We start from the raw sequence: 57,066 nt of genomic DNA, 5'->3' as shown, positions 1-57,066 counted from the left end.
CGAACGGGCGGAACTCGGCGGCCAGCTCCTCGTGCACCCGCGCCTTGAGGACCGTGCCCTCGGCGGTGTGCTCCTCGGAGAGGACCTCGCCCTCGGCGTGCGCCCGCGAGACCAGGGCGCCCTGGGTGTAGGGCACCAGCACCTCGATCTCGACCCGCGGCCGGGGCAGCTCGTCGTCGAGCATGGTCAGCAGCTCCGCGATGCCCTGGCCCGTACGGGCAGAGACCGCGATCGCGTGCTTCTCCCGGCGCAGCAGCCGCTGGAGGACCAGCGGGTCGGCCGCATCGGCCTTGTTGACCACCACGATCTCGGGCACGTCCGTGGCACCGACGTCCCGGATCACCTCGCGGACGGCGGCCAGCTGCTCCTCCGGCACCGGGTGCGAGCCGTCGACCACGTGCAGGATCAGGTCGGAGTCACCGACCTCCTCCATCGTGGAGCGGAACGCCTCGACGAGGTGGTGCGGAAGGTGCCGGACGAAGCCGACGGTGTCGGCGAGGGTGTAGAGCCGTCCGCTGGGCGTCTCGGCCCGCCGGACGGTCGGGTCCAGGGTGGCGAACAGGGCGTTCTCCACCAGCACGCCGGCCCCGGTGAGGCGGTTGAGCAGCGAGGACTTGCCGGCGTTGGTGTAGCCGGCGATGGCGACCGAGGGGACCTTGTGGCGCCGGCGTTCCTGGCGCTTGACGTCCCGGCCGGTCTTCATCTCCGCGATCTCCCGGCGCAGCTTCGCCATCCGCTCGCGGATCCGCCGCCGGTCCGTCTCGATCTTGGTCTCACCGGGGCCACGGGTGGCCATACCGCCGCCCGCGGAACCGGAGCCACCGCCACCCATCTGCCGGGACAGCGACTGGCCCCAGCCGCGCAGCCTGGGGAGCATGTACTGCATCTGCGCCAGCGAGACCTGTGCCTTGCCCTCCCGGGACTTGGCGTGCTGGGCGAAGATGTCGAGGATCAGGGCGGTCCGGTCGACCACCTTGACCTTGACGACGTCCTCCAGGTGGATCAGCTGGCCCGGGGAGAGCTCACCGTCACACACCACGGTGTCGGCCCCGGATTCGAGCACGATGTCGCGCAGCTCCATCGCCTTGCCCGAACCGATGTACGTGGCCGGGTCGGGCTTGTCGCGGCGCTGGATGACGCCGTCGAGCACCATCGCGCCGGCGGTCTCGGCCAGCGCGGCGAGCTCGGCGAGGGAGTTCTCCGCGTCCTGCACCGTCCCGGAGGTCCAGACACCGACGAGCACCACGCGCTCCAGGCGGAGCTGGCGGTACTCGACCTCGGTGATGTCCTCAAGCTCGGTGGAAAGGCCCGCCACACGGCGCAGTGCCGCACGGTCCGAGCGGTCGTACTGGTCGCCGTCACGCTCCCCGTCGATCTCGTGGCTCCAGGCGACGTCCTCTTCCATCAGGGCGTCGGCCCGAAGGCTCTCGGGGAGGCGCTGCCGGTCCTGCGGAAGGGAAGAAGAGGAGGTCATTTGATCCTTTGCGTCGTTGGGAAGCCCTCATGGGGACCCGGGGGTCCCACCGGGGACTGTCGTAGGTGTCAACGTACGACACGCCCCGGAGATTCCCGGGCTGCCGGCGCCGACCCGATGATGGTCGCACGGCCCGGGAGGGCCGTCACGCGGGTTTTCCGGGCGGCGTGGGTTTCGCGGCGAGCTTTACCGGCCGTCCGGTTCTGCCGGGCTGTCCGCCCTTCGGGGGCTGCCCCGGCTTCGCCGGCTTGCCGAAATCGCCGGCCCCGCCGGGCCGCCAGTTCGGGTGGCCGGGCATGGGCGGGGTGTGGGCACCGTAGAGCCACTGCTGGAAGAAGCCGGTGAGGTTCTCCCCGGAGATCTTGGAGGCCAGCGCGGTGAAGTCGGCGGTGTCGGCCACGTCGTCCTTGTGGTGGGCCACCCATTCGCGTTCGAGCCGGTCGAAGGCGGCCGGGCCGATCTTCTGGCGCAGGGCGTAGAGGACCAGGGCGCTGCCGTCGTAGACGACGGGGCGGAAGATGCTGATCTTCTGTCCGGGGCTGGGGACCTTGGGCGCGGCGGGCGGCCCGCCCTCGGCCCGCCACCCGTCGGACTGCTGGTACGCCCGGTGCATCCGGGTCTCCAGGTCTGCCCGGAAGTCGCCCTTCTCCTCGGCGTAGAGCGCCTCGTACCAGGTGGCGTGGGCCTCGTTGAGCCAGACGTCGGACCAGCGGCGCGGGCTGACGCTGTCGCCGAACCACTGGTGTGCCAGTTCGTGCACCATCACGGACTCCACGTACCAGGCAGGCAGGTGCTCGGCCGTGAACAGGTCCTTCTCGAAGAGTGAGAGGGTCTGGGTCTCCAGCTCGAAGCCGGTGTGGGCGTTGGCGATCAGCACCCCGTACGCCTCGAAGGGGTAGGGGCCGACCTTGCGCTCCATCCAGGCGACCTGCTCCGGCGTCTTGGCCAGCCATTTGCCGAGCGCCGCGCGGTGCGCGGTCGGGACGACGTCGCGGATCGGCAGGCCGTGCGGTCCGTGTTTGAACAGCACGCTGGACTTCCCGATGGAGACCTGTGCGAGTTCGGTGGCCATGGGGTGGGCGGTCCGGTAGGTCCAGGTACGGCGTGCCGCTCGGGTGCCGCCCGGCCCCAGGGGCAGGCCGTTGGCGACCGCGGTCAGCTGCTGGGGGGCGGTGATGCGGAAGGTGAAGAACGCCTTGTCGGAGGGATGGTCGTTGCAGGGGAAGACGCGGTGGGCGGCGTCCGCCTGGTTGGCCATCGCCAGTCCGTCGGTGGTGCGGAGCCAGCCGCCGTCGGTCTTGCCGCGGGGGTCGCTGGTGTGCTGGACGGAGATCTTGACCTGCTGTCCCCGGGCGATGTGGGACGGCGGGATGACCACCAGGTCCTCGCCGTGCTGCTCGTACCGGGCGGGCAGCCCTCCGACCTTCACGGAGCGCACCGTGCCGCGGGCGAAGTCGAGGTTGAGCCGGTCGAGCTCGGTGGTGGCCTGCGCGGTGATCTCCGTGGTGGCGTTCATCGGCCGGTCGTTGTGGCCGGAGTAGTCCAGGGAGACGTCGTAGGACGTGACGTCGTAGCCGGTGTTGCCGAGCATGGGGAAGAGCCGGTCGCCCAGGCCCTGCGCCCCGAGTGGCTTCGGCTCGGCCACCCCGAGGGTGGCGACGGCTGCCAGCCCGAGCGCGGCGGCCCGGCGGCCGGAGCTCCGGAGCCGGCCGGTTCGGGCACGGAGCGGCGCGAGGGCGGTGCGGTCGGGGTCGCGGGACGGTCGGCGTGAGGGAAGGGACATGAACTACGGCTACCAACGCGGCCGCCTCCGCCGCGGGCGAGCCGTCAAACGGCACCCGAACGGGCGGCGCCCCGCGCACCTGTCCCGGAGCACGTCCTCCGGACGGCCCGCAGCCGTCCGACGGTCCGTCACCGCCATGGCCGGTACGGCTCAGGGACGCATCGCCGCGGTCTGCCGGACCCGCCCGGCGCGCAACACGTCGAAGACACCGGGCACTTGCCGCATCGCGCGCATCAGGGACGGCAGCCCGGCGGCGTTCGGCAGGTGCAGCGTGTACGTATGGCGCACGCGTTGTTCGTGCGGGGGTTCGACGGCGGCGGACACCACGGCGGCGCCCTGGGAGGCGATCACCTCGGTGAGGTCGGCGAGGAGGTGCGGCCGGCTGAAGGCCTCGGCCAGGAGGGTGACCCGGCAACCGTGGGTGCCTTGTCCCGCGCCCCGCCAGCGCACTGCGACCGGCTGTCGCCCGGTGGCCGCCATACGGGCCACGACGGGGCACAGGGCGCGGTGCACGGTGACCGCGCCGCCCCGTACGGCGAAGCCGGTGACGGTGTCCGGCGGTACCGGTGTGCAGCAGCCGGCCAGCCGGACCGCGGCGCCGGGCAGGTCCGCGACCGCGAGGACCGAACCGGGCGTGGCGCGGGCCATGGCGGGGCGCTCGCCGTCCGGGGCGGGCCGGCCGGCGGGCGGCGGCCCGGAGGGGGTCTCGGCGGGGCCCTGCGGGCCCACGGCGGGCTCCTGCGGGCCGGACAACCAGCGGGCGATGGCGAGCCGCGCGGCGGGTGTACGGGCGTGGTCGAGCCATTCGGGCGAGGGGCCGGCGGCGGGGTCCGGGGCCATCAGGAGCTGCAGGCTGTCGCCGTCGTGCAGGACGGTGGCGAGGGTGGCGAGCCGGCCGTTGACGCGCGCGCCGATACAGCAGTGCGCCCGCTCGCCGTGCCGCTCGTACGCCGCGTCCACACAACTCGCTCCGGCGGGCAGGCCGATGGCCGCGCCGGCCGCCCCGTCCGTGGCGTCCGACCCGTCCGAGGGCGCGTCCGCGCAGAAGACGGTGATCTCCCGGTCCTGGGCGAGATCGTCGCGCAGCGAGGTCCAGAAGGTGTCCGGGTCGGGGGTGGTGCGCTGCCACTCCAGCAGGCGGGAGAGCCACCCGGGGCGGGTCGGGTCGGCCCGCTCGCCCTCGGGGGCGTCGGACCCGTCCGTGGGGGCGTACGGGTTGCCGAGGGCGATCACCCCGGCCTCGGCGACCCGGTGCATCTGGTGGGTGCGGATCAGCGTCTCGGCGATCTCACCGGAGGGGCCGGTGACGGCGGTGTGCAGCGACTGGTAGAGGTTGAACTTCGGCGTCGCGATGAAGTCCTTGAACTCCGAGACCACCGGCGTGAAGCAGGTGTGCAGCTCCCCGAGGACGGCGTAGCAGTCGGCGTCCTCGGCCACCAGCACCAGCAGCCGCCCCAGGTCGGCGCCGGTCAGCTCGCGGCGGACCAGCCGCACGCGGTGCACGGAGACCAAGTGCCGTGGCCGGACGAGGACTTCGGCGTCGATGCCGGCCTCGGCCAGGACCGTGCGCACCCGCTCCGCGATGTCGGCGAGCGGGTCGGGCCGGCCGGCGTACTCCAGGACGAGGGCCTGTGTGGTGGCGTACTCCTCGGGGTGCAGGATCGCGAAGACCAGGTCCTCCAGCTCGGCCTTCAGTGCCTGGACGCCGAGGCGTTCGGCCAGCGGGATCAGCACGTCGCGGGTCACCTTGGCGATCCGGGCCTGTTTCTCGGGCCGCATCACGCCGAGGGTGCGCATGTTGTGCAGCCGGTCGGCGAGCTTGATGGACATCACCCGGACGTCGTTGCCGGTCGCCACCAGCATCTTGCGGAAGGTCTCCGGCTCGGCCGCGGCGCCGTAGTCGACCTTCTCCAGCTTGGTGACGCCGTCGACGAGGTAGCAGACCTCGGCGCCGAACCGCTCCTTGACCTGATCCAGCGTCAGATCGGTGTCCTCGACGGTGTCGTGGAGCAGCGACGCGGTCAACGTGGTGGTCTCCGCGCCCAGTTCGGCGAGGATCAGGGTCACGGCCAACGGGTGGGTGATGTACGGCTCGCCGCTTTTGCGCAGCTGGCCGCGGTGCGAGGACTCGGCGAGCAGATAGGCCCGGGTGAGGGTGTCCAGGTCGGCGTCGGGGTGGTGGCGGCGGTGCACCTTGGCGACGTGCTCCAGGGCGTGCGGGAGGCCGTCACGGGGGGCCGGGCCGAGCAGTGCGGCGCGGCCGATACGGCGCAGCCCTCTGAGCTCCAGTCGGCGGCGGCCACGCCTGCGGCCCGCTGCTCCAGGGTTACCAGGGTTCGTGGCCTCTGCGCTCATGGGCACCTCCGGCAGCGTCGACCGGCGGTGGGACGCGTCAGTTCCGGCGCCCCGGGCCGGTGCTTGATGCTATCGAGCCCATCACGCAGCGCTGTCCACCTCTCGCTCAGAGTGATACGGATCACCCGTTCGAGCGAATCTTTTGGCTGGAATCGCTTCCGCGGGGCGGGCCGGAGCGCCCCCGCCCGCCCCGCCCCGCCACGGGCCGGTCAGGCGAGCGCGGCGGCCAGCCAGGAGGGGTCGAAGGTGCCTTCGGCGACGATCTCGGCCGGTCCGGTCATCTCGACCGTGCCGTCGGGCAGCTCGGTGATCTTCAGGCTGCCGCCGAGCACATCAACCCTGTACGTGACGGGAGTTCCGGTCGTCGCCGGGTCCAGACCGTCCCTCCGGGCGGTGGCGACGGCCACCGCGCAGGCGCCCGTACCGCAGGACCGGGTCTCGCCGGAGCCGCGCTCGTGGACCCGCATCGCCACATGCCGGGGTCCGCGGTCGACCACGAATTCGATGTTGACGCCGTCGGGATAAACCGCCGCAGGGCTGAACGGCGGTACGGCCAGCAGTTCGCCGGCGTGGGCCAGGTCCTCTACGAACGCGACCGCGTGCGGATTGCCCATGTTGACGTTGCGGGCCGGCCAGCTGCGGCCGTCGAGCGTGACCACGACGCCTTCCTCGGGCAGCTCGGCGCGGCCCATGGAGACCGTGACGTCACCGGTCTTGGCGAGATGCACCCGGCGCACGCCGGCGCGGGTGGCGATGGTGAGGTCACCGGCCTCGGCCAGGCCGGCGTGGAGCAGATAGCGCGCGAAGACCCGGACGCCGTTGCCGCACATCTCGGCGATCGAGCCGTCGCCGTTGCGGTAGTCCATGAACCACTCGGCCTCGTCGGCCTGATCGCGCGCCTCGGGGTGCGCGGCGGCGCGTACGGCGCGCAGCACGCCGTCGCCGCCGAGGCCGGCCCGCCGGTCACAGATGCGGGCGACCGCGGCCGCCGGCAGATCGAGCAGACCGTCCGGGTCGGGGATGATCACGAAGTCGTTCTCGGTGCCGTGGCCCTTGAGGAAAGGCACCCGCTGCGTACTGGTCACCCTTGCATCGTACGGGGCGGGACTGACAGGGACGGGGGCGGTGGGGGCGGGGAGTGATCGTCGGAGGACGCTGGGGGGAGGCCGTGGGGGCGGGGTGCGCTCCTGACCCGCCCACCCCCCGAAGGGGGGTGGGCGGCGGGGAAAAAGAGGAGCGCGCCATTCCGCGCAGCCGGAGAAGCCGGACAGGGAGCGCGCCAGCGCGGCGCGGGCGGGAGCGCGCGCCGCGCGGCCCGGACGGGAGCGCGTCAGCGCAGCCGGGCCACGCGCCAGATGGCCAGTGCCGCGGGGACGGCCACCACCAGGGCGTAGAGGAGGACCACCCGCCAGCCGGCGCGGCGGCCGGAGCCGCGGGCGGGCAGGCCGGGCCAGGTGTAGCCGACGCGGCGGGCGGCCATCATGCCCCAGCCGGCCGCGCAGCAGCACAGCAGCAGCCCGAGCATCGCGATCACCGCACCGCCGTCGCCCCCGAATTCGAAGGCCAGCGGGAAGGCGAACATCAGCGAGCCGAGGGCCGCCAGCCCGACGATCGGTGCCAGCTGCCACAGTCGTAGCCGGCGCGGCGGACGCAGCTCGCGGAAGGACTCGCCGCCCTCACCGGCCCCGTCGGCGGCATCCGGTCCGTCGGAGCCGTCCAGCGCCCCGGCGGCGGCCAGGACGTCGGAGGGGCCAAGGGTGGCGGGGTGGCCCAGAGGGTCGGAAGCCCCCAGGGGAGCGGACGAGGCGAGGGGGCCGCTGCCGAGGGCGTCGCCGGACGGGCCGTCGTCGGCGGGGCCGTCGTGGGACAGGCCGCCGTGAGACAGACCGCTGTGAGCGGCGTGCTCGGGGGACGGGTCGTCCCGGAGCAGGTGGCTCCGGGACGGGTCGTAGCGGAGCGGACGGCTCACGGGCTGGTCGTTCCGGACGGCGTCCGGGCCGTCGGCGGTCAGCGGTGCCGTTTCCGCGTCAGCGCCGTTGTCCGGCTGCTGGGCTCGGTTGCGAGGGCCGGCCTCCATTGCCACGCGCCCTCCCCACTGCCGCATGCATGCCTCGATCGAAGGTCGATGATGACACGCCCTCAGGGGCCCTGATGACGGCCGGAGCGTCCCGATGCCATGACGTGATCAGGCTGTGACCGGTCGTTCGACCAGGGCCAGCGCCTGCTCAGGAAGTTCCGCCCGGTGCTCGGCGGCACCGCTGAACCAGTGGACGCGCGGGTCCCGGCGGAACCACGAGTCCTGACGGCGCGCGAAGCGTTTGGTGGCGCGCACCGTCTCCTCGCGCGCCTGCTCTTCCGTGCACTCCCCCGCCAGCTGCGCGAGCACCTGCTGGTAGCCGAGTGCCCGGGAGGCGGTGAGGCCCTCCCGGAGCCCTTCGGCCTCCAGGCGGCGCACCTCGTCGACGAGGCCCGCCTCCCACATGCGGTCGACCCGCCGGGCGATCCGCTCGTCGAGTTCGGGGCGCGCGACGTCGACCCCGATCTGCACGGTGTCGTAGACCGCCTCGTGGCCGGGGAGGTTGGCGGTGAAGGGGCGGCCGGTGATCTCGATGACCTCCAGGGCACGCACGATGCGGCGGCCGTTGCCGGGCAGGATGGCGCGGGCGGCCTCCGGGTCGGCGGTGGCCAGCCGGGCGTGCAGGGCGCCGCTGCCCTCTTCGGCCAGTTCGGCCTCCAGACGGGCGCGCACCTCCGGGTCGGTGCCGGGGAACTCCAGGGCGTCGATGGCACCGCGTACGTACAGGCCGGAGCCGCCGACGAGGACCGGGGTGCGGCCCTCCGCGAGCAGCCGGTCGATCTCGGCGCGGGCCAGCCGCTGGTACTCGGCGACGCTGGCGGTGCGGGTGACGTCCCAGACGTCCAGGAGGCGGTGCGGTACGCCCTGCTGCTCCTCGGGCGTGAGCTTGGCGGTCCCGATGTCCATGCCGCGGTAGAGCTGCATGGAGTCGGCGTTGATGACCTCGCCACCCAGGTGTCGGGCGAGCGCAACGCCCAGATCGGACTTTCCGGCCGCGGTGGGGCCGACGACGGCGATGACCCGCGGAGCGGGGACGGCGGTGTTCACCCCGTCAGTCTCCCAAACATCGCGGGCCCCTCTCGAACGAGCGACGTGACGGGCCACGGATGAGGTCGTTGCCTGTTGCGAGGTCCCGAGAGAGCCGGTGCAGCACCGGCGCCCGTGGGCGGCGCTACGGTCCGCTCCGGGCGGCAGGGGACTTCGCCCACATGAAGAGCGTAGGAGCAGTTATGGACGTGTTTTCGCGGTTTCGCCGCCGTAAGTCCGAAGCGTTGACGGAGGAGAGCGCCGCAACGTCGGTGACGGCAGAGGCGGAGGAGCCGGCGAAGTCGGCCGCTTCGGCGGAGGCCGAGGGCGCCGGGGAAGCCCGGGGGGCCCAGGAGGCCGAGGAGTCCGCGGGCGCCGAGGGGGCCGCGGCCGGCGACGGGTCCGCGGCGGACGCGGTGGCCGAAGGCGTGACGGACGACGCGGCGGAAGCGGCGGCCTCGGAGGTGTCCGGTGACGAGACGCGTGACGGACAGCGTGCCGAGACCGCCGAGGCGGCCGCCGAACGGGCCGCGGAGACGGCCCCCGGACCGGCCGCCGAGCAGGCCGCCGATGGGGAGCCGCACGGCACGGCGGAGCAGACCGCCGAAAGTGCCGGGATTCCCCGGCAGCAGTCGGTCCGGGCCGCGGCGGACAGCGAGTCCGGCGAGGGCGCACGGAAGTGATGCACGCGTAGTTCACGCGCATCGCAAAGACGGGCAGCACACGACGGCCGCCGGGTGGCACACCACCTCGCGGCCGTCGTTCCGTGTCTGCTCCGGAGCGTGCGCCCCGGCCGCGCCGCCTACGGTCCCGGTACGGCGGCGGCTACGACCAGGCGGCGACGAAGTAGCCCACCCCGTAGGGGGCCTCCTCGCGCAGCAGCCGGCCGCCCAGCCCCGCGCCCTCGGCGGCGCCCGCCAGGAGCTGCCAGCCGGCCCGTCCGGACGCCTGGAGGGCGGCGGCGAGCTGGGCGTCCAGCGCGCTCAGTGCGGCGACGTCGGCGGCGCCCAGGGCGCGGGCCACGGCGGCGTCGAAGGGCTCGGCCCGGTCGTCGAGGTAGCCGGGCGCCTTGACCGTCCGGCAGGCGCTGCCGTCGCCCATCACCAGCAGGGCCACCCGGGGCGCACGGGTGGCGATCTCCCGGCCGGCCGCCAGGGCCCGCTCGGCGGGCAGCGCCGGGTCCAGGCCCAGTCCCTCCACGGGGGCGTCGGCCCAGTCCGCCCGCGACAGCAGCCAGGCGCCGACGGAGAGGGACGGCGGGAGCGGCCGCCCGGTGGCGGCCTCGGCGGCGCCCAGTGTCACGTCGAGGGCGACCCCGAAGCCGCGGAACGAGCCGGCGGCGCCCTCCGGGTGCGGGCCGCGGGTGGCCTGGTCGGCGGGTCCGACGACGACCAGCCGGTCCGGGCGGGCCGCGGCGAGCAGGCCGATCGCGTCGAGGCAGGCGGCGCGCAGCGGGTCCAGCTCGGGCGCGGCGCCGGCGGCGACCTCCGGGACGAGCAACGGGGGGCAGGGGCAGAGGGCGGCGGCTACGAGCATGCACGCAGCGTAACGCCCCCTGCCCGCCGTCCCTGCGGTCAGTCGCCCGTGCGGTTCAGTCGCAGCCGCAGCCCGCGGAGGGTGCCGGGCTCGGCGCCGGGGCACCGATCGTGGGCAGGCCCAGCAGGACGCCCTTGGGCTTCTCGGCCGGCGCGGCGGTGCGCTTCTCCCAGGCGTCGCCGGCGCGGGTGCGGCGGACCGCCTTGGCCGGGCCCTCCGCGAGGAGGTGGTGCGGAGCGGCGTAGGTCACCTCGACGGTCACCACGTCGCCGGGCCGGACCGGCTCCTCGGGCCGGGTGAAGTGCACCAGGCGGTTGTCCGGCGCCCGGCCGGACAGCCGGTGGGTCGCGTCGTCCTTGCGGCCCTCGCCCTCGGCGACCATGACGTCGAGGGTGCGGCCCACCTGCTTCTTGTTCTCCTCCCAGGAGATCTCCTCCTGGAGGGCGACCAGCCGCTCGTAGCGCTCCTGGACGACGGCCTTGGGGATCTGGCCCTCCATCTCGGCCGCGGGGGTGCCGGGACGCTTGGAGTACTGGAACGTGAACGCCTGGGCGAAGCGGGACTCGCGGACCGTGTGCAGGGTCTGCTCGAAGTCCTCCTCGGTCTCGCCCGGGAAGCCGACGATGATGTCCGTCGAGATCGCGGCGTCCGGCATGGCGGCGCGCACCTTCTCGATGATGCCGAGGAACCGCTCCTGGCGGTACGAGCGGCGCATGGCCTTGAGGACGCGGTCGGAGCCGGACTGCAGCGGCATGTGCAGCTGCGGCATCACGTTCGGGGTCTCGGCCATGGCGGCGATCACGTCGTCGGTGAAGTCGCGCGGGTGCGGGGAGGTGAAGCGCACCCGCTCCAGGCCCTCGATCGAGCCGCAGGCCCGCAGCAGCTTGCTGAACGCCTCGCGGTCGCCGATGTCGGAGCCGTAGGCGTTGACGTTCTGCCCGAGCAGGGTGATCTCGCTGACGCCCTCGGCGACCAGCGCCTCGACCTCGGCGAGGATGTCGCCGGGCCGGCGGTCCTTCTCCTTGCCGCGCAGCGCCGGGACGATACAGAAGGTGCAGGTGTTGTTGCAGCCGACGGAGATCGACACCCAGGCCGCATACGCGCTCTCGCGCCGGGTCGGCAGCGTGGAGGGGAACGCCTCCAGGGACTCCGCGATCTCGACCTGCGCCTCTTCCTGGATGCGGGCGCGCTCCAGCAGGACGGGCAGCTTGCCGATGTTGTGCGTCCCGAAGACCACGTCGACCCAGGGGGCCTTCTTGACGATGGTGTCGCGGTCCTTCTGCGCGAGGCAGCCGCCCACGGCGATCTGCATGCCGGGGTGCGCCGCCTTCTTGGGGGCGAGCTGTCCGAGGTTGCCGTAGAGGCGGTTGTCGGCGTTCTCCCGCACCGCGCAGGTGTTGAAGACGACGACGTCGGCCTCTTCGCCCCCCTTGGGCGCGCGGACGTATCCGGCCTCCTCCAGCAGCCCGGACAGCCGCTCGGAGTCGTGGACGTTCATCTGGCACCCGTAGGTGCGGATCTCATAGGTCTTCGGCACGCCCACGACGTGGCTGCGGTCGGTGCTGCTGGTCATTCCTCAAGGGTAAGGGCCCGCCGGAGAAGCCTTTCCCCGCGGCCCGGGGGCTCACGACGGACCGGCCCCGTCACTCTCGTCGAAGAGGCCGATCAGGCGCGGCACCTCCGCTCACAAGTCGTCCCGCACGCGCCCCGGGCGGTCCTGCGCCCGTCGGTGGCGCCACGGGCCGGCCGGAGCGTCATCGAGGAACCCGGGCCGCCTGCGCACCCGGGACCGCCCCCACCCCCCTCCCGCTGGGCCCCCGCACCTGGCAGGATCCCGCCCATGGTCACCGCACTCCCCCGCCCGGGCCGCCGGGTGTCCCAGGCAGGCGTCGCGGCGCTGGTCGTGCTCGGGCTGGCGCTGTGGTGGCTGCTGTCCATGGGGCGCGCGCCCGCACCGGGTGGGCAGGTGACCATGGCGACGGGCGTGCCGACGGGGGTGTACGCGCGCTACGGGGAGCTGCTGCAACAGGACGTGGCGCACGACATGCCGGACGTACGGCTGCGGCTGACCCGTAGTGAGGGGTCGATCGACAATCTGCGCCAACTGGTGTCCGGGCGCGCGGAGTTCAGCATCGCCACCGCCGACGCGGTCGCCACGTACCAGTTCCGGGGCGAGCCGGGCGCGGACCGCCTGCGGGCCTGTGCGCGGCTGTACGACGACTACATGCAGCTGGTGGTTCCCCGGCGGTCGGCGGTGCGCTCGGCCAAGGACCTGCGGCGGCTACGGGTGGGCGTCGGAGCCGACGGCTCGGGCGTGCAGCTGATCACCCGGCGGCTGCTGGAGGCGGCCGGACTGGACTTCGACCGGGACATCGAGCCGGTGCGGGTGGGCATCGACCGGATGCCGAAGCTGCTGGAGCAGGGCAAGCTGGACGCCTTCTTCTGGTCGGGCGGGCTGCCGACGACGGCGGTCCAGCGGCTCGCGGAGCGGTTCCCCGTACGGCTGGTGCAGCTCGGGGACCTCACCGCGGGACTGCGCCGGCAGGGCGAGCGCACCCGCTACTACCGGGCGGCGGTGATGCCCGCCGACGCCTATCCGCGCGCCCAGGACGGGCAGGCGGTGAAGACGATCGCGGTGGCGAACCTGCTGGTCACGACGGACCGGGAGGACGCGGCGCTGACCCAGGGCATCACCCGGACGGTGATCGACAGCCGGGACTGGATCGGGCGTCAGGTGCACGCCGCGCAGAAGGTGGACCTGCGGACGGCGGTGTTCACCGATCCGCTGCAGCTGCACGAGGGCGCCCGGCGCTATTACGTGTCCGTGAAGCCCTGATGAGGGCGCCGGACAGGAGCCCTGAGTGCCCCCGGCCTGGCCGAAAAAGCGCCCTGGCCCGCGACGGACGGTGCCGACGCAGGCCAGGGCGGACGCGCGGGGCGTCAGGCGGGGATGATGTTCTCCGCCTGCGGGCCCTTCGGTCCCTGGGTCACGTCGAACGAGACCTTCTGGCCCTCCAGGAGCTCACGGAAGCCCTGAGCCTGGATGTTCGAGTAGTGGGCGAAGACGTCGGGGCCGCCGCCGTCCTGCTCGATGAAGCCGAAGCCCTTTTCCGAGTTGAACCACTTGACGGTGCCGGAAGCCATGTTTTTCTCCTTCATGGGGCAAACCGGGAACCGCACCTTGCGGTCCCCTTCGCCGCGATCATCGCCCCACACCGGAACCGGTCCGGAAAACAAGGACGCCCGGGGCTACCAGCCTCCGGGCGCACACAACGTTCATGGGTACCACAACTGCAACGTCCTTCGACGGTAGCACACGGCGCCGGCCGGCCGGTTCAGGGTGGGGTGCGCGGCAGGGTCACGGTGACCTCCAGGCCGTGCGGCGGGTGCGGGGCGTAGGCGATGGCGGCGCCGCCCGCGGCGAGCAGGGTGCGGGTGATCGACAGGCCGAGGCCGGAGCCGGAGACGTTCTGGTGGCGGCTGCTGCGCCAGAAGCGGTCACCGACCCGCGCCAGTTCGTCCTCGGTCAGCCCGGGGCCACGGTCGGCCACGGTGATCCGCACCTGCTCGCCGTCCGGTGCCACGCGCACGGTCACCGGCTCGCCGGCCGGGGTGAACTTCAGGGCGTTGTCGACGACCGCGTCCAGGGCGCTGGAGAGGGCGACCGGATCGGCCCAGCCGGTGACCGCGGGCTGGGCCTCGTAGGTCAGCCGGACGCCCTTGTCGTCGGCCATCGGGCGCCAGGAGTCGACGCGCTCGGCGGTCAGCGCGGCCACGTCGGTGAGCTGGAGGTCGGCGGCGGTGTGCTCGGCGAGCGCGAGGTCGAGCAGATCGTCCAGGACCCGGGCCAGCCGCTTGCCCTCGGTGCGCACCGAGGCGATCTCCTCGTTGTCTTCGGGGAGTTCGAGGGCCAGCAGCTCGATCCGCAGCAGCAGCGCGGCCAGCGGGTTGCGCAGCTGGTGGGAGGCGTCGGCGACGAAGGCGCGCTGCTGTTCCAGCACCTCCTCGACGTGATCGGCCATCTCGTTGAACGAACGGGCCAGCCGGCGCAGTTCGGGCGGGCCGGCGTTGCCGGCGACCCGGGACTTCAGCCGGCCGGTGGCGATGTCGTGACTGGCCACGTCCAGGACCCGTACGGGCCGCAGCACCCAGCCGGTGAGCCGGAAGGCCGCGGCGACCGCGACGAGCATGGCCGCGCACTCGCCGGCCGCGATCAGCAGCCAGCCGTGCAGGATCCGGGCACGCATCTGTCCGGTGGGGGAATCGGTCATGACCACCGCGACCACGTCGCCGTCGCGGATCACCGGTGAGGCGACCGGGATCCGGCCGTCGTCGTCCCACGGCCAGATCTGGTGCGGGTCGTGGCTGCGACGGCCGGCCAGCGCCTCGCTGAAGGCCCGGGCGCCCTCCCCGTCGCGGGGCACCGGCATCGCCGGCGGGGCGGCGGCCATCGGGGTGTGGTCGCGGTAGAAGACGCCGGCCCGGATCCCGTACAGGCCGTAGTAGCGCGCCAGCTCCGAGCGGAGGGTGGCCTGCCGTTCGTCCTCCTCGGGTGTCTTGTGCCCGGCCTCGGCGTCGGGGCGGGCGGTGACGAACTGGGCGAGCGAGGCGAACCGGGCGGCGTCGTCGATCCGGTCGACGACCACCTTCTGCTGCTCCACACCGGCGGTGATGACGCCGAGCGGGAGGCCGAGCGCGAGCAGCACACCGGCCATCAGGACGATGAGGAGCGGAAGGAGTCGGGTGCGCACGTGCCCGCGGCGGCCTTCAGGGAGCCGGCGAGGCCGGCACGACCAGGCGGTAGCCGACGCCGCGCACGGTCTCGATCAGGGCGGGCATGCGCAGTTTGGCCCGGAGTGAGGCGATATGCACCTCCAGGGTCCGGCCGGTGCCCTCCCAACTCGTCCGCCACACCTCGCTGATGATCTGCTCCCGGCGGAAGACCACCCCCGGCCGCTGGGCGAGCAGCGCCAGCAGGTCGAACTCCTTGCGGGTCAGCGGCACCGCGGTACCGTCCACGGACACCTGGCGGGTGGGGAGTTCGACGGTGACCGCACCGAGCCGCAGCGGCGCCTCGGGCGCGCCCTCCTCGACCGGCTGCTCCGCACCGCCCGCCGGCGGCACCGCGTTCCGCCGGCTCACCGCGTGGATACGGGCCAGCAGCTCACCGGTGTCGTACGGCTTGACCACGTAGTCGTCCGCGCCCAGGTTGAGGCCGTGGATCCGCGAGCGCACGTCGGAGCGCGCGGTGACCATGATGACCGGGGTGGTGCTGATCTTGCGGATCCGGCCGCACACCTCGAAACCGTCCTGGTCCGGCAGCCCGAGGTCGAGCAGCACCACCGCGAACGGCTCGGCGGCATCGGGCAGCAGGGCCTTGAGCGCCTCCTCACCGCTGCGCGCGTGGACGACGGACAGGCCGTGCTTGGCGAGCACGGCAGCCAGCGCCGCGGCGACATGATCGTCGTCCTCGACCAGCAGCAGTCTCATCGGGCCTCCTTCCCGGGTGCGTGCGGACAGGCCACAGGGCATCTACGGCGATGGCGGGTGCGCGCGTCAAGAGCAGGCCACCTCCCGGCCGCCATCCGTTACCCAGCCGGTACGCCGGTGCCCCCTCGCACCCCGGCTCCCGCCCCCTCACCCAGAGTGGCGCGCCGCGAGCCCGCTGCGACCGGATCGTTATGCTCAAGTTCCCCTCAGATGTAATGACGCTGGTCGCGGGGCGTCACTAGGGTCCTCCCCAACCGAGGAGGACGGAGCTGTACGCCGATGAGTGAAGTATCGGTGACCAAGAACGCCGAGGGTTCCACGCCGGCGGGTGACCAGCTGGTCGTGCTGGACAACGTGAACAAGCACTTCGGCGCGCTGCACGTGCTCCAGGACATCGACCTGACGATCAACCGGGGCGAGGTCGTCGTCGTGATCGGGCCTTCGGGCTCCGGCAAGTCGACGCTCTGCCGCACGATCAACCGCCTGGAGACCATCGACTCCGGCAGCATCACCATCGACGGGAAGCCGCTGCCGCAGGAGGGGCGCGAACTCGCCCGGCTCCGCGCGGACGTGGGCATGGTCTTCCAGTCGTTCAACCTCTTCGCACACAAGACGGTGCTGGAGAACGTGATGCTGGGCCAGACCAAGGTCCGCAAAACGGACAAGGCGACGGCCGAGCAGAAGGCCCGCACCCTGCTGGACCGGGTCGGTGTCGGCACCCAGGCGGACAAGTACCCCGCACAGCTCTCCGGCGGGCAGCAGCAGCGGGTGGCGATCGCCCGCGCGCTGGCCATGGACCCGAAGGTGATGCTGTTCGACGAGCCGACCTCCGCACTCGACCCGGAGATGATCAACGAGGTGCTGGACGTGATGCAGCAGCTCGCCCGGGACGGCATGACGATGGTCGTGGTCACCCATGAGATGGGCTTCGCGCGCTCCGCCGCGAACCGTGTGGTCTTCATGGCGGACGGCCGCGTCATCGAAGAGGCCGAGCCGAACCAGTTCTTCAACAACCCGCGCAGCGACCGCGCCAAGGACTTCCTGTCGAAGATCCTCCACCACTGAGGCCGTTGGGCCACCATGATTGCCAACACTTGCTGAACCAAAGGATGTTCACCATGAGGATGCTCAAGACGGCCGCGGCCGGTGCGGTGGTGCTCGCGCTGGCGGCCACGGCGACCGCCTGCGGCGGCGAGTCGGGTACGGCCGGCGACAAGCCGGCCGGCGGCGAGGTCTACAGCGGCACGTACAAGGTCGCCAAGGACGTCAAGGTCAATTCGACGGTGCTGAAGAAGGCCCAGCAGGCCAAGAAGCTCGTCATCGGCGTCAAGGCGGACCAGCCGTTCCTCGGCTTCAAGGACCCCTCGACCGGCAAGTACTCCGGTTTCGACATCGAGATCGCCAAGATGATCGCCGCCGACCTCGGCTTCTCGGACAAGCAGATCGAGTTCAAGACCGTCGACTCCAACGTCCGTGAGACCGAGATCTCCAAGGGCGACGTCGACTACTACGTCGGCACCTACACGATCAACGACGAGCGCAAGAAGCAGGTCGGCTTCGCGGGGCCGTACTACACCGCCGGCGCCGACCTCCTGGTGCGCAAGGACGACAAGGCCATCACCGGGCCGGACAGCCTCAAGGGCAAGAAGGTCTGCTCGATCGTCGGGTCCACCCCGCTGCAGGAGATCAAGAAGCAGAAGTACGGCGCCCACACCACCGAGCTGTCCAAGTACTCGGAGTGCGTCAAGCTGCTGCTGGACGGCGGTGCCGACGCGGTCACCACCGACGACGCGATCCTCAAGGGCTACGCCGCCCAGCGCCCCCAGAAGCTCCGCGTGGTGAACAAGCCGTTCACCAAGGAGCCCTACGGCGTTGGTCTGGACAAGAACGACAAGGCCCTGCGCGACGCGATCACGACCGCGCTGGAGAACCACATCAAGAACGGTGACTACAAGAAGGCGTACCAGGGCACCCTCGGCAAGTCCGGGTCGGCCTACGTCGCCCCGCAGACGCCGCTGCCGCGCTACTGAGGCGCCGGACCGCACCTTCTGACCGCGCCGCCCCGTACGCCCGCCGTGGCCGGGTGTGCGGGGCGCGCTGCCTTCGCCCCGTCTCTTCCCTCCCCGCCGTCGACCCGATGACCGCTACCGCGGAGACCCCATGAACGTACTCCTCGATTACCTGCCCGAGTTCCGGGAAGGGTTCCTCGGAACTTTGGCGATCACCGCGTCGAGCGGGCTGCTCGCCCTCGTACTCGGCGTGCTGATAGCCGGCTTCCGGGTCTCCCCGATCCCGCCGTTGCGCGCCTTCGGGACGGCCTGGGTCACGGTGCTGCGCAACACGCCGCTGACGCTGCTGTTCCTCGTCGCCTTCTTCGTCGTGCCGCAGATCCTCATCCAGGGCGCCAGCCCCTATGTGCTCGGCACCGCGGCGCTGGGCCTCTACACCTCGTCCTTCGTCTGCGAGGCGGTGCGCTCCGGCATCAACACCGTCCCGATCGGACAGGCCGAGGCCGCCCGCAGCCTCGGGATGACGTTCGGCCAGACCCTGCGGATGATCGTCCTCCCGCAGGCGACGCGCACCGTGCTCCCCCCGCTGAGCAGCATCTTCATCGCGCTGACGAAGAACTCGGCGATCGCCGGCGCGTTCAGCTTCCCTGAGCTGTTCAGCGTGTCCAAGCTGCTCAACGACAAGGGCTACGCGATCGCCTGGATCTTCCTCTGGGTCGCGCTCGCCTACCTCATCATCACCTTCACCATCAGCGGTCTGTTCCGACTGCTGGAGCGCCGGCTGGGGGTGGCCCGGTGAACGAGCGTGAGACACAGGACAGCACGACCCGGGTGCCACGCACAGGCGCGGCGGAACGAAGCGAGGTAACGGCAGCATGAGTGGCGCCAGCGTTCTCTATGACGTACCGGGTCCGAAGGCGAAGGCGCGCAACCGCGTCTTCACCGTTCTCGGCACCCTCGGAGTGCTCGGCCTGATCGCGTTCGCCGTGCTGCGGCTGAGCGCCAAGGGGCAGCTCGAACCCGAGGTGTGGAACATCTTCAACAACGCCGGTGTGCGGACCAGCATCCGCGACGGCGTGCTGACGACGCTTCAGGTCTTCGCGGTCGCCGCCGTCCTGTCGCTGGTGCTGGGCGTGCTGCTCGCGGTCGCGCGGCTGTCGGACCACAAGCCGATCCGTTGGTTCGCCACCGGCTTCATCGAGCTCTTCCGGGCCGTCCCGCTGCTGATCACCATCTATGCGGTGTGGGTGATCTTCCTCAGCAACCGCGAGGCCCTCGGCCTGACCGGCAGCCAGCCGCAGTTCTGGGCGCTGGTCCTCGGTCTGACCGTCTACAACGGTTCGGTCCAGGCAGAGGTGCTGCGGGCCGGCATCGACTCGGTGCCCAAGGGGCAGCGCGAGGCCGCCTACGCCCTGGGCATGCGCAAGACCCAGGTCATGATGACGGTGCTGATCCCGCAGGCCGTCCGGGCGATGCTGCCGACGGTCATCAGCCAGCTCGTGGTGACGCTGAAGGACACCTCCCTCGGCTACATCATCACGTTCGAGGAACTCCTCTACACCGCCCGGCTGATGAGCTCGAACATCATCGTCAACGGCAACGACACCTACGTCCCCGTCATCATCGTCACCGGCTCCCTCTACGTCGCGATGTGCCTGGCGCTGTCCGCCCTCGCCAACTGGATCGAGCGGCGCGGCCGGCGGGCGAAGACCGGGATCCACGTGGCGGCGGCCGGCGAGCCGGTGGCGGCCACCGACGCCCTGGAAACCGCGGCCCCGGTCGACGCCCCGGCGGACGCGAAGGACTGACGGTACGACGGCCCGCGCGGCCGGTACGGAACCGTCCGGAGGCGGTGGCAACGGCGCCACCGCCTCCGTCACTTGACGCGAGCGGCCGCAGTGGGTTGCATACGCTGTGTGATCACGCACCGGGCTCCAACTGCCAGTTCCCGCATGTCCCGTACGTACCAGCGGCCCCGGGGAGCAGCGCCGTGGACCCGGTGATCGTCGCCGGGGGCGGCCCGGTCGGCCTCTCCCTCGCGCTCGCCCTCGCCCGGCTCGGCGTCCCCTCCCTCGTCCTCGACGAGACCACCGGCCAGGAGGACACCCGGCCCGCCCGCACCGCCGTCCTCCGCGAGGACACCGCGGCGTTCGTCGGCCGGCTCGGCTGCGCCGCCACCCTGGAGTCCGCCGGCACCCGCTGGACGGCCTGGCGGATCATGCGCCGCCGGCGCCTGGTGGAACGCGTCGCGTTCGCCCCGCACACCACGGACACCGCGGCCGGGCCCGCCGCCACCTCCCCGGTGCACATCCCCCAGCACGCCCTCACCCGCGCGCTGCGCGCCGCTCTGGAGCGGGAGAAGCTCGCCGAGGTCGTCACCGGCAGCCGGCTGACCGACCTCGAACAGGACGAGCACGGCATCAGCGCCCGCACCCGCGGCCCCAACGGCACGTGGTGGCGCGGGAGTTACCTCATCGGCTGCGACGGCCCCCGGTCGACCGTGCGCAAGCTGCTGGACATCCGCTTCCCCGGCCGTACGGCCGTCGAACGGCATGCGGTGGCCGCGCTGCGCTGCGAACTCCCCTGGCCCGGCGAGGCGCTGCTGCACCGGTCACCGCCCCGACAGGGCGGCACACCGGGCAGCGAGGTCTCCGCCCGCCCGCTGGCCGACGGCCTCTGGCGACTGGACTGGCTGCTGCCCCCGGGCCGCGAACTGGTCACCCCGGACGCCCTGGTCGCCCGGATCCGGGACTCGCTGGCCGGCTGGACCACCGAGTACCCGGTCGAGGCCGGCGACGGGAGCGGCGCGGCCGGGGACGGCGCCCGGGGTTCCGGCCCCGGCCGGCTGGTCCCCCCGTACGAACTCCTCGACACCGGCGTGCACACCGTCCACCACCGGCTGGCCCGCTGCTGGCGGCAGGGCCGCGCCTTCCTCGCCGGGGACGCCGCGCACCTCCTCGGCGCGCTCGGCACCCAGGGCCTGGACGAAGGGCTGCGGGACGCCGAGAACCTCGCCTGGAAGCTGGGGCTGGCCTGGCACCACGGCTCCACCGAGACCCTGCTCGACAGCTACCAGGCCGAGCGGCGGGGCGCGGTCGCGGCCCGGCTGCGCACCGCCGACCAGGCGCTCCCGCTGCTGCGGGACGGCCGTTCGGCCCGCTGGCGCACCGTCCTGCCCGGCGCCGCACGCGGCCGCAGCACGCTGCTGACCGACGGCCACCTGGGCCGCGGCCCCCTGGGCGCCCCACCGGTGTACGCCCGCACACCGCTGGCACCGCCGGCCGCGCACACCGGCGGACCGCTCGTCGAGACGCCGCCGGGGGCGCCGGTGACGGACGTGCCGGTGACCGCACCGGACGGTTCGGTGGTCCGGCTGCGCACCCGCCTCGGGCGCGGGCTGCTGGTGGTCCTGGTGGCACCCGGCACCACCGTCTGGGACCGCCGCCACTGGCAGTCGGCGGGTCTCATGCCCCGGCTGAGCAGCGCCGCGGCGGCGCTCCCGATGCCTACCGAGGTCCTGGTCACCGAGTCCTACCCGGGCGCCGCCGCCCACACCGTCCTCCTCGTACGCCCCGACGGCCACCTGGTCACCGCCCTCGCCCCCGGCGTCCGCCCGACAGAACTCCACGCCTGCGCGGAGGCGGTCCGGGGCGGCACACCGGACGACGCATCGGTGATGCCTGCGGCTTACGGGCGCGCGGGGGCGCGTGCGGGGGGCTTGGGGAGCGGGGAGGGCGCGGGGCTTGAGGGGCGTCCGGGACGTGGTGTGGGGGTGGTTGGGGATGACGGTGCCGGGGACGGTGCCGGGGACGGTGCTGGGGGTGATCCCGGGGCTGGGGCCGGGGAGGGGGCTGGGGCTGGGGATCGGGCGGAGCCGCCAGGGGAGCCGCGGACTGAGTGCAGGAATGGACGCGAGGGGGCGGCGGACTGAGCACCGGAGCGGGCGCTGAAGCAAGGGCTGGTGGATGCTCCGGGGGAACCGCGGTCTGCGCACTGGGGGGAGGCCGGAGGAGGGCTGCGGACTGAGCACCGGAGCGGACACCGAAGCGGACACCGAAGCGGACACCGAAGCGAGGGCCGGTGGAGGCGCCCGGGAAATCCGCGGTCCGAGCGTCGGGGGTCGGACGCCGGAGGGGGCGGGGCCGCGGTCTGAGCACCCGGTCTGAGCACTGGGGAGGAACGCCGGAGGTGGGCGGGGCCGCGGTCTGAGCACCAGGGAGCGGAGGGGGGCGGGGGCGGGGGCTGCGCACGGCGCCGACTCCCGCTCCTGATCTCCCGGTTGCCCCGTCCCGAACCAGCGTGTTTCACTCCGAGAGTGACTGACCACAGCTCGCGATTCTGGCGGAGGGTCCATCTGGACCTGGTCCGCTATGCGGGCTGCATGTGTCGTCCGTCCTGTTGATCCGCATTCCCCTTCCCCGCGCGGCCGCCTGCCCTGTCCGGCAGCCGCGCCTCTTCGCGATCACTCAGGACGGTTTCCGTGCCCGACGTACGTACCCCCGCGCGCCCGCCACGCCCCGCCCCCGGCAATGACACCGCCGGCAAGGACATCGCCGGCAAAGACGGCGGGCCCAGCGCCTCCGCACTCCTCGATTTCGTCCGCCGTACCGCTGCGGACCCGGCACTCATCACTTCGCTGCCACTCGACCCGGAAGGCCGGACGTGGATCCGGCTGGACGGGCCGGGCGGCAGCGAGGCCTGGCTGATCGGCTGGCCGCCCGGCACCGGCACCGGCTGGCACGATCACGGCGGCTCACACGGTGCGTTCGCCACGGCGACCGGCGAGCTGACGGAGCAGTCGCTCGCCGCCCAACTACCCACCGAGGGCTGGAAAACCCTGGAACTCGCCGACGGCGTCGACCGGGAACGCACGCTCGGCGACGGCCGCGGCCGGGCCTTCGGCCCGCACCACGTCCACCAGGTCCTCAACACCTCGCCGGACACCCACGCGGTCTCCGTGCATGCCTACTACCCCCCGCTGCCGCTGATGCGCCGCTACAGCCGTACCGGCCCGGTACTCCGCCTGGAAGAGGTCGAGCGCCCGGAGCAGTGGACGTGAGCGCCATCGACGCCCTGCTCGCCGACGCCCGCCGGCAACTGGACCGACGGCTCGACCCGGAGGAGGCCGCCGCCGTCCAACAGGCGGGCGGCCTGCTCGTCGACATCCGCTATGCCCGGCTGCGTGACCGCGACGGCACCGTCCCCGGCGCCCTGATCGTGGAACGCAACGAACTGGAGTGGCGCCTGGACCCCACCAGCGCACACCGCGCCCCGGAAGCGGCCCGCCATGATCTGCCCGTCGTGGTGATCTGCAACGAGGGCTACGCTTCCAGCCTCGCCGCCCTCTCCCTCCGCCGCCTGGGCCTCCACCAAGCCACCGACCTCACCGGCGGCTTCCAGGCCTGGCGTGCCGCGGGCCTACCGGTAGATACCGACGGTAGGGACGACGGCCACCGGTGATGCTCGAAAGCCAGCCATCCAGTGATACCGGGAAAGTGACGGCGGCCCCGCCGGTGGGACGGCGGGTGTGGCGGACCCACGGGAGTAGGTGAGGCGCGGGAGGTACGAGCGGGACTGCGGAGGGGGCCCGGGCGGGCGCGCGACAGGTACGAGCAGGACTGCGGTAGGGGGCCCGGGCGGGCGCGCGACAGGTACGAGCAGGACTGCGGTAGGGGGCCCGGGCGGGCGCGCGACAGTTACGAGCAGGGCTGCGGGCGGCGGTGCGGGCGGGCTCGTGGGCCTGGGGGATGCGGTGCCTTCGTGGGTTGCGGGGCTTCCCTCCCCCGGGGGCCCCACCCCCGCCCCCACCTACCCCACTCCCCCACCGCCGCTTCCGTTTCCGCTTCCGCGCAGCCCCCACCGTCCCGTCCTGCTGAGTCCCGTCCTGTTGACAGCCTCCACAGCCCCGGCCGCCCCGTCCCCCGACCGTCCCCCGACACCCACCTCGCCTCAAAGCCCAAGACAGCCCGGCCCAGGTCAGCCCAGCTCAGGTCAGCCCAGCTCAGGTCAGCAAGTCAGCAGCAGCTCTCGTTCCAGGCCGGATCAGTACTCCGGCAAGTGATGTTCCAGGAGGTCGGGGTCTTCGCCCTCTTCCTCCAGGGCCCGTCTGACCACGCGGAGGGCCAGGCCCTCCGGGTAGCCCTTGCGGGCCAGCATTCCCGCCAGGCGGCGCAGGCGTTTGTCGCTGTCCAGACCCCTGGTCGTGCGCAGCTTGCGCTCGACCAGTTCTCGGGCGGTGGACTCCTCCTGCTCGGAATCCAGGCGGCCGACCGCCTCATCGATCAGTGCGGAGTCCACGCCCTTCGTCCGCAACTCCCGGGCCAAGGCACGCCGGGCCAGGCCGCGCCCGTGGTGGCGGGACTCCACCCAGGCGTCGGCGAAGGCCGCGTCGTCGATCAGTCCGACGTCCTCGAAGCGGGACAGCACCTCCTGCGCGGCCTCATCGGGGATGCCGCGCCGGCGCAAGGCATCCTCCAGCTGTTTCCGGGTACGCGGACTCCCGGTGAGCAGGCGCAGGCAGATGGCCCGCGCCTGCTCCTCGGGTGTACGCGGTGGTCCCGCCTCGGCCCTCGACGAGTCGGGTTCGCCCTCGCCGAAGGCGAGAGCGGAACCACCGCCGTTCTCACGGCCGCGGCCGCCCCTGCGGCCGCTACGGGTCTCGGCGTCGCCGGCCGCGCTGCTCATCTCGTCAGCGCTGTCCGGCCATTCCGTTCGCCGTGTCATGGCGGGCTAGCTCTTGGCCGCTGCGGCCTTGGAACCCTTGGCGCTCTTCGTCGCCGCAGCCGGAGCCGCCGGGGCCGCGTCGGCCGCCGCGCCCGCGGCATCCGCGCCGGGCTCCGCCGGGTCCTGCGGCTTGACGCCGATGCCCAGCTTCTCCTTGATCTTCTTCTCGATCTCGTTGGCGAGATCCGGGTTGTCCTTGAGGAAGTTGCGGGCGTTCTCCTTGCCCTGCCCGAGCTGGTCGCCCTCGTACGTGTACCAGGCTCCGGACTTGCGGATGAAGCCATGCTCCACGCCCATGTCGATCAGGCCGCCCTCGCGGCTGATGCCCTGGCCGTAGAGGATGTCGAACTCGGCCTGCTTGAAGGGCGGCGAGACCTTGTTCTTGACGACCTTGACGCGGGTGCGGTTACCCACGGCTTCGGTGCCGTCCTTGAGGGTTTCGATGCGGCGGATGTCCAGGCGCACCGAGGCGTAGAACTTCAGGGCCCGGCCACCGGTCGTGGTCTCCGGCGAGCCGAACATCACGCCGATCTTCTCGCGGAGCTGGTTGATGAAGATCGCCGTGGTCTTGGACTGGTTGAGCGCGCTGGTGATCTTGCGCAGGGCCTGGCTCATCAGCCGGGCCTGGAGGCCGACGTGGGAGTCGCCCATCTCACCCTCGATCTCGGCCCGCGGCACCAGGGCGGCGACGGAGTCGATCACGATGAGGTCGAGCGCACCGGAGCGGACCAGCATGTCCGTGATCTCCAGAGCCTGCTCGCCATTGTCCGGCTGGGAGAGGATCAGGGCGTCGGTGTCCACACCGAGCTTCTTGGCGTACTCGGGGTCGAGGGCGTGCTCGGCGTCGATGAACGCGACGGAGCCGCCGGCCCGCTGGGCATTCGCGACCGCGTGCAGGGTCAGGGTCGTCTTACCGGAGGATTCCGGGCCGTAGACCTCGATGACGCGGCCTCGGGGGAGGCCGCCGACACCCAGGGCGACGTCGAGGGCGGTGGATCCGGTGGGGATGACCTCGATGGGCTCCTTCGACCGCTCCCCCATGCGCATCACTGCGCCCTTGCCGAATTGCCGTTCAATCTGTGCGAGCGCGGCGTCGAGCGCCTTCTCGCGGTCAGTGCCTGCCATGGGTTCCACCCGATTTGCTTGAGTCGATCGCTTCACGTCCATGACGCTAACGCCTGCCACTGACAACGCGCCCGGACCCGGCTCCGGCCTGTGGATAACTTCGCGGAAACCCCGAAATCACGGGCCGGAACTCTCATGAGAATAGCTGTTCGATTTTTGTGTCAAGCGCTGCACCGCGCCGTGTGCCCGCGAGTCCGCCGCGTCAGCCCGCGTCAGGCATGGCCTGCGGTGCGTCGGCGTCCCGGCCGGCCGGCTCCTTGCCTTGGCTGGCCGGCTCCTTCCCGCCGGGCCGGGCCTCCTCGCGCTCGGCGGCGTGCCGGACGCGGGCCAGGAGGTCGGCGGCGCGACGGCGGCGGGCCTTGCCGTGGACCCGGAGGTCGTCGGGAACGGCGTAGCGCTTGACGTACGCGCCGAGGAAGGCCTGCAGGGTGGCGGTGGCCGGGATGGCGATCAGTGCGCCCACCGCGCCCATGAGGGCCGTGCCGGCGACGACCGATCCGAAGGCGACGGCGGGGTGGATGTCCACCGTTTTGGCGGTGATCCGCGGCTGGAGGAGGTAGTTCTCGAACTGCTGGTAGATCACGACGAAGCCGAAGACCCACAGCGCGTGCCAGGGGTCGACGGTGAAGGCGATCAGGATCGGCAGCGCCCCCGCGAGGTAGGTGCCGATGGTCGGTATGAACTGGGAGACCAGGCCCACCCACATGCCCAGCGCCGGGGCGTACGGCACGCCCATCAGCTCCAGCAGGACGTAGTGCGCCAGGCCGGAGATCAGCGCCATCAGGCCGCGCGAGTAGAGGTATCCGCCGGTCTTGGCGACGGCGATCTCCCAGGCGCGCAGCACCTCCTCCTGGCGGCGCGGCGGGAGGACGGAGCACAGCGCGCGGCGCAGCCGGGGGCCGTCGGCGGCGAAGTAGAACGAGAAGAGGGCGACGGTCAGCAGGTTGAACAGGCTGCCCAGCACCGTCGCGGAGACGGCGAGCACGTTGTTGGCGCTGTCTTGGACGTACTTCTGCAGCCAGTCGGACCGGAGCAGGTTGTTCTGCACCTCGACCCGGGAGAGGTGGGTGTGCAGGGTGCTGTTGATCCAGCTGATGACGGAGTCGAGGTACTGCGGGAACTCCTGGACCATGGTGGCTATCTGGCCGGCGAGCATGGAGCCCAGGAGCGCGAAGAAGCCGGCCGCGGCGACGAGGATGCTGAGGAACACCAGGCCGGTGGCCAGTCCGCGCCGCATGCCGCGGGCCGCCATCCAGGAGACGGCCGGTTCGACGGCGAGCGCCAGGAAGAACGCGATCAGCACGTTCAGCAGCAGCGAGATGAGCTGGTGGAATCCCCAGGTGGCGAGCTGGAAGCAGGCCACGAGGGCGAGCGCGAGCACCATGGCGCGCGGCAGCCAGCGCGGCATCCGGACGTCGGACCGGGCGTCCGGCCGGTCCTCGGGGCGGGGGACGTCGTTGCTGGTGATCTCTTCAGACACAGGCACGAAGCCAAGTGTCGCGCACCGCGCCGACAACTCCGTCCGCGCTCGGCGCCGGCTGCTTCAGCGCTTCTCGGGCGGCACGTCCATGACGGTGCAGACCACCCGCCACACCTCTTTGGCGCTCCACCCGGCGTCCAGTGCCTCGTGGACGGTCCGGCCGCCGAGGCCGGACATCACGTGATCGCGCGCGAAGGAGTCGGCGTACGCCGCGCCGAAGTGATCCGCCATCCGCTGCCAGAAGACCGTCAACCGCATGCCTCCAGTATCCCGCCCTGGGCTGGCAGGGGGGCGCGAGCCGGTGCCGCCGGAGGATTTCGGCCCTACGGTCAGGCCATGGCCGACAACGCAAGACCTCCTTCGACGCTTCTGGCACACGCGGAGCGATTCATCTGGCTGACCGCCCGGGTGCTCGAACAGCGGCTCTTCGAGTACGACTTCCTCGGCGGCGGGGCGGATCCGGTGGAGACCGCGCTCGCCGCGTACCGCAACGACGACGACGGCTTCGGCCACGCCCTGGAGCCCGATCTGCGCGGCCCCGTGAGCCAGCCGCTGCACACCGCGCACGCCTTGAAGGTCCTGGACCTGATCGGGCGGTGTGACGGTCGTCAGGTGGAGCGGATCTGCCGCTATCTGACGAAGATCTCGACCCCCGAGGGGGCGCTGCCCGCGCTGCACCCCTCCCAGCGCGGCTATCCCGCCGCCCCGTGGATCCCGGTGGTCGACGATCCGCCGAGCGCCCTTCTGGCGACCGGCCCGGTGGTGGGCACGCTGCACCGCAACGAGGTGTGGCACGCCTGGCTCTTCCGGGCCACGGACTACTGCTGGGCGGCGGTGGAGTCGCTGAAGGGGACCCATCCGTACGAGGTGGAGGCGGCGCTGGCGTTCCTGGACGGTGCGCCGGACCGGCCGCGCGCCGCGGCGGCGGCCGAGCGGCTGGGGCGGCTGGTCAGGGAGGAGCGCCTGGTGCTGCTGGACCCGGGGCGGGCGGCTGATGTCCCAGTGGCACCGGGGTACGCCCCCGGGGAGCACCATTTCGCGTACGACTACGCGCCGTCTCCCGGTTCCCTGGCCCGCGGCTGGTTCTCCGACCAGGAGATGGACCGGGCGCTGGACCACCTGACGGCGCTCCAGGAGGAGGACGGCGGCTGGCCGGTGAACTGGCGGATCTGGGCGCCGGGGACGGCGCTGGAGAGCCGCCCGATGGTGACGCTGAAGGCGCTTCGGACGTTGCGGGCGTACGGACGGCTGGACTGAGCGGTCGGCCCGGACCGGTCGGCCCGGCCGGGTCGTGGTCCCTTGGGTGAGCATGCGGGCGGCCCCTCCTCCGGGGCCGCCCGCTGCTGCGCATGCCCGCCGGCCTGGAAGGCGTCAGCCGCCCAGTGCCCGTACGCCTGCCGTGACGGCCACGGCGACGCCGACGACCAGCAGGAACGGCGCGCGCAGGACGAGCGCCACGGCAGCGGCGGCGACGCCGGCGGCCTTGGCGTCGAGCATCAGGTGGTGGCCGTCGCTGAAGGTCTGCTGTGCGGTGAGCGCGGCCAGCAGGGCGACCGGGAGCAGGGCGGCCAGCCGTTTGACGAGCGGGTGCTCCAGGACGCCGGCGGGCGCCGACAGGCCGAGGTACTTGACCAGGTAGCAGCCGACGGCGGTGGCGGCGATCGCGATCCAGACGTTCATGCCCGCTCCTCCTCGGTGACGGGGCGGCCGGGCGAGCCGTCCGCCGGGTGGGTCGTGCCGTTCCCGGTCCGCCCCGCCCGCGCCCTGCGCCCCTGGACGACGAGGACGGCGGGGGCGGCGAGCGCCGAGAGCAGGACCGGGACCCCGGCGGGCAGCAGCGGCAGCGTGGTCATGACCAGGAGGACGGCGAGGCCGGCGGCCACCCGCTCGACGGTGCTCCGCAGCATCGGGGCGAGCAGCGCCAGGAAGACGGCGGGGCTGGCCGCGTCAAGGCCCCAGGCGTCGGTGTCGCCGAGCGCCTCGGCCCCGAGGGCGCCGATGAGGGTGGTGAGGTTCCACAGGGCGTAGAGGCTCAGGCCGGTGGCGGTGAAGCCGAGCCGGGCGCTGCGGCGGTCCGGCTGGGCCAGGGTGACGGCGGTGGTTTCGTCGATGACCCAGTGGGCGGCGAAGGGCCGGACCGTCGCCCGGTAGCCGAGGACGGCGGAGAGCCGCAGTCCGTAGAAGGCGTTGCGGACGCCGAGGAAGAAGGCGCCGGCCGCGGCGGTGAGCGGGTTGCCGCCCGCGGCGAGCGCGCCGACCAGGGCGAACTGCGAGGCGCCGGTGAACACGAGCAGGCTCAGCGCGCAGGTCTGGAGCACGCTGAGGCCGGCGCCGGCCGAGGTGACGCCGAAGGCGAATCCGGAGAGGCCGACGGCGATGCCGACGCCGAGGGCGTCCCGGATGACGGCGGAGTCGGGTTTGGCGGGCCGCGCCGGTTCCGGTGGCGCGGCCTCCTCGGGAGTGCGTATGTCTGTCTGTTCTGCCACGCCCGGGACACTAGGCGGGGACGTGCCCAGGGGTCTTGTACGTTCTTGCGCCTCCTGCCTGGCGCGGCCGCTCAGCCGGCGCGTTCCCTGCGGTACGCGCCGGGCGGTACCCCGACGATCCGGGTGAAGTGGCGGTTCAGGTGCGGCTGGTCGGTGAAGCCGACCGCGACGGCGGTGTCGGCGGGCGCGCGGCCGGCCTCCAGGAGGGTGCGGGCACGGCGGACCCGGGCGTCGGTGAGCCAGGTGTGCGGGGGCATGCCGTAGGTGGCCTTGAAGGCCCGCAGCAGGGCGAACGGGCTGGTGCCGAGGTCGTGTGCCAGCTGTTCCAGGGAGGGCGGGTCGGCCATCCGTTCCTCCAGTACGGCACGGGCGCGGGCCGCGTTGCGGGCGCCCGCGCTGCGTGGGGTGCGCGCCGGGAGGGGGCCTCCGTAGCGGCGCAGCAGCCGGGCGACGGCGAGGCGGAGCAGGCTGTCGGCGGCGAGCGCGTTGCCCGCCTCGGCGGCCCGGTGGACGTCGGTGATCATGCGGGCGTGCCGGGGGTCCTCGGCGACGGATTCGGTGAAGCCGGCGGTGCCGCGCAGGGCCGTGGTCTCGTCGGCTATTGCGGCGACGAGACCGGACGACGGGTAGAGGGTGGCGTAGGTCCAGCCTTCGGGGGCGCCGGCCCGCGCGGTGTGGGCGACCTCGGGGTTGATCATGATGATGCCGCCGTGGCCGGCCCGGATGCTGCCCTTCTGGAGGCCGACCTCCTCGATGCCGGAGGTGACCGCGCAGACGACGTAGCCGTCGTGGGCGTGGCGGGGGAAGGAGTGCCGGACGTAGCGGGCCCGCAGCAGATCGAGACCGGGCAGGCCGGGGTAGCGCCAGTGCCGGGCCCACTCCTCGCGGGCCCGCGGCGTGGTGTCCGTGCCGGGCGCGCCGTCCGCGGCCGCGCCGTCGCCGCTGACCGTGATCATGTCTCCATTCTGCGGCCGGGCCGTACGCCCGTGACCTGGGCGTCCGGGGTGTGGACGGTGGGCGGGGCGGCCCGCCGGCGGCCGGGCCGGGCCGCGTTGTCAGTGGTCCGGTGCACGATGGGGAACATGGCCAAGTCAGCGCTCGACTCGTTCTCGCCGGCGACCCGCGGATGGTTCGCCGGGGCGTTCCGCGCGCCCACCGCCGCGCAGGAGGGCGCCTGGCAGGCGATCGGCGCGGGCTCGGACGTCCTGGTGGTGGCGCCGACGGGCTCCGGCAAGACGCTCGCCGCGTTCCTGGCGTCGCTGGACGCGCTGGCGAGCAGTCCGCCGCCCGCGGAGCCGCGGAAGCGCTGCCGGGTGCTGTACGTGTCGCCGCTGAAGGCGCTGGCGGTCGATGTGGAGCGCAATCTGCGCAGCCCGCTGACGGGTATCCGGCAGGAGTCGGTCCGCCTGGGCCTGCCGGAGCCGGACATCAAGGTCGGGATCCGTTCCGGGGACACGCCCCCGGCGGAGCGCCGTGCGATCGCCAACCGCCCGCCGGACATCCTCATCACGACCCCGGAGTCGCTGTTCCTGATGCTGACGTCCTCGGCGCGGGAGGCGCTGGCGGGCGTCGAGACGGTGATCGTGGACGAGGTGCACGCGGTCGCCGGCACGAAGCGCGGAGCGCATCTGGCGCTGTCCCTGGAGCGGCTGGACGAGCTGCTGCACCGTCCGGCGCGCCGGATCGGGCTGTCGGCGACGGTGCGCCCGGTGGAGGAGGTGGCCCGCTATCTGTCGCCGCGGCGCCGGGTGGAGATCGTCCAACCGCCGTCCGGGAAGCGCTTCGACCTGTCGGTGGTCGTCCCGGTGGAGGACATGGGCGAGCTGGGCAGCGCCCCGGTCCGGGAGGGGGAGACCGGCGAGAAGCCGTCGATCTGGCCGCAGGTCGAGGAACGCATCGCCGATCTGGTGCAGGCGCACCGCTCCACGATCGTCTTCGCCAACTCCCGCCGCCTGGCGGAGCGGCTGTGCAACCGTCTCAACGAGATCGCGTACGAGCGGACGACGGGGACGGCGCTGCCCGAGCACCATTCCCCCGCTGAGCTGATGGCCGAGGCCGGTGCCGCGAAGGGCGCGCCGCCGCTGCTGGCGCGGGCGCACCACGGATCGGTGTCCAAGGAGCAGCGCGCCCAGGTGGAGGAGGACCTGAAGGCCGGCCGGCTGCCGGCCGTGGTCGCCACGTCCAGTCTGGAGCTGGGCATCGACATGGGCGCGGTCGACCTGGTGGTGCAGGTGGAGTCGCCGCCGTCGGTCGCGTCGGGTCTGCAGCGGGTCGGCCGGGCCGGACATCAGGTCGGGGCGGTCTCGACGGGCATCGTCTTCCCGAAGTACCGCGGCGATCTGGTGCAGGCGGCCGTGGTGACGGAGCGGATGCGGTCGGGCGCCATCGAGGCGCTGCGGGTGCCGGCCAATCCGCTGGACGTGCTCGCCCAGCAGGTCGTGGCGATGGCGGCGATGGACACCTGGGACGTGGAGGAGCTGCTGGCCGTCGTCCGGCGGGCGGCGCCGTTCGCCGCGCTCCCGGAGTCGGCGTTCCGGTCCGTGCTGGACATGCTCGCGGGCCGTTATCCGTCGGACGCGTTCGCCGAGCTGCGGCCGCGCCTGGTGTGGGACCGGGTCGCCCAGACGGTCACGGGCCGGCCGGGGGCCCAGCGGCTGGCCGTGACGTCCGGCGGCACGATCCCGGACCGCGGCCTGTTCGGGGTGTTCCTGGCCGGCGGCGACTCCGGCAAGGGGGGCGGCGGGCGCCGGGTGGGCGAGCTCGACGAGGAGATGGTCTACGAATCCCGCGTCGGCGATGTCTTCACGCTCGGTACGACGTCCTGGCGGATCGAGGACATCACCCGGGACCGGGTGCTGGTCACCCCCGCCCCCGGGGTCCCCGGCCGGCTGCCGTTCTGGAAGGGCGACCAGCTGGGCCGCCCCCTGGAGCTGGGCCGGGCGCTGGGCGCGTTCCTCAGGGAGATCGGGGCCGCCGACCCGGAGGAGGCGCGGGGCCGGCTGGCCGCGGCCGGGCTGGACGACTGGGCGGTCTCCAATGTGCTGGGCTATCTCGCCGAGCAGCGGCAGGCCTGCGGCCATGTCCCGGACGACCGCACGATCGTCGTCGAGCGGTTCCGGGACGAGCTCGGCGACTGGCGGGTGGTCATCCACTCCCCGTTCGGCGCGCAGGTGCACGCCCCCTGGGCGCTGGCCCTCGGCTCCCGGCTGGCGGAGCGCTACGGCCTGGACGCCCAGGTGATGCATGCCGACGACGGCATCGTGCTGCGGCTGCCGGACGCCGATCTGATGGGTCTCGACCTCCTCGACGGGGACGGGTTCGGCGCGCCCGGCGATCCGGGGGCGCGCGGCGCGGAGTACGACCCGGAGCAGTCCCCGGTGGGGGCCGCCGATGTCGCCTTCGACCCGGGCGACGTCGATCAGCTCGTCACGGACCAGGTGGGCGGCTCGGCGCTGTTCGCCTCCCGGTTCCGCGAGTGCGCCGCCCGCGCCCTGCTGCTGCCGCGCCGCAACCCCGGCAAGCGCACCCCGCTGTGGCAGCAGCGGCAGCGCGCCGCCCAACTCCTCCAGGTGGCCAGCGAGTTCGGGTCCTTCCCGATCGTGCTGGAGGCGGTCCGCGAATGCCTCCAGGACGTCTTCGACGTGCCCGGTCTGTCGGAGCTGATGGGCGACATCGAGGCCCGCCGGGTCCGCCTGGTGGAGGTCACGACCCCCGAGCCGTCCCCGTTCGCCCGCTCGCTGCTGTTCGGCTACGTCGCCCAGTTCCTGTACGAGGGCGACTCCCCGCTGGCCGAGCGGCGGGCCGCCGCGCTGTCGCTGGACTCGCGACTGCTCGCCGAGTTGCTGGGCCAGGCGGAGCTGCGCGAGCTGCTGGACACCGAGGTGCTGACCGAACTGGAGCGCGAGCTGCAGTGGCTTTCGGAGGACCGCCGGGTCAAGGACGCCGAGGGGGTGGCCGACGTCCTGCGGCTGCTGGGACCGCTGACCGACGCCGAGCTGGTCGAACGCGGCGCGGATCCGGCGTGGCCGCGGGAGCTGGCCGCCGCCCGGCGGGCCATCTCGGTGCGGATCGCCGGCGCCGACCACTGGGCCGCGGTCGAGGACGCCGGCCGGCTGCGGGACGCCCTGGGCACGGCCCTTCCGGTCGGCGTGCCGGAGTCGTTCACGGAACCGGTCAAGGACCCGCTCGGCGATCTGCTGTCCCGCTTCGCCCGTACGCACGGCCCGTTCACGTCCGAGCAGGCGGCCGCCCGCTTCGGGCTGGGCACGGCCGTCACGGACGGCGCGCTGCACCGCCTCGCCGCCGCCGGCCGGGTCGTGCAGGGCGAGTTCCATCCGGCGGGCATCGGCCAGGAGTGGTGCGACGCCCAGGTGCTGCGCAGGCTGCGCCGCCGTTCGCTGGCCGCGCTGCGCGAGGAGCTGGAGCCGGTGCCACCGGCGGCGCTCGCCGCGTTCCTGCCCCAGTGGCAGCATGTCGCCGCGCCGCGTCCGGCCCCGGTGAGCGGCCGGCCGGCGCCGTCCGGCGGCGCATCGCACGGCCTGCGCGGCATCGACGGGCTGGTGCGCGCCATCGAGCAGTTGCAGGGCGCGCCGGTGCCGGCCTCGGCCCTGGAGAAGCTGGTGCTGCCGTCCCGCGTCGGCGGGTACACCCCGGCCATGCTGGACGAACTCACCGCCACCGGCGAGGTGTTGTGGGCCGGTGCCGGTGCGCTGCCCGGCAAGGACGGCTGGCTCTCGCTGCATCTCGCGGATGCGGCCCCGCTGCTGCTGCCGCCGCCGCTCCCCCTGGAGCTGACCGCCCTCCATGAGTCGCTGCTGGCCGCGCTCGCCCCCGGGTACGGCCTGTTCTTCCGCCAGCTCGCCGACCAGGTGCGGGCAACCACCCATCCCGAGGCGACCGATCCCCAACTGGCCGACGCGCTCTGGGACCTGGCCTGGTCGGGCCGGCTGACCAATGACACCCTCGCCCCGCTGCGGGCACTGCTCGGCTCGGGCCGTACGGCCGGTTCGACGGCGCACCGCGCCCGGCGCGCCGTCCCCCGCGGACGGTACGGATCGCTGGCCACGGCCGCGGGCCACGGCGGCCGGCCCACGGCGTCCCGGTCCGGCCCGCCGACGGTCGGCGGCCGATGGTCGCTGCTGCCCGCTCCGGAGCCGGATCCCACCCACCGGGCGCACGCCCTGGCCCGTACGCTCCTGGACCGGCACGGCATCGTCACCCGCGGTGCGGTCGCGGCCGAAGGGGTCGAGGGCGGCTTCTCCGCCGCGTACCGCGTCCTGGCCGCGTTCGAGGAGTCCGGGCAGGCCCGTCGTGGCTATGTCGTCGAGGGCCTGGGCGCTGCCCAGTTCGCGATGGACGGCGCGGTGGACCGGCTGCGCGCGGTGAACACCCAGCGGGAGCGCACCGTCGACGACGCGCTGCCGGACGGTGGTCCGCAGCGGCGCGGCGGTTCGTCGCGGGCCGTGGTGCTGGCCGCCGCCGATCCGGCCAATGCCTACGGTGCCGCGCTGTCGTGGCCCGATCCGCCCGAGGGCTCGACGCACAAGCCCGGCCGGAAGGCGGGCTCGGTGGTGGTGCTGGTCGACGGTGAGCTGACGCTCTACATGGAGCGCGGCGGCAAGACCCTGCTGATATGGCCGCTGGGCCAGGACCCGGCCGGGGCCACGACGGATCCCCGGCTGCGGTCCGCGGTGGAGGCGCTCACCGACGCCGCCCGCGCCGGCGGGCTGGGCACGATCACCACCGAGCGGATCAACGGCACCGCCGCCCTCACCTCCCCGTTCGCCGTCGTCCTGGAGTCCGCCGGTTTCCACCCCACGCCCCGGGGGCTGCGGCTGCGCGGCTGACGGCGACGGGGGACCCGGCATGATGGGGGCATGCCCGAAGGTGACACCGTCTGGCGGCTGGCGCAGCGGCTGCACGAAGCGCTGGCCGGCCGGCCGCTGACCCGCTGCGACCTGCGGGTGCCGCGGCTCGCGACGGTGGATCTGACCGGTCGCGCAGTGCTGGCGGTGGTTCCCCGCGGCAAGCATCTGCTGAAGCGTTTCGAGGGCGGCCTGACCCTCCACTCCCATCTGCGGATGGACGGCGCCTGGCAGATCTACGGTCCCGCCGAGCGCTGGCGCGGCGGTCCGGCCCATCAGATCCGGGCGGTCCTCGGCACGGCGGAGCGCACCGCGGTCGGCTACCGCCTCCCGGTCCTCGATCTGCTGCCGACGGCCGAGGAGTCGCGGGTCGTCGGCCATCTGGGGCCCGATCTGCTGGGCCCCGACTGGGACGCGGCAGAGGCCCTGCGCCGGCTGCTCGACGCCCCGCAACGGCCGCTCGGCGAGGCCCTGCTGGACCAGCGCAATCTGACCGGCATCGGCAACGTCTTCAAGTCGGAGCTGTGCTTCCTGCTGCGCGCCTCGCCCTGGCTGCCCGTCGGGGAGCTGTCCGCGCCGGAGCGGGCGCCGGCGCTCGCCAAGAAGCTGCTGGAGGCGAACAAGCGGCGTCCGGCGCGTACCACCACGCCCAGCGCCCGCCCGGACCGCCGGCTGTGGGTCTACGGCCGGGCCGGCCGCCCCTGCCTGCGCTGCGGTACGCCGGTCCGCTCCGCCGACCAGGACCCCGCGGCCGAGGAACGCGTCACCTACTGGTGCCCCCGCTGCCAGCCCGGCCCCACAGGGAATTGACGGTCCGTCAGCTCGGGCCTACCCTCCCGGCATGCCCCTGCCCGCGTACGACCTCACGGGCCGCACCGCGATCGTGACCGGCGCGGCGAAAGGCATCGGCCGTGCCACCGCGGCACTCCTCGCCGAGGCCGGTGCCACGGTGCACTGCGCGGACCTCGACGAACCGGGCGCGCGGGCGACCGCCGCGGCGCTCACCGCGTCCGGCAGCACCGCGTTCGCGCACCGCGTCGACGTCACCTGCCGGGCCGAGGTCGCCGCCGTCGTCGACGCGGCCCGCTCGACCTCCGGCCGGCTCGACGTGATGGCGAACATCGCCGGGATCATGCACTCCGCGCCCGTCCTGGAGACCGCGGACGCGGATCTGGACCGGGTGTGGAACACCAACTTCAAGGGGGTGCTGTACGGGTGCCAGGAAGCGGCCCGGGCCATGATCGCCACCGGCACCGGCGGCTCGGTCGTGACCATGGCCTCCGGCGCGATCGACACCGGGGCGCCCGGTCTGCTGTGCTACGGGGCCGCCAAGGCCGCCGTCGTCCAGCTGACCAGGACGCTGGCCACCGAGGTCGGCCGGCACGGCATCCGCGTCAACGCCGTGGCACCGGGCTGGATCCGCACCCCGATGACCGACCGGCCCACCGCGGAGGCGCAGCAGCGGGCGGAGGCGCCGATGATCCGGATGTCACCGCTGGGGCGGGTGGGGGAACCGGCGGACGTCGCGCATGCCGTGCTGTATCTCGCGTCGGACGCCTCGTCCTTCACGACCGGCCAGATCCTGCGTCCGAACGGCGGCGTCGCCATGCCGTGGTGAACGCCATCCGGGCCCGCCGGAGCACGGCCCGCCGGCGCCGGCGCCCGTTCCGTTCCGTCCACGGCACGCAGTGGACCGGCAGAAGGCTCAGACCCCAGCCGCCGAGCGCCACGGCGCCCTCGACCACGCCCGCCGTCTGCGGCCAGAACACCAGCCGGAGCACGGCGCACCACCACAGCCCCCCGACGAGGGCCGCGGACATCCGGCCCCCCGGGACGGCCCGCGGACGGCGGCCGGGCGGCTCACCCTCCGGGAGCCGCCCGGCCGGTCCGCGGGCCGCGGTTCCACGCCACGCCATGGCTGCCTCCTCCGGCCGACGCTAGACGGGCCCGCCGTCGGCGGGGAGAGCGCACCGGGGCGTTTGCGGCGCGCACGGCCACCACGAGCCCCGTCAGTGGGCCTCCGCCTGGAACATCCAGTGGTGCTTCTCCAGATCGGCGGTGAGGCCGATCAGGATGTCCTGGGTGACCGGGTCCGGTTCGTCGGTGGCGACGATCCGCTCGCGCATCCGACCGATGACCGAACCCAGGGCGTTCACCATGGCCCGCACCACGTCCCCGTCCTTGATCCAGCCATCCTGCACCTCGTTGATGCCGCTGGTCTTGGCGACGGTGGAGGCCCGGCCGTCGGGGGACACACCGACCGCGGCGGCGCGCTCGGCCACGGTGTCCATGTGCGTCCGCGCGCTGGCGACCACCTCGTCGAGCTGGAGGTGGACGGAGCGGAACCGCGGGCCGACGACGTTCCAGTGCACCTGCTTGGCGATGAGGGAGAGGTCCACCAGGTCGACGAGGGCGCCCTGCAGGGCGTTCCCGACGATGCCGCGGGCTTCGTCGGACAGCGTGCTCTTGACGACAGACATCCGGATACTCCTGTTCGAACGGGGATCGAGCCTGACCGCACCCGATCGGGCCGCGCACCGTCCGGGTGACCGGTCCGGGTGACCGATCTGGACGACCGGTCCGGGCGATCGATCCAGGTGAGCGCGTTCCGTGGGCGATCTCGACAGCAATTCGGACCATTTGTCCGATTTAGCCATCGTACAAATGAATCGCCCGTTCCGAGCGGCCCGGAGGATCAGCCGGGACCTCCCGGACGGCACGGAGCCCCGGCGGGCTGCTGCCCGCCGGGGCTCCGGACGCCTGTGAACAGGTGTGTCAGGCCGCGACGACATCCACGACGTCGGCCGGGGACTTGATGGTCACGCGCTCCTCCGGTACGCCGGCCAGGGACGCGACGGACACCGAATTGAGCTTCGGCCGCACCGGTGCCGGCACCGCGTCGCTCGCGGCCGCGGACGCGGCCAGCTCGGCGAGCGCCAGCTCGTCGCTGACCTCCCGCATCAGCTCGGACATGCGCACGTCCAGCGCGTCACAGATCGCCGAGAGCAGTTCGGAGGACGCCTCCTTCTGGCCTCTCTCGACCTCGGACAAATAGCCGAGCGACACCCGAGCGGAGGACGAGACCTCGCGCAGGGTTCGGCCCTGGCGCTGACGCTGTCGGCGCAGAACGTCACCCAGCAGGCGACGAAGCAGAATCATCGCTGGCTCCCTCCTCGGACCTCGGATCCGGATCCTTCTCGCCCCACCGTACCGCCTCGGGCCGCGGCCGTGCCGGGCGCAAGTACGTGTTCACTCAGGGCTGCAAACATCCATTCCCCCCGTGTTGTTCCGTATCCTGTGCCCGCGCATTTTCTGTCAGTTCGCTCAACAACAGTGCGAGCACCGCGTCAATGGTGTCCCGGCGGATCCGGTCACGATCCCCCGTGAACGCCAGCCGGCGCACCTCGCCGGCGCCGTCCGGACCCTGCACCGCGACGAAGACGGTGCCCACCGGCTGCCCGTCCTGCGGACCGGGCCCGGCGACGCCCGTGGTGGCGATGCCCCAGTCGGCGCCCAGCACCCGCCGCACTCCGGTCGCCATCTGCCGGGCGACCTCGCCGTCCACGGCGCCGCGCGCGGCCAGCAGGGCGCCGTCGACGCCCAGTACGTCCCGCTTGAGGTCGGTGGCGTACGCGGTGATCGAGCCGCGCAGCACCCGCGACGCCCCGGGGACCGCGGTCAGCGTGCCCGCCACCAGGCCGCCGGTCAGCGACTCCGCCACGGCCAGGCTCTGCCCCCGACCGGCGAGCAGTTCCAGCGCCCGGGCCGCGGCAGAACCCGGCCCGGTCACCGGACGGTGTCCTGTTCGGCCCGGGCGGCCCGTTCCCGCGCCAGCCCGGCCCGGCGCAGCACCACGGCCTGCCGGACGTAGTCGAGTCCGGTCGCGACGGTCAGCACCACGGCCGCCGCCATCACCCACCAGCGGAAGGTTGCCAGCGGTCCGGTCAGCACCAGGACGTACATCCCGACCGCGGTACCCTGCGCCAATGTCTTGATCTTGCCGCCGCGACTGGCCGGAATCACACCGTGCTTGATCACCCAGAACCGCATCAGCGTGATGCCGAGCTCACGGAAGAGGATCACGCCCGTCACCCACCAGGGCAGATCGCCCAGCACCGACAGGCAGATCAGCGCGGCCCCCATGATCGCCTTGTCCGCGATCGGGTCGGCGATCTTGCCGAAGTCGGTGACCAGGTTGTACGTGCGCGCCAGATGCCCGTCGAAGACATCGGTGATCATGGCGATCGCGAAGGCGGCCCAGGCGAAGGCCCGCCAGGCCCGATCGGTCCCGTTGTCGTGCATCAGCAGCACCACGAAGGCGGGGACCAGCACCAGCCGCAGCATCGTCAGGACGTTGGCGATGTTCCACAGCCCGGCCGGCCGGACGGCCGGCGCCGGGCGCGGGCCACCCGCTGCGGAAGCCGGGACTCCGGTCATCTGGCCGCCTCCTCGGTACACGACGTGCCGTCCACCGACAGCACCTCCGCCACCAGGTCCACGCCCTCGCTCGCCACCACCTTTGCTTCGACCATACGACCGGGCGACAGCTCCCGGCCGGTCGAGAGCAGGGTGACGCCGTCGGTCTCCGGCGCCTGGTGCGCGGCCCGCCCGACGAGGCCGTCCTCCTCGTCGTCACGGTCGACCAGCACCCGCACCGTCTCGCCGACCCGCTCCTCGGCGCGCTGCGCGGTGAGCTCCTCGGCCAGCCGCGACACCCGCGCCAGCCGCTCGGCGACCTCGTCCGGGTCGAGCTTGTTCTCGTAGGACGCGGCCTCGGTGCCGTCCTCGTCGGAGTAGCCGAAGACGCCGATGGCGTCGAGACGGGCCTCGGTCAGGAAGCGCTCCAGCTCCGCGAGGTCGCCCGCGCTCTCCCCGGGGAAGCCCACGATGAAGTTGGACCGGACACCGGCCTGCGGCGCCTTCGTACGGATCTGCGCGAGCAGCTCCAGGAAGCGGTCGGTGTCGCCGAAGCGCCGCATCGCCCGCAGCACGCCGGGCGCCGAGTGCTGGAAGGAAAGATCGAAATACGGCGCGACCTTGTCGGTCCCGGTCAGGACGTCGATCAGACCCGGTCGCATTTCGGCCGGCTGCAGATAGCTGACCCGGATCCGCTCGATACCGTCGACGGCCGCCAGCTCGGGCAGCAGCGTCTCCAGCAGGCGGATGTCACCGAGGTCCTTGCCGTAGGAGGTGTTGTTCTCGGAGACCAGCATGATCTCCTTGACGCCCTGCTCGGCCAGCCAGCGGGTCTCACCGAGCACGTCGGAGGGCCGGCGGGAGATGAAGGAGCCGCGGAAGGACGGGATGGCGCAGAACGTGCAGCGCCGGTCGCAGCCGGAGGCCAGCTTCACCGAGGCGACGGGGCTGGCGTCCAGGCGGCGGCGCAGCGGCGCCCGTGGCCCGGACTTCGGCGCGACGCCCTCGGGCAGGTCCTCGGGGGCCGAGGCCAGCGCGTCCCCGTGGCCGGGCAGCGCGACCCCGGCGGAGCCCTGCCGTTCGGCGGGGCTGATCGGCAGCAGCTTGCGGCGGTCGCGCGGCGCGTGGGCCTCGACGTTTCCACCGCCGAGGATGGTCTGCAGCCGGTCGGAGATGTCGGCGTAGTCGTCGAAACCCAGCACGCCGTCGGCCTCGGGCAGCGCCTCGGCGAGCTCCTTGCCGTAGCGCTCGGCCATGCAGCCGACGGCGACCACGGCCTGGGTTCTGCCGCCACGTCCTTCGGAAGAAGCGGTCTTCAGATCGTTGGCTTCCAGCAGGGCATCGACGGAGTCCTTCTTGGCGGCCTCGACGAACCCGCAGGTGTTGACGACGGCGACATCGGCATCGGCGGCTTCCTCGACCAGCTCCCAGCCGTCCGCCGCCAGGCGGCCTGCGAGCTCCTCCGAGTCCACCTCGTTACGGGCGCAGCCAAGGGTGACAAGGGCGACGGTACGGCGTTCGGGCATAGGGCTCAGCCTACTTCGTCCCGGACACCCCCTTCGCGCGCAGGTCTCCGCCACCGGCTCCGGGGGCCCCGGGCCGGGCGGCGGACGCGGTCGGGAACGCGGCGGTCAGCCCGCCTGGGGGTCGCCCGGCGTGTAGCTGAGCCGCTCGACGGGCCCCTTCTCGCCGATCTCCTTGACCTCTTTGCCGTTGACGTACAGCTGTACGGCCGGCGCATTGCCGAGGACCAGGTCGATCCGCTTCTTGTCGGTGATCGTCTTGGACTCGCCCTGCTTGAGCAGGCTGTCCTCCAGCAGTTTGCCGTTGGCGTCCTTGGCGGAGACCCAGCTCTGGCCGTCCTTGGCGGTGACCTTGATCGTCACCTTGTCCTTCGGCAGCCCGGCGACCGCGCTGTCGGACGGCTCCGGCAGCGGCGGCTTGATCGTCGAGGGGTGGCGGGTGGGCGCCGGCGCGGGCTTGGCGTGCGAATCGGAGGCGATCGGACCGTTGTCGCTCCGGTCGCCGCCGGCGAAGAACGTGAAGCCGGCGAAACCGACCACGGCGACGATCGCCGCGACCATGGCCGCCGTCCAGTTCGGGCGGCGCGGCTCGGAGCGGATCCGGTCGGCCTCGTAGATCGGGGCGGCGAGATCGGTCGGCGTCGGCCGGCCGCCGTGCTCGGCGTCGAAATGCGCGATCAGCGGGCCGGGGTCGAGCGAGACGGCGCGGGCGAGCGCTCTGATGTGCCCCCGGGCGTAGACGTCACCGCCGCAGCGCGAGAAATCGTCCTGCTCGATCGCGTGCACGATGGGGATGCGCACCCGTGTCGTCGTACTGACCTCTTCGACGGTCAGTCCCGCGGCGATACGGGCCTGCTGGAGGGCGCGACCGACGGAAGGCCGGTCTGCTTCGGGGGAGTTGCCGATGGACACGGGCGGCGCCTTTCGAGCGTGTAGCCACCTGCTGGAAGTTCAGTCTAGGGGTGGGGCGAAAGGGTCGGGCAAGCGGGAGAGCGCGGTTTGTACGCCATCAGAACGCCCGCGGGCGTGCCATGCGGGTTGATGGTGAAGCATCGTTCCCTCGCCTCCCTCAACTTGACGTGTCGGCAGGAGAAACGGTTGCTTGCGTCTCCCGTACGGGTGACCCGGATATGCGTGCTACTCCGTAGCCTCCCCCCGGATCACCGCCAGCACTCCGTCCAGTTCGTCAGGCTTCACAAGAACGTCACGAGCCTTGGAACCCTCGCTGGGTCCGACGACGTTGCGTGACTCCATCAGGTCCATCAGCCGGCCCGCCTTCGCGAAGCCCACCCGCAGCTTGCGCTGGAGCATCGACGTCGACCCGAACTGGGTGGAAACCACCAGCTCAGCGGCCTGACAGAGCAGGTCGAGGTCATCGCCGATGTCCTCGTCGATCTCCTTCTTCTGCTTGCTGCCCACCGTGACGTCGTCCCGGAAGACCGGGGCCATCTGGTCCTTGCAGTGCTTGACCACGGCATGGACCTCGGCCTCGGTGACGAACGCGCCCTGCATACGGGTGGGCTTGTTCGCGCCCATCGGCAGGAACAGCCCGTCGCCCTTGCCGATCAGCTTCTCGGCGCCCGGCTGGTCCAGGATGACCCGGCTGTCGGCCAGCGAGGACGTGGCGAACGCGAGCCGGGAGGGCACATTGGCCTTGATCAGACCGGTCACGACGTCGACGGACGGCCGCTGGGTGGCGAGCACCAGATGGATGCCGGCGGCCCGGGCGAGCTGGGTGATGCGGACGATGGAGTCCTCCACATCGCGCGGCGCGACCATCATCAGGTCCGCCAGCTCGTCGACGATCACCAGCAGGTACGGGTAGGGCGCCAGCTCCCGCTCGCTGCCCTCGGGCGCGCTGATCCGGCCGTCGCGCACCGCCTCGTTGAAGTCGTCGATGTGCCGGAACCCGTAGGCCGCCAGATCGTCGTAGCGCAGGTCCATCTCGCGCACCACCCACTGCAGGGCCTCGGCGGCCCGCTTGGGGTTGGTGATGATCGGCGTGATCAGGTGCGGGATGCCCTCGTAGGCGGTCAGCTCGACGCGCTTGGGGTCGACCAGCACCATCCGGACGTCCTCGGGCGTGGCGCGCATCATCACCGAGGTGATCAGACAGTTGATGCAGGACGACTTGCCGGAGCCGGTGGCGCCGGCGACCAGCATGTGCGGCATCTTCGCCAGCGAGTGCATGACGTACCCGCCCTCGACGTCCTTGCCGAAGGCCACCAGCATCGGGTCGTCGTCCTCGGCGGACTCCGCCAGCCGCAGCACGTCGCCGAGGTTGACCATCTCGCGGTCGGTGTTGGGGATCTCGATGCCGACCGCGGACTTGCCCGGGATCGGGCTGATGATCCGGACGTCCGGGCTGGCCACCGCGTAGGCGATGTTCTTCGCCAGCGCGGTGATCTTCTCGACCTTGACGGCGGGGCCCAGCTCGACCTCGTAGCGGGTGACCGTCGGGCCGCGGGTGAAGCCGGTGACCGCGGCGTCGACCTTGAACTCCTGGAAGACCGTGGTCAGCGCGGCCACTATGGCGTCGTTCGCGGCACTGCGGGTCTTGCCCGGCCCGCCCCGCGCGAGCAGGTCCAGCGACGGCAGTGCGTAGGTGATGTCCCCGGACAGCTGGAGCTGCTCGGCGCGCGGCGGCAGCTCGCCGGACGGCTCGGGCGGGGCCTTGGTGAAGTCCGGGACGGACGACCCGGCGGACGGCTCGGCGGCCGGTGTCCGCTCCGGCTCCGGCTCCGGCTCCGGCTCGGCGCCGCGGGCCGGCGGGACCGTACCGCTCTCCCCCGCGGTGTCCGCGCCGTCCGGCTCGCGGTGCTCGGTCGAGATGCCGCTGCTGAGCCCGGCCACCAGCGGGGACGGCTGGACCCCGTGCAGTACCGCACCGTCCAGCGCCGCGGCGGCCGCGGCGGCCACGTCCACCGCGTCCATCTGCCGGTCCGCGGCGGGCTGTACGGAGCTCCGGCGCGGCCGGCGCCGCTTGGCCAGCGCCGCCTCCTCCAGCGCGTCCGGATCGGCCGGCGCGGGCGCCGCGGAGGTACGGCGGCGGGGGCTGCGCGCCGGCTGCTCGCGCCACTCCTCGGCGTACTCGGCGTCTTCGGCGTACTCCTCGAACGGCGCCTCGTCCGCCAGGGGGTGCACCACGCCCAGCCGCACGCCGAGCGCCCGCAGCCGCTGCGGGATCGCGTTGACCGGGGTCGCGGTGACCACCAGCAGCCCGAAGACGGTCAGCAGCGCCAGCAGCGCCACGGCCAGGGTCTGGCCGACGGTGAAGATCAGCGGCTTGGAGGCGACCCACCCGAGGTAGCCGCCGGCGTCCTGTATGGCCGCGAAGCCGTCGCCGCGGCCCGGCGAGCCACAGGCCATCGCGACCTGCCCGAGGACACCGACGACCAGCGCCGACAGCCCGATGACGATCCGTCCGTTGGCCTCCGGCTGCTCCGGGTGCCGGATGAGCCGCACCGCGATGCCGCCGAGCAGTATCGGCACCACCAGGTCGAGACGACCGAACGCGCCGGTCACCAGCAGCTCGACGAGGTCGCCGACCGGACCGGAGAGGTTCGACCAGGTGCCGGCCGCGATGACCAGCGCCAGGCCGAGCAGGCCGAGGGCCAGGCCGTCCTTGCGGTGCGCCGGGTCGAGGTTCTTCGCGCCGCGGCCCATCCCGCGGAAGACCGCCCCGATGGCGTGGGCGATCCCCAGCCAGCAGGCGCGGACGAGGCGGTACACCCCGCCGGTCGGGGACGGTGCCGGTCGGGGCGGGGCCTTCTTGGCGGGCGCCTTCTTGGCCGGTGCCTTCTTCGCCGGGACCTTCTTCGCCGCGGCCTTCTTGGCGGGCGGTTTCGCGGGCGCCTTCTTCGCTGCGGTCTTCTTGGCCGCGCCCCCGGACCGTCCGGCGCGCTGCTTCGAGGGGCCCGCCGCGCTCTGGGTTCCCTTGCCGGACGTACGTGAGGCCATGGCGACGAGATTACAGGCGATCGCGGGCATGACACGAGCGCACGGCCCTTCACCCATCCGTGTCGCGCGCCCGCCTCATGAAGGGGCGTCAGCCGCCCGGCGGCCGCCCCGCGCTCACCCCGCGGGCGTCCCGGCCCCCGGCTCCAGGGCGTCCAGCGCCCGACGCAGTCCGGTCAGTTTGCGCTCCAGATGGGCCGCGGTGGCCACCGCCGCGGCGTCCGCGGTCTCGTCCAGCTGCTTGGACAGCGCCTCCGCCTGCTCCTCGACCGCGGCCAGCCGCGCGGACAGCTCGGCGAGCAGCCCCGCGGACTCCTTCGCCTCGTCGGCGCTCGGCCGCCCGCCCTCCAACTGCAGCCTCAGCAGGGAGGCCTGCTCCCGCAGTTGGCAGTTCTTCATGTACAGCTCGACGAAGACCGAGACCTTCGCGCGCAGCACCCACGGGTCGAACGGCTTGGAGATGTAGTCCACCGCGCCGGCCGCGTAGCCGCGGAAGGTGTGGTGCGGGCCGTGGTTGATGGCCGTGAGGAAGATGATCGGGATGTCACGGGTGCGCTCCCGCCGCTTGATGTGCGCGGCGGTCTCGAAGCCGTCCATGCCCGGCATCTGCACATCGAGCAGAATCACCGCGAAATCGTCCGTGAGCAGTGCTTTGAGCGCTTCCTCCCCGGACGATGCCCGCACCAGTGTCTGATCGAGCGCGGAGAGGATCGCCTCCAGCGCCAGCAGATTCTCCGGCCGGTCATCGACCAGGAGGATCTTGGCCTTCTGCACCATGGCCCGTCCTCCTCGCCCCGGCAGTGAACCGGACGCCGCCCCAGGGGACGGCTCCGTCATGCCGCCCGTCCTTGTGCCGGTCATGGTAGCTGCACCCCGCCTGTCGCCACACCCTGTCACCGCGATGTCACTGTGCACGTAGCAGAAACGCAGACAGAGACGAGAAGGTTCCCCGGATCCGGGGCCTCCACACGTCCACCGCCACACTCCGTCAGCACGCGATGATCCTCATTACGGCTCCATACTGGACGCCCTCTCACTCCGCGCGCATCCATTGCTCCATGACCGACAGCAGATGGTCGGTGTCCACCGGCTTGGTCACGTAGTCGGAGGCCCCGGAGTCGATGCTCTTCTCCCGGTCGCCCTTCATCGCCTTCGCGGTCAGCGCGATGATCGGCAGCCCGGCGAACTGCGGCATCCGGCGGATCGCCGCCGTGGTCGCGTAGCCGTCCATCTCCGGCATCATGATGTCCATCAGCACCAGCACGATGTCATCGTGCTGCTCCAGGACCTCGATGCCCTCCCGGCCGTTCTCCGCGTACAGCACCGACAGCCCGTGCTGTTCCAGGACGCTGGTGAGCGCGAAGACGTTGCGGATGTCGTCGTCGACGATCAGCACCTTCTCGCCGTGGAAGCCGCCCTCGAAGCTCGGCTCGACGAGGTCCTGGCCGTTGCCCAGCCAGGGCTCCTCGGCGGACTGCCGCTCCGGCTGCACGGGCGCCGGTGCGACGGGCTGCGGCGGCCCGGACGGCTGCTGGCCGGGCAGGGCGAACCGCCGCTGGGACCCGGAAATCGCCCGCCGGCGGCGCCGGTTGAGGCTGCCGCCGCCGGCCTCCCGGCGCGGCTGCTCCTCCGCCTCCTGGCCCCCGGCCTCGGTCTCGCGCGCCTCCGCGTCCATCGCCAGCCCGCCGGCGACCAGCTGCGGGTAGCCCTGCGGCGGCAGCCCTCCGGGGTTGTGCGGCAGGTAGAGGGTGAACGTCGAGCCGCGGTTGGGCTCGCTCTGGGCGTGGATCTCGCCGCCCAGCAGGCGGGCGATCTCCCGGCTGATGGACAGGCCCAGACCGGTACCGCCGTACTTGCGGCTGGTCGTGCCGTCCGCCTGCTTGAACGCCTCGAAGATGACCCGCATCTTGCTGGACGCGATGCCGATGCCGGTGTCGGTCACGGAGAACGCGATCATCTCGGCGTCCGGGTCACGCAGCGAACCGTGCTCCAGCAGCTGTTCGCGGATGGCCACCGGGACGTCCGCGCCGGCCGGCCGGATCACCAGCTCGACCGCGCCGGTGTCGGTGAACTTCACCGCGTTGGACAGCAGGTTGCGCAGCACCTGCAGCAGCCGCTGCTCGTCCGTGTGCAGCGTGGCCGGCAGCTCCGGCGAGACCCGCACGGAGAAGTCGAGCCCCTTCTCCGCGGTCAGCGGCCGGAAGGTGGCCTCGACGTAGTCGACGAGCTGGACCAGTGCGATCCGCGTCGGGCTGACGTCCATCTTGCCGGCCTCGACCTTCGACAGGTCCAGGATGTCGTTGATCAGCTGGAGCAGGTCGCTGCCCGCGCCGTGGATCGTCTCGGCGAACTCGACCTGCTTCGGGGAGAGGTTCCCCTCGGCGTTGTCGGCCAGCAACTTGGCCAGGATCAGCAGCGAGTTGAGCGGGGTGCGCAGCTCGTGCGACATGTTGGCCAGGAATTCCGACTTGTAGCGCATCGAGACCGCGAGCTGCTCGGCGCGCTCCTCCAGGACCTGCCGGGCCTCCTCGATCTCGGTGTTCTTCACCTCGATGTCGCGGTTCTGCGCCCGCAGCTGCTCGGCCTTCTCCTCCAGTTCGGAGTTGGACAGCTCCAGCGCCTTCTGCCGGCTCTCCAACTCGGCGGAGCGCTCGCGGAGTTGCTCGGTCAGCTCCTGCGACTGCTTGAGCAGCACCTCGGTCTTGGTGTTGACCGAGATGGTGTTGACGCTGGTCGCGATCATCTCGGCGATCTGGCTGAGGAAGTCCTTCTGGATCTGGGTGAACGGCTGGAACGACGCCAGCTCGATCACGCCGAGCACCTTGTCCTCGAACAGCACCGGCAGCACGATCACGTTCGCCGGCGGCGCCTCGCCCAGCCCCGAGGCGATCTTGAGATAGCCGGAGGGCACGTTCTCCACCAGGATCGTGCGCTTCTCCTCCGCGGCCGTGCCGATCAGCGTCTCACCGGGCTTGAAGGTGGTGGGCATGTTGCCCCCGGTGTAGCCGTACGAACCCATCAGCCGCAGCTCGTACTCGCCCGACTCGCCGCCGTCCGCGCCGATCTCCTGGCTGTCCGGCTGCGCCGCCAGGAAGAACGCGCCGTGCTGCGCGGAGACTGCGGGCGACAGCTCGCTCATGATGAGCGTGGCGACGTCCTTGAGGTCGCGCCGGCCCTGCATCAGACCGGAGATCCGGGCGAGGTTGCCCTTGAGCCAGTCCTGCTCCTCGTTGGCGAGGGTGGTCTCGCGGAGCGTGGCGATCATGGTGTTGACGTTGTCCTGGAGCTCCAGGATCTCGCCGGCCGCGTCCACGTCGATCCGGACGTTGTGGTCGCCGAGGGTGACCGCCGCGGCGACCGCGGCGATGGCGCGCACCTGCCGGGTCAGGTTGCCGGCCATCTCGTTCACCGACTCGGTCAGGTCCCGCCAGGTGCCGGCCACGCCCCGCACCTGCGCCTGACCGCCCAGCTGGCCCTCCGTACCCACCTCGCGGGCCACCCTGGTGACCTGCTCGGCGAAGGACGACAGCTGGTCGACCATGGTGTTGATGGTGGTCTTCAGCGCGAGGATCTCGCCGCGCGCGTCGATGTCGATCTTCTTGGTCAGATCGCCCTTGGCGATGGCGGTGGTGACCATCGCGATGTTGCGGACCTGGCCGGTCAGGTTGTTGGCCATCGAGTTCACGGACTCGGTGAGGTCCTTCCACGTCCCGGCGACGCCGGGCACGCGGGCCTGGCCGCCCAGGATGCCGTCGGTCCCCACCTCACGGGCCACCCGCGTGACCTCGTCGGCGAACGACGACAGGGTCGTGACCATCGTGTTGACCGTGTCGGCGAGCTGCGCGACCTCACCGCGCGCCTCGACCGTGACCTTCTTCGTCAGGTCACCGTTGGCGACCGCCGCCGAGACCTGCGAGATGTTCCGCACCTGGATGGTCAGGTTGTTGGCCATCAGGTTGACGTTGTCGCTGAGGTCCTTCCAGATGCCGGTGACGCCCGGAACCCTTGCCTGGCCGCCCAGTTGGCCTTCCGTACCGACCTCACGGGCGACCCGGGTCACCTGCTCCGCGAACAGCGACAGCTGGTCGACCATCGTGTTGACGGTCGTGACCAGTTCGAGGATCTCGCCCTTCGCGTCGACGGTGATCTTCTTCGACAGGTCACCGCGGGCGACCGCGGTCGTCACCTCGCCGATGTTGCGCACCTGCGACGTCAGGTTGTTCGCCATGAAGTTGACGGACTGGGTGAGGTCCTTCCACGTGCCGCTGACGCCCTGCACCTCGGCCTGGCCGCCCAGGATGCCCTCGGTGCCCACCTCGCGGGCGACCCGGGTGACCTGCTCCGCGAAGGACGAGAGCTGGTCGACCATGGTGTTCAGGGTGTTCTTCAGCTCCAGGATCTCGCCCCGGGCGTCCACGTCGATCTTCTGCGACAGGTCACCGCGCGCGACGGCCGTGGCGACCTGCGCGATGTTGCGGACCTGGGCCGTGAGGTTGCCGGCCATGCCGTTCACGGAGTCGGTCAGATCGCGCCAGACGCCGGCCACGCCGGGCACCTGCGCCTGACCGCCCAGCCGGCCGTCCGTACCGACCTCACGGGCGACCCGGGTGACCTGCTCGGCGAACGCGGAGAGCTGGTCGACCATCGTGTTGATGGTGTTCTTCAGCTCCAGGATCTCGCCGCGCGCGTCCACGTCGATCTTCTGCGACAGGTCACCGCGCGCCACCGCCGTCGTCACCTGGGCGATCTGCCGCACCTGCGAGGTGAGGTTCCCCGCCATGAAGTTGACGGAGTCGGTCAGCTCCTTCCAGGTGCCGCTGACGCCGTCCACCCGGGCCTGACCGCCCAGCCGGCCCTCCGTGCCGACGTCCCTGGCCATCCGCGTGACCTGGTCGGCGAACGACGACAGCTGGTCCACCATGGTGTTCACGGTGTTCTTCAGCTGGAGCATCTCGCCGGAGACGTCGACGGTGACCTTCTGCGACAGATCGCCGTTGGCGACCGCGGTCGTCACCTGCGCGATGTTGCGCACCTGACCGGTGAGGTTGCGGAACGCGGTGTTGACGGAGTCCGTGAGGTCCTTCCACGTGCCCGCCGCCCCGGGCACCGCGGCCTGGCCGCCGAGCTCACCCTCGACACCGATCTCCCGTGCGACGCGCGTCACTTCGGCGCCGAACGCGGAGAGCTGGTCCACCATCGTGTTGACGGTGTTCTTCAACTCCAGCATTTCCCCGGCCACATCGACGGTGACCTTCTGTGACAGGTCACCGTTGGCGACCGCCGTCGTCACCTGCGCGATGTCGCGCACCTGGGCCGTCAGGTTCCGGAAGGCGTTGTTCACCGAATCGGTGAGGTCCTTCCACGTGCCCGCCGCGCCCGGCACTTGGGCCTGACCGCCGAGCTGCCCCTCGGCCCCGACCTCGTTCGCCACCCGCGTCACTTCGTCCGCGAAGGTCCGCAGCGTTTCGGTCATGGTGTTGATCGTGTCGGCGAGCTGGGCGACCTCGCCGCGTGCGCTGACGGTCACCTTCTGCGACAGGTCGCCGTTGGCGACGGCCGTGGTGACCTGCGCGATCCCGCGCACCTGAGCGGTGAGGTTGCCGGCCATGAGGTTGACCGAATCCGTCAGGTCCTTCCACACCCCGGCCACCCCGGGGACCTGGGCCTGACCGCCGAGCTCGCCCTCCGTACCGACCTCACGGGCGACCCGGGTCACCTCGGAGGCGAACGACGACAGCTGGTCCACCATCGTGTTGACGGTGTTCTTCAGCTCCAGCATCTCGCCGGCGACATGGACCGTCACCTTGCGCGACAGATCACCCTTGGCGACGGCCGTGGTGACCAGCGCGATGTCCCGGACCTGTGCGGTCAGCCGGGACGCCATGGTGTTGACGGATTCCGTGAGGTCCTTCCACGAACCTGACATTCCGCGCACCCGCGCCTGGCCGCCGAGCTTGCCCTCCGTACCGACCTCACTGGCCACCCGCGTGACCTCGTCGGTGAACGCGGAGAGCTGGTCCACCAGCCCGTTGACCGTCCGGCCGACCTTCAGGAATTCACCGCGCAGGGGATGCTCCGAAGAACTGTCCGAACTGCGCGACCGCAGGTCCATGCGCTGTTCCAGATCGCCCTCGGACACCGCCGACAGCACCCGGCCGACCTCGGAAACCGGCCGTACCAGGTCGTCGACCAGCGCGTTCGAGGCGTCGATGGCCGCGGCCCAGGAGCCTTCGGCGGCCCCGACCTCCAGCCGCTCGGTGAGCTTTCCCTCACGTCCGACGACCCGGCGCACCCGCGCCAGCTCGCCGGTCAGATGCAGATTGCGGTCCGCGACCTCGTTGAAGACCGCCGCGATCTCCGACATGACGCCGTCGCCGGAAACCGTGAGCCGCTTGCGGAAGTTCCCGTCCCGCATGGCAACCAGAGCGACCAACAGCCGATTCAGCGCAGCCGTATCCACCTCGGTCGTCCCGTTGCTCCGGGAACGTCCGCCTTTCGCGCGCGTGCTTGCGCCCCGCGCCGCTGCGCCAGACTCCACCGTGTCCCTCCCGCAGGGTCGACCGTTCTACCCGGGCTTTCTCTTGATACTTGCCCAGTGTTTCACCATGGCCCAACCAGGCCATAACAGTTCGGCAGCATCGCACACCGTCCCACAGCACGATTGGGGCGGAAACACACGTGACCGGCATCCTCGGCCGCGGCGAAGGTAAGTAACCTGGCATACGGCTGTCCACCGCCCCGTGACCTCGCGTACGGGCGGCGGCACGAGCACACCAGGTATTTCCGGAGGGGCGCCGCGACCATGGGGGAGCAGATCACCGACACACGCATGAGGAGACCAGTGATCACCGCGCGGGCCGCCGCAACCTTCGAGCCGGTCGGGCGCTCGGTCGCCACCGCCCGTGCGTTCGTCCGTGACACCCTCCAGGGCTGGGGCTGCGCCGACATCGTCGACGACGCCGTCGTCCTCACGAGCGAGCTGGTCACCAACGCCGTCGTGCACGCCGGCACCGCCGCGGACGTCCTGTGCCAGCGCAACGACGCCGGCGTGAAGATCTCCGTCGCCGACCGTTACCCCGAACGGGAAATCCCGCTCCAGAACGCCGGCCAGGTCATCGTCCACCCGGACCGCGAGGGCGGCCGCGGACTGCTCCTCTGCGGCGCCCTGTCCGCCCGTTGGGGCGTCGAATACACCGCCGCCCAGAAACACGTCTGGTTCCAGCTCGACCTCCCCGAGCGCCCCGCCGGCACCCGCTCCGCCGGCCCCGCCCTCCCCGTCGACGCCCTCCCGGTCACCGACACCCGGGTCCGGGTCGCGGTGATCCAGATCGACCGCGGCGGCTGCATCAGCTTCTGGAACGAGGACGCCCAGGACCTCTTCGGCTACGACCCCGAACTGGTCATCGGCAAACCCCTCACCGACTTCGCCGCCTGGCCGCACACCCCCGGCACCGGCACCGGCATCGCCGAGGCACTCCAGCTCTCCCGCTGGGAGGGCTCCTACGGCATGCGCGGCGCCGACGGCCGGGTCGTCCCCGTCTACGCCTCCCACCTGCGCGTCCGCGACGCCGACGGCGAGGCCTCCACGGTCTGCCTGCTGGTCCGCGACCACGAACGCGCGATCCTCCAGAGCCCCCAGCGCGCCCCCGCCGGCGACACCGCGGCCCAGACCCCCCAGACCGCCCGGTCGACGGCCCACCCCTCCGACCCGTTCGAGGTCTTCATCGGCTCCCCGGCCCCCGACGACCTCGACGGCCTGCTCCAGCGCACCGTCGAACGCGCCCGCGACATGCTCGACGGCGACGCCGCCTACCTCCTGCTCGCCACCGACGACGAGACCGAACTGGAGGTCCGCGCCTCCACCGGCCTGCCCTCCGCCCGCCAGCGCTTCGCCCGCGTCCCCGTCGAGGCCGGCTCCGGACGCTACGGCTCCGCCCGGATGCCCGCCGTCCACGAAGACCTCACCGCCGTCCCCGGCGCCGTCCCCCTGCTCAGCGGCACGGGCATGCGCTCCGTCGTCACCGTCCCCCTCAAGGTCGAAGGACGGCTGACCGGCTCCCTCGGCGTCGCCGCCGAAAACCCCGGCCGCTACACCAACGAAGAGGCCCTCCGCCTCCAGTTCGCCGCCGACCGCATCGCCCTCGCCGTCGAACGCGCCCGCCTGACCGAACTCGAAAAGCTCCGCCGCGGCTCGCTGTCCTTCCTCGTCGAGGCGTCCGACCTGCTGGCCGGCACCCTCGACCGCGACCAGACCCTGGCCCTGATGGCCCAGATGACGGTCCCCACCCTCGCCACCTGGTGCGCGGTCTACACCGTCGCCGACCAGGCCTCCGAACCGGAGCTCTCGTACGTCCTGCACGAGGACGAGGACCGCATCGACGGCCTGAAGACCCTCCTGATGAAGGTCGACCCGCCCGAGCCGGTCCCCACCCCCGGCGCCCGCATCTGGACCGCCCCCAGCGACGCCGCCCACGACGCCGCGCTGCGCACCTCCATGCGCAGCCTCGGCCTGGGCACCGCCGCACGCCCCTCCAGCGGCCCCGGCGCCACCCTCGCCACCGCCTCCGCGGTCGGCGGCGAGACCGTCGTACTCCCCCTCGTCGCCCGTAACCGCGTGATCGGCATGCTCACCCTCGGCAAGCCCACCGAGGAGCACTTCCGCCAGGAGATCCTCGAACTCGCCGAGGACCTCTCCCGCCGGGCCGCCCTCGCCCTGGACAACGCCCGCCTCTACTCCGAGCGCACGGCCATCAGCCAGTCCCTCCAGCGCAGCCTGCTGCCCCCGGAGCTGCCCGACATCGCCGGCGTCGAGGTCGAGGTCATCTACCGCGCGGCCGGCGAGGGCAACGAGGTCGGCGGCGACTTCTACGACCTCTTCCCCATCCGCGACGGCGCCTACGGCTTCGCCATCGGCGACGTCTGCGGCACCGGCCCGGAAGCCGCGGCGGTCACCGGCCTCGCCCGGCACGCCCTCCGCCTGCTCGCCCGCGAGGGCTTCGGCGGCCCCGCCGTCCTGGAACGGCTCAACGCGGCCATCCTCGACGAGGGCGCCCGCAGCCGCTTCCTGACCCTCCTTTACGGCGAGCTCTGGCCCCAGGACGACGGCAGCGCCCTCCTCAAGGTCGTCTGCGCCGGCCACCCCCTGCCGCTCCGCCTGCGCCAGGACGGCACGGTCGAACCGGCCGCCGAACCCCAGCCCCTGCTGGGCGTCATGGACGACCTCGAACTCTACGAGCAGACCATCACCCTGGACCCGGGCGACGTCCTGCTGTGCGTCACCGACGGCGTCACGGAGCGCCGCGAGGGCTCCCGCATGCTCGGCGACGACGGTCTCACCGACGTCCTGACCACCTGCACCGGCCTGACCGCCGGCGCCGTCGCCGCCCGCGTGCTGCGCGCCGTGGAACGCTTCGCCGCCGAACCCGCCTCCGACGACATGGCCATCCTCGCCATGCGCGTCCCCGAGCCCCAGCCCCAGGCCGGCTGACCCGGGGGCGGGCCGCCACCGCTGTGACCCGCCCCACACCGCCACGCTCGTCCGCCCCGGGCCACCAGCGATCTTGCGCCCGGTGCAGGGCACCCTTGACCGCCCTGCACTGGAGTCCTCCACCGGGCCCGCGCACGATCGGCCCATGACCACCACCACCGGCGATCAGCTCGCCGTCATCAGCCAGGCCGGCTCCACCGTCACCTTCTTCGACGCCACCGGCCACGAGCTGCTCGCCGTCGTCGACGTGCCCCCGCAGCCCCACGAGCTCTGCTTCGACCCGGACCACCGGCTGCTGTACTGCTCCAGCACCTACCGCTCGGGCTACTACGACGCCAACGAAGGCCGCTCCCACGAGCTCACCGTCATCAACGTCGACACCCACACCGTCGTCACGACCCTCGACCTCCGCCCCGACCACGGCCCGCACGGCCTGGCGCTGGACCGCCGCCGGTCCCGCCTCTACGTCAGCGTCGAGGCCACCGACACCGAGCCCGGGGGCGTGCTGGTCCTCGACAGCCGCAGCCACGCCCGGCTCGGCCGCATCCCTGCCATGGCGCCCGGCCCGCACTGGCTCGTCATCACCCCGGACGGCCGGCGCGGCTACACCACCAACAAGGAGGCCCCGTTCGTCTCCGTCCTCGACCTCGACCGCGGCGTCTTCACCGACCAGATCCCGGTCCCCGGCAGCGAGGGCCTGGCCCTCACACCCGACGGCTGGTCGTCGCGACCCCCAAGGCCGACGTCGCCCCCCGGAACCCGGCCGAACCGGCCCTCCACATCATCGACACCAGCACCGACGAGACCGTCCGCACCCTGCCCACCAAGGGCCACGTGATGCCCGTCCACATCACCACCGACGGCACACTCCTCACCGGCGGCCTGCGCCCGGACCCCGAGCCCGGCATCCTGACCGTCCACGCCCCGGAAACCTTCACCCCGATCGGCGAGGTCGAGGTGGGCCGCTTCCCCCTCACCGTGACCTCCTCCCCCGACGGCCGCCACGCCTACGTCTCCGGAAACGCCTCCAGCACCGTCTCCGTCGTCGACCTGCGCACCCTGCAGACCGTGGCCACCCTCACCCCCGAGGACACCGGAATTTCCGGCGCACACGGCCTGGCCCATATCGAGGCCGCACCGAACTAAGGACGAACCGACGACGAACTGAGGCTCCCTCACCCGCCGCCGGATACGACAAATGCCCCCGCCATTCGGCGGGGGCCTTTGCTCCTTGAGCCCCAATACGGAATCGAACCGTAGACCTTCTCCTTACCATGGAGACGCTCTGCCGACTGAGCTATTGGGGCCGGCAACAGAAAGAATATTACCCCAACTCCGCGGCGTTCACGAACCGCCCCGGCCCGCTCCTCAAAAAGCCGGCTGCAGCAATCCGCCCAGCGCATTGCAGGCACCGACCATCTTGTGCAGCTCCCGCCGCGACATCCCGGCGTGCACCGGCAGCGCCAGGGTCTCGTCCACCGCCCGCTCGGTCTCCGGCAGGAACACGTCCCGCCGCAGCCCGGGCAGCCGGTACACCGGCGCCTGCACCGGCACCCGGCAGCCAACTCCCTTGGCCCGCAAGGTCCGTGCGAACGCATCCCGGTCCGGCCGGCCGTTTCCCGGCACCCGGACCACGTACTGCGCGTACAGGTGCCCCGACGCCGCCGCCGGCGTCCGGACCCCGCTGAGCCGGTCGTCCAGATACGCCGCATGCGCCCGACGCAGCTCCGTACCCGCCGGATCCGCCCCGGCCTCGTCCTCCACCAGCACCAACAGTCCGTGCCGCTGCCCGACTTCACGCAGCCGTCCGACGTCCGCCGGCCGCCCGAACTTGTGGACCGCGACGACCGCCACCGTCTGACGGGACACCACATCGGCCACCGACGCCGGGTCCAGGCAGTAGCTGTCCGCATCCACCTCGGCAAATACCGGCACCGCGCCCAACTCCACGACGGCCCGGGCCACTTCGGCGTTGCCGTACGCCGGCACCACGACCTCGTCCCCGGCACGCACCCCGGCCGACTTGAGCGTTCCCACTGTCCGCATGACGGGGATCCTGGTCAGATGAGGTGAACGTCGCGTTACGCCCACCACCCGAACATCAGAACAAAAAAGCTCCGGTCCCTGAACCACGAGGGTTCAGGGACCGGAGCTGAAGAATTGTTCGGCGGCGTCCTACTCTCCCACAGGGTCCCCCCTGCAGTACCATCGGCGCTGAAAGGCTTAGCTTCCGGGTTCGGAATGTAACCGGGCGT

46 protein-coding genes, 1 tRNA gene and 1 rRNA gene (1 of these 48 only partly in view) are annotated in these 57,066 nt (G+C 72.3%); 17 read left to right on the top strand and 31 right to left on the bottom strand.

Going from position 1 to position 57,066, the window contains the following annotated elements:
- The 6 genes from hflX to miaA all read right to left on the bottom strand — a co-directional run.
- Nucleotides 1-1,474, bottom strand: partial view of a GTPase HflX gene (gene hflX / locus AB0G35_RS20230; RefSeq protein WP_360950890.1) — the 5' portion only. Its footprint begins 14 nt before the window's first position; 1,474 of the gene's 1,488 nt are visible here — the first part of the coding sequence; it begins with the start codon at nucleotides 1,472-1,474; its stop codon lies off the left edge, out of view.
- A 145-nt stretch (nucleotides 1,475-1,619) separates the two neighbouring features.
- Nucleotides 1,620-3,257, bottom strand: coding sequence for a M1 family metallopeptidase (locus AB0G35_RS20225; RefSeq protein WP_360950887.1), 1,638 nt, complete (start codon nucleotides 3,255-3,257; stop codon nucleotides 1,620-1,622).
- A gap of 150 nt (nucleotides 3,258-3,407) precedes the next feature.
- The gene (locus AB0G35_RS20220) at nucleotides 3,408-5,612 is read right to left on the bottom strand and encodes an HD domain-containing protein (protein ID WP_360950884.1); all 2,205 of its coding nucleotides are present in this window, start codon (nucleotides 5,610-5,612) and stop codon (nucleotides 3,408-3,410) included.
- A gap of 209 nt (nucleotides 5,613-5,821) precedes the next feature.
- Nucleotides 5,822-6,697, bottom strand: coding sequence for a diaminopimelate epimerase (dapF, locus tag AB0G35_RS20215; protein ID WP_360950881.1), 876 nt, complete (start codon nucleotides 6,695-6,697; stop codon nucleotides 5,822-5,824).
- A 245-nt stretch (nucleotides 6,698-6,942) separates the two neighbouring features.
- Nucleotides 6,943-7,404, bottom strand: a complete 462-nt coding sequence (locus AB0G35_RS20210; RefSeq protein WP_360951089.1) for a hypothetical protein — start codon at nucleotides 7,402-7,404, stop codon at nucleotides 6,943-6,945.
- Between the two features lie 393 nt (nucleotides 7,405-7,797).
- Nucleotides 7,798-8,736 (bottom strand): tRNA (adenosine(37)-N6)-dimethylallyltransferase MiaA, encoded by a 939-nt coding sequence (gene miaA / locus AB0G35_RS20205; RefSeq protein WP_360950878.1) that lies wholly within the window; start codon nucleotides 8,734-8,736, stop codon nucleotides 7,798-7,800.
- A 182-nt stretch (nucleotides 8,737-8,918) separates the two neighbouring features.
- On the opposite strand from miaA, the gene AB0G35_RS20200 reads away from it, so the two are divergent.
- Complete coding sequence (locus tag AB0G35_RS20200) at nucleotides 8,919-9,398, top strand: hypothetical protein (protein ID WP_360950875.1); 480 nt, start codon at nucleotides 8,919-8,921, stop codon at nucleotides 9,396-9,398.
- Nucleotides 9,399-9,540: 142 nt separating this feature from the next.
- Here the strand turns inward: AB0G35_RS20200 and AB0G35_RS20195 are convergent, their stop codons facing one another.
- Both AB0G35_RS20195 and miaB read right to left on the bottom strand, forming a co-directional pair.
- Nucleotides 9,541-10,251 carry a class III extradiol dioxygenase subunit B-like domain-containing protein gene (locus AB0G35_RS20195; RefSeq protein WP_360950872.1) on the bottom strand — a complete coding sequence of 237 codons (711 nt, stop codon included), beginning with the start codon at nucleotides 10,249-10,251 and terminating at the stop codon, nucleotides 9,541-9,543.
- A gap of 55 nt (nucleotides 10,252-10,306) precedes the next feature.
- Nucleotides 10,307-11,824, bottom strand: a complete 1,518-nt coding sequence (gene miaB / locus AB0G35_RS20190; protein ID WP_360950869.1) for a tRNA (N6-isopentenyl adenosine(37)-C2)-methylthiotransferase MiaB — start codon at nucleotides 11,822-11,824, stop codon at nucleotides 10,307-10,309.
- Nucleotides 11,825-12,091: 267 nt separating this feature from the next.
- Between miaB and AB0G35_RS20185 the strand changes: the two genes are divergently transcribed.
- A complete protein-coding gene (locus AB0G35_RS20185) occupies nucleotides 12,092-13,087 on the top strand; it encodes a TAXI family TRAP transporter solute-binding subunit (RefSeq protein ID WP_360950866.1) in 996 nt (331 codons plus the stop codon).
- A 104-nt stretch (nucleotides 13,088-13,191) separates the two neighbouring features.
- Here AB0G35_RS20185 and AB0G35_RS20180 read toward each other — a convergent pair whose 3' ends face one another.
- The 3 genes from AB0G35_RS20180 to AB0G35_RS20170 form a co-directional block, all read right to left on the bottom strand.
- Nucleotides 13,192-13,395 (bottom strand): cold-shock protein, encoded by a 204-nt coding sequence (locus tag AB0G35_RS20180; protein WP_030288153.1) that lies wholly within the window; start codon nucleotides 13,393-13,395, stop codon nucleotides 13,192-13,194.
- Between the two features lie 191 nt (nucleotides 13,396-13,586).
- The gene (locus AB0G35_RS20175) at nucleotides 13,587-15,002 is read right to left on the bottom strand and encodes a HAMP domain-containing sensor histidine kinase (protein WP_360950861.1); all 1,416 of its coding nucleotides are present in this window, start codon (nucleotides 15,000-15,002) and stop codon (nucleotides 13,587-13,589) included.
- Between the two features lie 16 nt (nucleotides 15,003-15,018).
- On the bottom strand, nucleotides 15,019-15,741 hold the full coding sequence (locus AB0G35_RS20170; protein ID WP_360950858.1) for a response regulator transcription factor: 723 nt from the start codon (nucleotides 15,739-15,741) through the stop codon (nucleotides 15,019-15,021).
- 279 nt (nucleotides 15,742-16,020) lie between these two features.
- On the opposite strand from AB0G35_RS20170, the gene AB0G35_RS20165 reads away from it, so the two are divergent.
- The 8 genes from AB0G35_RS20165 (at nucleotide 16,021) to AB0G35_RS20130 (ending at nucleotide 23,210) form a co-directional block, all read left to right on the top strand.
- Nucleotides 16,021-16,806 carry an amino acid ABC transporter ATP-binding protein gene (locus tag AB0G35_RS20165; RefSeq protein ID WP_360950855.1) on the top strand — a complete coding sequence of 262 codons (786 nt, stop codon included), beginning with the start codon at nucleotides 16,021-16,023 and terminating at the stop codon, nucleotides 16,804-16,806.
- A 53-nt stretch (nucleotides 16,807-16,859) separates the two neighbouring features.
- On the top strand, nucleotides 16,860-17,771 hold the full coding sequence (locus tag AB0G35_RS20160; protein WP_360950852.1) for a glutamate ABC transporter substrate-binding protein: 912 nt from the start codon (nucleotides 16,860-16,862) through the stop codon (nucleotides 17,769-17,771).
- Between the two features lie 130 nt (nucleotides 17,772-17,901).
- Nucleotides 17,902-18,549 (top strand): amino acid ABC transporter permease, encoded by a 648-nt coding sequence (locus AB0G35_RS20155; protein WP_360950849.1) that lies wholly within the window; start codon nucleotides 17,902-17,904, stop codon nucleotides 18,547-18,549.
- Between the two features lie 76 nt (nucleotides 18,550-18,625).
- A complete protein-coding gene (locus AB0G35_RS20150) occupies nucleotides 18,626-19,558 on the top strand; it encodes an amino acid ABC transporter permease (RefSeq protein WP_360950846.1) in 933 nt (310 codons plus the stop codon).
- Between the two features lie 182 nt (nucleotides 19,559-19,740).
- A complete protein-coding gene (locus AB0G35_RS20145; protein ID WP_360950843.1) occupies nucleotides 19,741-21,681 on the top strand; it encodes an FAD-dependent monooxygenase in 1,941 nt (646 codons plus the stop codon).
- A gap of 384 nt (nucleotides 21,682-22,065) precedes the next feature.
- On the top strand, nucleotides 22,066-22,152 hold the full coding sequence (locus tag AB0G35_RS20140) for a putative leader peptide (protein ID WP_311044721.1): 87 nt from the start codon (nucleotides 22,066-22,068) through the stop codon (nucleotides 22,150-22,152).
- Nucleotides 22,153-22,299: 147 nt separating this feature from the next.
- Complete coding sequence (locus AB0G35_RS20135) at nucleotides 22,300-22,809, top strand: cysteine dioxygenase (protein ID WP_360951086.1); 510 nt, start codon at nucleotides 22,300-22,302, stop codon at nucleotides 22,807-22,809.
- Nucleotides 22,806-23,210 (top strand): rhodanese-like domain-containing protein, encoded by a 405-nt coding sequence (locus AB0G35_RS20130; RefSeq protein WP_360950840.1) that lies wholly within the window; start codon nucleotides 22,806-22,808, stop codon nucleotides 23,208-23,210. Before AB0G35_RS20135 ends, AB0G35_RS20130 begins: the two co-directional genes overlap by 4 nt.
- A gap of 582 nt (nucleotides 23,211-23,792) precedes the next feature.
- On the opposite strand, the gene recX is transcribed toward AB0G35_RS20130, so the two are convergent.
- The 4 genes from recX to AB0G35_RS20110 form a co-directional block, all read right to left on the bottom strand.
- Nucleotides 23,793-24,473 (bottom strand): recombination regulator RecX, encoded by a 681-nt coding sequence (recX, locus tag AB0G35_RS20125; protein WP_360950837.1) that lies wholly within the window; start codon nucleotides 24,471-24,473, stop codon nucleotides 23,793-23,795.
- 6 nt (nucleotides 24,474-24,479) lie between these two features.
- Nucleotides 24,480-25,598, bottom strand: coding sequence for a recombinase RecA (gene recA, locus AB0G35_RS20120; RefSeq protein WP_360950834.1), 1,119 nt, complete (start codon nucleotides 25,596-25,598; stop codon nucleotides 24,480-24,482).
- A 202-nt stretch (nucleotides 25,599-25,800) separates the two neighbouring features.
- Complete coding sequence (locus AB0G35_RS20115; RefSeq protein ID WP_360951083.1) at nucleotides 25,801-27,006, bottom strand: AI-2E family transporter; 1,206 nt, start codon at nucleotides 27,004-27,006, stop codon at nucleotides 25,801-25,803.
- A gap of 135 nt (nucleotides 27,007-27,141) precedes the next feature.
- Nucleotides 27,142-27,336: a DUF3046 domain-containing protein gene (locus AB0G35_RS20110; protein ID WP_360950831.1), complete on the bottom strand. Its 195-nt coding sequence runs from the start codon at nucleotides 27,334-27,336 to the stop codon at nucleotides 27,142-27,144.
- Nucleotides 27,337-27,414: 78 nt separating this feature from the next.
- Here AB0G35_RS20110 and AB0G35_RS20105 point away from each other — a divergent pair, with 78 nt between their 5' ends.
- Complete coding sequence (locus AB0G35_RS20105) at nucleotides 27,415-28,335, top strand: hypothetical protein (RefSeq protein WP_360950828.1); 921 nt, start codon at nucleotides 27,415-27,417, stop codon at nucleotides 28,333-28,335.
- 114 nt (nucleotides 28,336-28,449) lie between these two features.
- On the opposite strand, the gene AB0G35_RS20100 is transcribed toward AB0G35_RS20105, so the two are convergent.
- The 3 genes from AB0G35_RS20100 to AB0G35_RS20090 form a co-directional block, all read right to left on the bottom strand.
- Entirely contained in the window at nucleotides 28,450-28,758 is a 309-nt protein-coding gene (locus tag AB0G35_RS20100) for an AzlD domain-containing protein (protein ID WP_360950825.1), read from the bottom strand.
- Nucleotides 28,755-29,546 carry an AzlC family ABC transporter permease gene (locus AB0G35_RS20095; protein ID WP_360951080.1) on the bottom strand — a complete coding sequence of 264 codons (792 nt, stop codon included), beginning with the start codon at nucleotides 29,544-29,546 and terminating at the stop codon, nucleotides 28,755-28,757. Before AB0G35_RS20095 ends, AB0G35_RS20100 begins: the two co-directional genes overlap by 4 nt.
- Nucleotides 29,547-29,635: 89 nt before the next feature.
- Nucleotides 29,636-30,520 (bottom strand): AraC family transcriptional regulator, encoded by an 885-nt coding sequence (locus tag AB0G35_RS20090; RefSeq protein WP_360950822.1) that lies wholly within the window; start codon nucleotides 30,518-30,520, stop codon nucleotides 29,636-29,638.
- Between the two features lie 126 nt (nucleotides 30,521-30,646).
- Here AB0G35_RS20090 and AB0G35_RS20085 point away from each other — a divergent pair, with 126 nt between their 5' ends.
- From AB0G35_RS20085 to AB0G35_RS20075, 3 genes are read left to right on the top strand one after another with little or no spacing between them, the layout of a single operon-like run.
- The gene (locus AB0G35_RS20085) at nucleotides 30,647-35,410 is read left to right on the top strand and encodes a DEAD/DEAH box helicase (RefSeq protein ID WP_360950819.1); all 4,764 of its coding nucleotides are present in this window, start codon (nucleotides 30,647-30,649) and stop codon (nucleotides 35,408-35,410) included.
- Nucleotides 35,411-35,440: 30 nt separating this feature from the next.
- Entirely contained in the window at nucleotides 35,441-36,238 is a 798-nt protein-coding gene (locus AB0G35_RS20080) for a DNA-formamidopyrimidine glycosylase family protein (protein ID WP_360950816.1), read from the top strand.
- Between the two features lie 31 nt (nucleotides 36,239-36,269).
- Nucleotides 36,270-37,046 (top strand): SDR family NAD(P)-dependent oxidoreductase, encoded by a 777-nt coding sequence (locus AB0G35_RS20075; RefSeq protein WP_360950814.1) that lies wholly within the window; start codon nucleotides 36,270-36,272, stop codon nucleotides 37,044-37,046.
- On the opposite strand, the gene AB0G35_RS20070 is transcribed toward AB0G35_RS20075, so the two are convergent.
- From AB0G35_RS20070 to AB0G35_RS20025, 10 genes are all read right to left on the bottom strand, one after another.
- Entirely contained in the window at nucleotides 36,994-37,248 is a 255-nt protein-coding gene (locus tag AB0G35_RS20070) for a hypothetical protein (protein WP_360951078.1), read from the bottom strand. The two genes, AB0G35_RS20075 and AB0G35_RS20070, sit on opposite strands and share 53 nt — an antisense overlap.
- 189 nt (nucleotides 37,249-37,437) lie before the next feature.
- On the bottom strand, nucleotides 37,438-37,908 hold the full coding sequence (locus AB0G35_RS20065) for a DNA starvation/stationary phase protection protein (protein ID WP_360950811.1): 471 nt from the start codon (nucleotides 37,906-37,908) through the stop codon (nucleotides 37,438-37,440).
- A gap of 295 nt (nucleotides 37,909-38,203) precedes the next feature.
- Nucleotides 38,204-38,587 (bottom strand): helix-turn-helix transcriptional regulator, encoded by a 384-nt coding sequence (locus AB0G35_RS20060; RefSeq protein ID WP_030415589.1) that lies wholly within the window; start codon nucleotides 38,585-38,587, stop codon nucleotides 38,204-38,206.
- 94 nt (nucleotides 38,588-38,681) lie between these two features.
- Nucleotides 38,682-39,218 (bottom strand): CinA family protein, encoded by a 537-nt coding sequence (locus AB0G35_RS20055; RefSeq protein WP_360950806.1) that lies wholly within the window; start codon nucleotides 39,216-39,218, stop codon nucleotides 38,682-38,684.
- Nucleotides 39,215-39,865 (bottom strand): CDP-diacylglycerol--glycerol-3-phosphate 3-phosphatidyltransferase, encoded by a 651-nt coding sequence (gene pgsA / locus AB0G35_RS20050; protein WP_360950803.1) that lies wholly within the window; start codon nucleotides 39,863-39,865, stop codon nucleotides 39,215-39,217. The genes AB0G35_RS20055 and pgsA overlap by 4 nt, the downstream gene beginning before the upstream one ends.
- Nucleotides 39,862-41,370 (bottom strand): 30S ribosomal protein S12 methylthiotransferase RimO, encoded by a 1,509-nt coding sequence (rimO, locus tag AB0G35_RS20045; RefSeq protein ID WP_360950800.1) that lies wholly within the window; start codon nucleotides 41,368-41,370, stop codon nucleotides 39,862-39,864. Before rimO ends, pgsA begins: the two co-directional genes overlap by 4 nt.
- A 105-nt stretch (nucleotides 41,371-41,475) precedes the next feature.
- The gene (locus AB0G35_RS20040; protein WP_360950797.1) at nucleotides 41,476-42,279 is read right to left on the bottom strand and encodes a helix-turn-helix domain-containing protein; all 804 of its coding nucleotides are present in this window, start codon (nucleotides 42,277-42,279) and stop codon (nucleotides 41,476-41,478) included.
- A gap of 225 nt (nucleotides 42,280-42,504) precedes the next feature.
- Nucleotides 42,505-45,327: a DNA translocase FtsK gene (locus AB0G35_RS20035; protein ID WP_360950794.1), complete on the bottom strand. Its 2,823-nt coding sequence runs from the start codon at nucleotides 45,325-45,327 to the stop codon at nucleotides 42,505-42,507.
- 114 nt (nucleotides 45,328-45,441) lie between these two features.
- On the bottom strand, nucleotides 45,442-46,101 hold the full coding sequence (locus AB0G35_RS20030; protein ID WP_360950791.1) for a response regulator: 660 nt from the start codon (nucleotides 46,099-46,101) through the stop codon (nucleotides 45,442-45,444).
- Nucleotides 46,102-46,357: 256 nt separating this feature from the next.
- Nucleotides 46,358-51,862: a HAMP domain-containing protein gene (locus AB0G35_RS20025; protein WP_360950788.1), complete on the bottom strand. Its 5,505-nt coding sequence runs from the start codon at nucleotides 51,860-51,862 to the stop codon at nucleotides 46,358-46,360.
- 291 nt (nucleotides 51,863-52,153) lie between these two features.
- Between AB0G35_RS20025 and AB0G35_RS20020 the strand changes: the two genes are divergently transcribed.
- From AB0G35_RS20020 to AB0G35_RS20010, 3 genes are all read left to right on the top strand, one after another.
- The gene (locus AB0G35_RS20020; protein WP_360950785.1) at nucleotides 52,154-54,811 is read left to right on the top strand and encodes a SpoIIE family protein phosphatase; all 2,658 of its coding nucleotides are present in this window, start codon (nucleotides 52,154-52,156) and stop codon (nucleotides 54,809-54,811) included.
- A 145-nt stretch (nucleotides 54,812-54,956) separates the two neighbouring features.
- Nucleotides 54,957-55,649 (top strand): hypothetical protein, encoded by a 693-nt coding sequence (locus AB0G35_RS20015; protein WP_360950782.1) that lies wholly within the window; start codon nucleotides 54,957-54,959, stop codon nucleotides 55,647-55,649.
- A complete protein-coding gene (locus tag AB0G35_RS20010) occupies nucleotides 55,649-55,957 on the top strand; it encodes a hypothetical protein (protein ID WP_360950779.1) in 309 nt (102 codons plus the stop codon). The genes AB0G35_RS20015 and AB0G35_RS20010 overlap by 1 nt, the downstream gene beginning before the upstream one ends.
- Before the next feature lie 88 nt (nucleotides 55,958-56,045).
- On the opposite strand, the gene AB0G35_RS20005 is transcribed toward AB0G35_RS20010, so the two are convergent.
- The 3 genes from AB0G35_RS20005 to rrf all read right to left on the bottom strand — a co-directional run.
- Nucleotides 56,046-56,118: transfer RNA gene (locus AB0G35_RS20005), tRNA-Thr, on the bottom strand.
- Nucleotides 56,119-56,179: 61 nt separating this feature from the next.
- Entirely contained in the window at nucleotides 56,180-56,857 is a 678-nt protein-coding gene (locus AB0G35_RS20000) for a DegT/DnrJ/EryC1/StrS family aminotransferase (protein WP_360950776.1), read from the bottom strand.
- Between the two features lie 116 nt (nucleotides 56,858-56,973).
- Nucleotides 56,974-57,066, bottom strand: a 5S ribosomal RNA gene (gene rrf, locus AB0G35_RS19995); the annotation flags it as partial.

The organism is Streptomyces sp. NPDC021749 (assembly GCF_040640655.1).
In the GTDB taxonomy this organism is placed as follows: Bacteria; Actinomycetota; Actinomycetes; order Streptomycetales; family Streptomycetaceae; genus Streptomyces.
This window is presented reverse-complemented; position numbering and strand designations above follow the sequence as displayed.

What these genes read in the sequence shown, in the direction of transcription:
- AB0G35_RS20225 (WP_360950887.1), bottom strand. Translation starts at nt 3,257, where the DNA reads ATGTCCCTTCCCTCACGCCGACCGTCCCGCGACCCCGACCGCACCGCC.
- AB0G35_RS20220 (WP_360950884.1), bottom strand. Translation starts at nt 5,612, where the DNA reads ATGAGCGCAGAGGCCACGAACCCTGGTAACCCTGGAGCAGCGGGCCGC.
- AB0G35_RS20200 (WP_360950875.1), top strand. Translation starts at nt 8,919, where the DNA reads ATGGACGTGTTTTCGCGGTTTCGCCGCCGTAAGTCCGAAGCGTTGACG.
- AB0G35_RS20195 (WP_360950872.1), bottom strand. Translation starts at nt 10,251, where the DNA reads ATGCTCGTAGCCGCCGCCCTCTGCCCCTGCCCCCCGTTGCTCGTCCCG.
- miaB (WP_360950869.1), bottom strand. Translation starts at nt 11,824, where the DNA reads ATGACCAGCAGCACCGACCGCAGCCACGTCGTGGGCGTGCCGAAGACC.
- AB0G35_RS20185 (WP_360950866.1), top strand. Translation starts at nt 12,092, where the DNA reads ATGGTCACCGCACTCCCCCGCCCGGGCCGCCGGGTGTCCCAGGCAGGC.
- AB0G35_RS20180 (WP_030288153.1), bottom strand. Translation starts at nt 13,395, where the DNA reads ATGGCTTCCGGCACCGTCAAGTGGTTCAACTCGGAAAAGGGCTTCGGC.
- AB0G35_RS20170 (WP_360950858.1), bottom strand. Translation starts at nt 15,741, where the DNA reads ATGAGACTGCTGCTGGTCGAGGACGACGATCATGTCGCCGCGGCGCTG.
- AB0G35_RS20165 (WP_360950855.1), top strand. Translation starts at nt 16,021, where the DNA reads ATGAGTGAAGTATCGGTGACCAAGAACGCCGAGGGTTCCACGCCGGCG.
- AB0G35_RS20160 (WP_360950852.1), top strand. Translation starts at nt 16,860, where the DNA reads ATGAGGATGCTCAAGACGGCCGCGGCCGGTGCGGTGGTGCTCGCGCTG.
- AB0G35_RS20155 (WP_360950849.1), top strand. Translation starts at nt 17,902, where the DNA reads ATGAACGTACTCCTCGATTACCTGCCCGAGTTCCGGGAAGGGTTCCTC.
- AB0G35_RS20150 (WP_360950846.1), top strand. Translation starts at nt 18,626, where the DNA reads ATGAGTGGCGCCAGCGTTCTCTATGACGTACCGGGTCCGAAGGCGAAG.
- recX (WP_360950837.1), bottom strand. Translation starts at nt 24,473, where the DNA reads ATGACACGGCGAACGGAATGGCCGGACAGCGCTGACGAGATGAGCAGC.
- recA (WP_360950834.1), bottom strand. Translation starts at nt 25,598, where the DNA reads ATGGCAGGCACTGACCGCGAGAAGGCGCTCGACGCCGCGCTCGCACAG.
- AB0G35_RS20115 (WP_360951083.1), bottom strand. Translation starts at nt 27,006, where the DNA reads ATGCCGCGCTGGCTGCCGCGCGCCATGGTGCTCGCGCTCGCCCTCGTG.
- AB0G35_RS20110 (WP_360950831.1), bottom strand. Translation starts at nt 27,336, where the DNA reads ATGCGGTTGACGGTCTTCTGGCAGCGGATGGCGGATCACTTCGGCGCG.
- AB0G35_RS20105 (WP_360950828.1), top strand. Translation starts at nt 27,415, where the DNA reads ATGGCCGACAACGCAAGACCTCCTTCGACGCTTCTGGCACACGCGGAG.
- AB0G35_RS20100 (WP_360950825.1), bottom strand. Translation starts at nt 28,758, where the DNA reads ATGAACGTCTGGATCGCGATCGCCGCCACCGCCGTCGGCTGCTACCTG.
- AB0G35_RS20090 (WP_360950822.1), bottom strand. Translation starts at nt 30,520, where the DNA reads ATGATCACGGTCAGCGGCGACGGCGCGGCCGCGGACGGCGCGCCCGGC.
- AB0G35_RS20085 (WP_360950819.1), top strand. Translation starts at nt 30,647, where the DNA reads ATGGCCAAGTCAGCGCTCGACTCGTTCTCGCCGGCGACCCGCGGATGG.
- AB0G35_RS20080 (WP_360950816.1), top strand. Translation starts at nt 35,441, where the DNA reads ATGCCCGAAGGTGACACCGTCTGGCGGCTGGCGCAGCGGCTGCACGAA.
- AB0G35_RS20075 (WP_360950814.1), top strand. Translation starts at nt 36,270, where the DNA reads ATGCCCCTGCCCGCGTACGACCTCACGGGCCGCACCGCGATCGTGACC.
- AB0G35_RS20070 (WP_360951078.1), bottom strand. Translation starts at nt 37,248, where the DNA reads ATGTCCGCGGCCCTCGTCGGGGGGCTGTGGTGGTGCGCCGTGCTCCGG.
- AB0G35_RS20065 (WP_360950811.1), bottom strand. Translation starts at nt 37,908, where the DNA reads ATGTCTGTCGTCAAGAGCACGCTGTCCGACGAAGCCCGCGGCATCGTC.
- AB0G35_RS20060 (WP_030415589.1), bottom strand. Translation starts at nt 38,587, where the DNA reads ATGATTCTGCTTCGTCGCCTGCTGGGTGACGTTCTGCGCCGACAGCGT.
- pgsA (WP_360950803.1), bottom strand. Translation starts at nt 39,865, where the DNA reads ATGACCGGAGTCCCGGCTTCCGCAGCGGGTGGCCCGCGCCCGGCGCCG.
- rimO (WP_360950800.1), bottom strand. Translation starts at nt 41,370, where the DNA reads ATGCCCGAACGCCGTACCGTCGCCCTTGTCACCCTTGGCTGCGCCCGT.
- AB0G35_RS20035 (WP_360950794.1), bottom strand. Translation starts at nt 45,327, where the DNA reads ATGGCCTCACGTACGTCCGGCAAGGGAACCCAGAGCGCGGCGGGCCCC.
- AB0G35_RS20030 (WP_360950791.1), bottom strand. Translation starts at nt 46,101, where the DNA reads ATGGTGCAGAAGGCCAAGATCCTCCTGGTCGATGACCGGCCGGAGAAT.
- AB0G35_RS20020 (WP_360950785.1), top strand. Translation starts at nt 52,154, where the DNA reads ATGAGGAGACCAGTGATCACCGCGCGGGCCGCCGCAACCTTCGAGCCG.
- AB0G35_RS20015 (WP_360950782.1), top strand. Translation starts at nt 54,957, where the DNA reads ATGACCACCACCACCGGCGATCAGCTCGCCGTCATCAGCCAGGCCGGC.
- AB0G35_RS20010 (WP_360950779.1), top strand. Translation starts at nt 55,649, where the DNA reads ATGCCCGTCCACATCACCACCGACGGCACACTCCTCACCGGCGGCCTG.
- AB0G35_RS20000 (WP_360950776.1), bottom strand. Translation starts at nt 56,857, where the DNA reads ATGCGGACAGTGGGAACGCTCAAGTCGGCCGGGGTGCGTGCCGGGGAC.